Origin of the sequence: Bartonella sp. LB28NMGDW, from assembly GCF_042194435.1 — a bacterium.
GTDB lineage: Bacteria > Pseudomonadota > Alphaproteobacteria > Rhizobiales > Rhizobiaceae > Bartonella > Bartonella grahamii.
This window is the reverse complement of record NZ_JBHIMX010000003.1, coordinates 120,098-177,515: the sequence shown is the minus strand read 5'-3', so window position 1 is coordinate 177,515 and position 57,418 is coordinate 120,098. Positions and strand designations below refer to the sequence as shown.

The 57,418-nt window shown below is 38.7% G+C and carries 59 protein-coding genes, 1 tRNA gene and 3 pseudogenes (2 of these 63 cut by a window edge); 41 read left to right on the top strand and 22 right to left on the bottom strand.

All coding sequences use genetic code 11. From position 1 onward, the window contains the following. On the top strand, positions 1–54 hold the 3' portion of the coding sequence (locus ACFIKG_RS03510; protein ID WP_375651776.1) for a hypothetical protein. Its footprint begins 516 nt before the window's first position; the window shows 54 of its 570 coding nt (coding positions 517–570); its start codon lies beyond the left edge, outside the window; it ends in the stop codon at positions 52–54. 572 nt (positions 55–626) lie between these two features. On the opposite strand, the gene ACFIKG_RS03505 is transcribed toward ACFIKG_RS03510, so the two are convergent. Then, the gene (locus ACFIKG_RS03505) at positions 627–845 is read right to left on the bottom strand and encodes a hypothetical protein (RefSeq protein ID WP_375651775.1); all 219 of its coding nucleotides are present in this window, start codon (positions 843–845) and stop codon (positions 627–629) included. Between the two features lie 920 nt (positions 846–1,765). On the opposite strand from ACFIKG_RS03505, the gene ACFIKG_RS03500 reads away from it, so the two are divergent. Together ACFIKG_RS03500 and ACFIKG_RS03495 are read left to right on the top strand one after the other, a co-directional pair. Then, positions 1,766–2,710: a YopJ/AvrA family T3SS effector serine/threonine acetyltransferase gene (locus ACFIKG_RS03500; RefSeq protein WP_375651774.1), complete on the top strand. Its 945-nt coding sequence runs from the start codon at positions 1,766–1,768 to the stop codon at positions 2,708–2,710. 392 nt (positions 2,711–3,102) lie between these two features. Then, positions 3,103–4,033 (top strand): annotated as a pseudogene (locus ACFIKG_RS03495) (YopJ/AvrA family T3SS effector serine/threonine acetyltransferase). A gap of 213 nt (positions 4,034–4,246) precedes the next feature. Here the strand turns inward: ACFIKG_RS03495 and ACFIKG_RS03490 are convergent. Continuing rightward, positions 4,247–4,423 (bottom strand): hypothetical protein, encoded by a 177-nt coding sequence (locus ACFIKG_RS03490; protein WP_375651773.1) that lies wholly within the window; start codon positions 4,421–4,423, stop codon positions 4,247–4,249. Positions 4,424–4,789: 366 nt separating this feature from the next. On the opposite strand from ACFIKG_RS03490, the gene ACFIKG_RS03485 reads away from it, so the two are divergent. From ACFIKG_RS03485 to ACFIKG_RS03470, 4 genes are read left to right on the top strand one after another with little or no spacing between them, the layout of a single operon-like run. Continuing rightward, the gene (locus ACFIKG_RS03485; protein WP_375651772.1) at positions 4,790–5,452 is read left to right on the top strand and encodes a lysozyme; all 663 of its coding nucleotides are present in this window, start codon (positions 4,790–4,792) and stop codon (positions 5,450–5,452) included. Then, a complete protein-coding gene (locus tag ACFIKG_RS03480) occupies positions 5,449–5,685 on the top strand; it encodes a hypothetical protein (protein WP_375625313.1) in 237 nt (78 codons plus the stop codon). The genes ACFIKG_RS03485 and ACFIKG_RS03480 overlap by 4 nt, the downstream gene beginning before the upstream one ends. Beyond that, entirely contained in the window at positions 5,609–5,821 is a 213-nt protein-coding gene (locus tag ACFIKG_RS03475) for a hypothetical protein (protein ID WP_375623746.1), read from the top strand. Before ACFIKG_RS03480 ends, ACFIKG_RS03475 begins: the two co-directional genes overlap by 77 nt. Then, positions 5,814–6,026: a hypothetical protein gene (locus ACFIKG_RS03470; protein WP_375625312.1), complete on the top strand. Its 213-nt coding sequence runs from the start codon at positions 5,814–5,816 to the stop codon at positions 6,024–6,026. The genes ACFIKG_RS03475 and ACFIKG_RS03470 overlap by 8 nt, the downstream gene beginning before the upstream one ends. Positions 6,027–7,979: 1,953 nt before the next feature. Here ACFIKG_RS03470 and groL read toward each other — a convergent pair. Then, positions 7,980–9,623: a chaperonin GroEL gene (gene groL, locus ACFIKG_RS03465; RefSeq protein ID WP_015856904.1), complete on the bottom strand. Its 1,644-nt coding sequence runs from the start codon at positions 9,621–9,623 to the stop codon at positions 7,980–7,982. 58 nt (positions 9,624–9,681) lie between these two features. After that, complete coding sequence (groES, locus tag ACFIKG_RS03460; protein WP_005774667.1) at positions 9,682–9,978, bottom strand: co-chaperone GroES; 297 nt, start codon at positions 9,976–9,978, stop codon at positions 9,682–9,684. Between the two features lie 226 nt (positions 9,979–10,204). Between groES and fumC the strand changes: the two genes are divergently transcribed. The 4 genes and pseudogenes from fumC to ACFIKG_RS03440 all read left to right on the top strand — a co-directional run bounded on the left by fumC (position 10,205) and on the right by ACFIKG_RS03440 (position 14,291). Further along, positions 10,205–11,593, top strand: a complete 1,389-nt coding sequence (gene fumC / locus ACFIKG_RS03455) for a class II fumarate hydratase (RefSeq protein WP_375626454.1) — start codon at positions 10,205–10,207, stop codon at positions 11,591–11,593. A gap of 232 nt (positions 11,594–11,825) precedes the next feature. Then, positions 11,826–11,951: a hypothetical protein gene (locus ACFIKG_RS03450; RefSeq protein ID WP_375651771.1), complete on the top strand. Its 126-nt coding sequence runs from the start codon at positions 11,826–11,828 to the stop codon at positions 11,949–11,951. Positions 11,952–12,505: 554 nt separating this feature from the next. Beyond that, positions 12,506–12,740: pseudogene (locus ACFIKG_RS03445) on the top strand (lyase family protein); the annotation flags it as partial. Between the two features lie 660 nt (positions 12,741–13,400). After that, complete coding sequence (locus tag ACFIKG_RS03440) at positions 13,401–14,291, top strand: outer membrane protein (RefSeq protein WP_375651770.1); 891 nt, start codon at positions 13,401–13,403, stop codon at positions 14,289–14,291. A 1,676-nt stretch (positions 14,292–15,967) separates the two neighbouring features. Here the strand turns inward: ACFIKG_RS03440 and ACFIKG_RS03435 are convergent. Further along, positions 15,968–16,052 (bottom strand) — tRNA-Leu (locus tag ACFIKG_RS03435). A gap of 222 nt (positions 16,053–16,274) precedes the next feature. On the opposite strand from ACFIKG_RS03435, the gene ACFIKG_RS03430 reads away from it, so the two are divergent. The 3 genes from ACFIKG_RS03430 to ACFIKG_RS03420 all read left to right on the top strand — a co-directional run bounded on the left by ACFIKG_RS03430 (position 16,275) and on the right by ACFIKG_RS03420 (position 18,285). Then, the gene (locus ACFIKG_RS03430) at positions 16,275–16,880 is read left to right on the top strand and encodes a YqaA family protein (RefSeq protein WP_375625309.1); all 606 of its coding nucleotides are present in this window, start codon (positions 16,275–16,277) and stop codon (positions 16,878–16,880) included. A 12-nt stretch (positions 16,881–16,892) separates the two neighbouring features. Further along, a complete protein-coding gene (locus ACFIKG_RS03425; RefSeq protein WP_375651769.1) occupies positions 16,893–17,465 on the top strand; it encodes a disulfide bond formation protein B in 573 nt (190 codons plus the stop codon). Between the two features lie 295 nt (positions 17,466–17,760). Beyond that, positions 17,761–18,285, top strand: a complete 525-nt coding sequence (locus ACFIKG_RS03420; protein WP_375651768.1) for a type II toxin-antitoxin system PemK/MazF family toxin — start codon at positions 17,761–17,763, stop codon at positions 18,283–18,285. A gap of 1,409 nt (positions 18,286–19,694) precedes the next feature. Here the strand turns inward: ACFIKG_RS03420 and ACFIKG_RS03415 are convergent. Further along, complete coding sequence (locus ACFIKG_RS03415) at positions 19,695–19,907, bottom strand: hypothetical protein (protein WP_375626466.1); 213 nt, start codon at positions 19,905–19,907, stop codon at positions 19,695–19,697. Positions 19,908–20,199: 292 nt separating this feature from the next. Then, the gene (locus tag ACFIKG_RS03410) at positions 20,200–20,862 is read right to left on the bottom strand and encodes a hypothetical protein (protein WP_375651767.1); all 663 of its coding nucleotides are present in this window, start codon (positions 20,860–20,862) and stop codon (positions 20,200–20,202) included. A gap of 1,073 nt (positions 20,863–21,935) precedes the next feature. On the opposite strand from ACFIKG_RS03410, the gene ACFIKG_RS03405 reads away from it, so the two are divergent. Together ACFIKG_RS03405 and dut (ACFIKG_RS03400) are read left to right on the top strand one after the other, a co-directional pair. After that, positions 21,936–22,745, top strand: a complete 810-nt coding sequence (locus ACFIKG_RS03405) for a hypothetical protein (RefSeq protein WP_375626470.1) — start codon at positions 21,936–21,938, stop codon at positions 22,743–22,745. A gap of 146 nt (positions 22,746–22,891) precedes the next feature. Then, positions 22,892–23,431: a dUTP diphosphatase gene (dut, locus tag ACFIKG_RS03400; RefSeq protein WP_375625303.1), complete on the top strand. Its 540-nt coding sequence runs from the start codon at positions 22,892–22,894 to the stop codon at positions 23,429–23,431. A 111-nt stretch (positions 23,432–23,542) separates the two neighbouring features. On the opposite strand, the gene ACFIKG_RS03395 is transcribed toward dut (ACFIKG_RS03400), so the two are convergent. After that, the gene (locus ACFIKG_RS03395) at positions 23,543–23,758 is read right to left on the bottom strand and encodes a hypothetical protein (RefSeq protein WP_375651766.1); all 216 of its coding nucleotides are present in this window, start codon (positions 23,756–23,758) and stop codon (positions 23,543–23,545) included. On the opposite strand from ACFIKG_RS03395, the pseudogene dut (ACFIKG_RS03390) reads away from it, so the two are divergent. After that, positions 23,695–24,084: pseudogene (dut, locus tag ACFIKG_RS03390) on the top strand (dUTP diphosphatase); the annotation flags it as partial. The gene ACFIKG_RS03395 and the pseudogene dut (ACFIKG_RS03390) overlap by 64 nt on opposite strands. A gap of 868 nt (positions 24,085–24,952) precedes the next feature. On the opposite strand, the gene ACFIKG_RS03385 reads toward dut (ACFIKG_RS03390), so the two are convergent. Together ACFIKG_RS03385 and ACFIKG_RS03380 are read right to left on the bottom strand one after the other, a co-directional pair. Beyond that, positions 24,953–25,540, bottom strand: coding sequence for a biopolymer transporter ExbD (locus ACFIKG_RS03385; RefSeq protein ID WP_375651765.1), 588 nt, complete (start codon positions 25,538–25,540; stop codon positions 24,953–24,955). Further along, positions 25,537–26,439 carry a MotA/TolQ/ExbB proton channel family protein gene (locus ACFIKG_RS03380; RefSeq protein WP_375625300.1) on the bottom strand — a complete coding sequence of 301 codons (903 nt, stop codon included), beginning with the start codon at positions 26,437–26,439 and terminating at the stop codon, positions 25,537–25,539. The genes ACFIKG_RS03385 and ACFIKG_RS03380 overlap by 4 nt, the downstream gene beginning before the upstream one ends. Positions 26,440–27,438: 999 nt before the next feature. Between ACFIKG_RS03380 and ACFIKG_RS03375 the strand changes: the two genes are divergently transcribed. Both ACFIKG_RS03375 and ACFIKG_RS03370 read left to right on the top strand, forming a co-directional pair. Then, the gene (locus ACFIKG_RS03375) at positions 27,439–27,765 is read left to right on the top strand and encodes a YqjD family protein (RefSeq protein WP_375626476.1); all 327 of its coding nucleotides are present in this window, start codon (positions 27,439–27,441) and stop codon (positions 27,763–27,765) included. A 3-nt stretch (positions 27,766–27,768) separates the two neighbouring features. Further along, positions 27,769–28,212, top strand: a complete 444-nt coding sequence (locus tag ACFIKG_RS03370) for a hypothetical protein (RefSeq protein WP_375651764.1) — start codon at positions 27,769–27,771, stop codon at positions 28,210–28,212. 46 nt (positions 28,213–28,258) lie between these two features. Here the strand turns inward: ACFIKG_RS03370 and ACFIKG_RS03365 are convergent, their stop codons facing one another. The 3 genes from ACFIKG_RS03365 to ACFIKG_RS03355 all read right to left on the bottom strand — a co-directional run bounded on the left by ACFIKG_RS03365 (position 28,259) and on the right by ACFIKG_RS03355 (position 30,689). Then, positions 28,259–28,690, bottom strand: coding sequence for a hypothetical protein (locus ACFIKG_RS03365; protein WP_375651763.1), 432 nt, complete (start codon positions 28,688–28,690; stop codon positions 28,259–28,261). 182 nt (positions 28,691–28,872) lie between these two features. Then, positions 28,873–30,069, bottom strand: coding sequence for an RNA-guided endonuclease InsQ/TnpB family protein (locus ACFIKG_RS03360; protein ID WP_375649683.1), 1,197 nt, complete (start codon positions 30,067–30,069; stop codon positions 28,873–28,875). Beyond that, positions 30,066–30,689 carry an IS607 family transposase gene (locus tag ACFIKG_RS03355; RefSeq protein WP_375626484.1) on the bottom strand — a complete coding sequence of 208 codons (624 nt, stop codon included), beginning with the start codon at positions 30,687–30,689 and terminating at the stop codon, positions 30,066–30,068. Before ACFIKG_RS03355 ends, ACFIKG_RS03360 begins: the two co-directional genes overlap by 4 nt. Before the next feature lie 922 nt (positions 30,690–31,611). On the opposite strand from ACFIKG_RS03355, the gene ACFIKG_RS03350 reads away from it, so the two are divergent. Then, positions 31,612–32,205, top strand: coding sequence for a hypothetical protein (locus tag ACFIKG_RS03350; RefSeq protein ID WP_375651762.1), 594 nt, complete (start codon positions 31,612–31,614; stop codon positions 32,203–32,205). Further along, the gene (locus ACFIKG_RS03345; protein WP_375651761.1) at positions 32,198–33,982 is read left to right on the top strand and encodes an MFS transporter; all 1,785 of its coding nucleotides are present in this window, start codon (positions 32,198–32,200) and stop codon (positions 33,980–33,982) included. The genes ACFIKG_RS03350 and ACFIKG_RS03345 overlap by 8 nt, the downstream gene beginning before the upstream one ends. A 449-nt stretch (positions 33,983–34,431) precedes the next feature. Here the strand turns inward: ACFIKG_RS03345 and ACFIKG_RS03340 are convergent, their stop codons facing one another. After that, complete coding sequence (locus tag ACFIKG_RS03340; protein ID WP_375648720.1) at positions 34,432–35,175, bottom strand: nuclease; 744 nt, start codon at positions 35,173–35,175, stop codon at positions 34,432–34,434. A 158-nt stretch (positions 35,176–35,333) separates the two neighbouring features. On the opposite strand from ACFIKG_RS03340, the gene ACFIKG_RS03335 reads away from it, so the two are divergent. The 20 genes from ACFIKG_RS03335 (at position 35,334) to virB11 (ending at position 47,699) form a co-directional block, all read left to right on the top strand. Further along, complete coding sequence (locus tag ACFIKG_RS03335; protein ID WP_375626490.1) at positions 35,334–35,684, top strand: TrbC/VirB2 family protein; 351 nt, start codon at positions 35,334–35,336, stop codon at positions 35,682–35,684. Between the two features lie 27 nt (positions 35,685–35,711). Further along, positions 35,712–36,035 carry a type IV secretion system protein VirB3 gene (locus ACFIKG_RS03330; protein ID WP_015856920.1) on the top strand — a complete coding sequence of 108 codons (324 nt, stop codon included), beginning with the start codon at positions 35,712–35,714 and terminating at the stop codon, positions 36,033–36,035. Next, on the top strand, positions 36,035–38,395 hold the full coding sequence (locus tag ACFIKG_RS03325; protein ID WP_375626492.1) for a VirB4 family type IV secretion/conjugal transfer ATPase: 2,361 nt from the start codon (positions 36,035–36,037) through the stop codon (positions 38,393–38,395). Before ACFIKG_RS03330 ends, ACFIKG_RS03325 begins: the two co-directional genes overlap by 1 nt. Beyond that, entirely contained in the window at positions 38,392–39,189 is a 798-nt protein-coding gene (locus ACFIKG_RS03320) for a type IV secretion system protein (protein ID WP_375651760.1), read from the top strand. The genes ACFIKG_RS03325 and ACFIKG_RS03320 overlap by 4 nt, the downstream gene beginning before the upstream one ends. A gap of 24 nt (positions 39,190–39,213) precedes the next feature. After that, a complete protein-coding gene (locus tag ACFIKG_RS03315) occupies positions 39,214–39,483 on the top strand; it encodes an EexN family lipoprotein (protein ID WP_375651759.1) in 270 nt (89 codons plus the stop codon). Beyond that, positions 39,480–39,860: an EexN family lipoprotein gene (locus tag ACFIKG_RS03310; RefSeq protein ID WP_375651758.1), complete on the top strand. Its 381-nt coding sequence runs from the start codon at positions 39,480–39,482 to the stop codon at positions 39,858–39,860. Before ACFIKG_RS03315 ends, ACFIKG_RS03310 begins: the two co-directional genes overlap by 4 nt. After that, on the top strand, positions 39,860–40,135 hold the full coding sequence (locus tag ACFIKG_RS03305; RefSeq protein WP_375651757.1) for an EexN family lipoprotein: 276 nt from the start codon (positions 39,860–39,862) through the stop codon (positions 40,133–40,135). The genes ACFIKG_RS03310 and ACFIKG_RS03305 overlap by 1 nt, the downstream gene beginning before the upstream one ends. A gap of 138 nt (positions 40,136–40,273) precedes the next feature. Then, on the top strand, positions 40,274–40,564 hold the full coding sequence (locus ACFIKG_RS03300) for an EexN family lipoprotein (protein WP_375651756.1): 291 nt from the start codon (positions 40,274–40,276) through the stop codon (positions 40,562–40,564). A 35-nt stretch (positions 40,565–40,599) separates the two neighbouring features. Further along, positions 40,600–40,791 (top strand): hypothetical protein, encoded by a 192-nt coding sequence (locus ACFIKG_RS03295; RefSeq protein ID WP_375651755.1) that lies wholly within the window; start codon positions 40,600–40,602, stop codon positions 40,789–40,791. A 65-nt stretch (positions 40,792–40,856) separates the two neighbouring features. After that, positions 40,857–41,273 carry an EexN family lipoprotein gene (locus ACFIKG_RS03290; protein WP_375651754.1) on the top strand — a complete coding sequence of 139 codons (417 nt, stop codon included), beginning with the start codon at positions 40,857–40,859 and terminating at the stop codon, positions 41,271–41,273. A gap of 35 nt (positions 41,274–41,308) precedes the next feature. Then, positions 41,309–41,524 carry a hypothetical protein gene (locus tag ACFIKG_RS03285; RefSeq protein WP_375651753.1) on the top strand — a complete coding sequence of 72 codons (216 nt, stop codon included), beginning with the start codon at positions 41,309–41,311 and terminating at the stop codon, positions 41,522–41,524. A gap of 53 nt (positions 41,525–41,577) precedes the next feature. Next, the gene (locus tag ACFIKG_RS03280; RefSeq protein ID WP_375651752.1) at positions 41,578–41,955 is read left to right on the top strand and encodes an EexN family lipoprotein; all 378 of its coding nucleotides are present in this window, start codon (positions 41,578–41,580) and stop codon (positions 41,953–41,955) included. 26 nt (positions 41,956–41,981) lie between these two features. Further along, positions 41,982–42,185, top strand: a complete 204-nt coding sequence (locus tag ACFIKG_RS03275) for a hypothetical protein (protein ID WP_375651751.1) — start codon at positions 41,982–41,984, stop codon at positions 42,183–42,185. A 65-nt stretch (positions 42,186–42,250) separates the two neighbouring features. After that, positions 42,251–42,631, top strand: coding sequence for an EexN family lipoprotein (locus tag ACFIKG_RS03270; protein WP_375651750.1), 381 nt, complete (start codon positions 42,251–42,253; stop codon positions 42,629–42,631). Positions 42,632–42,677: 46 nt separating this feature from the next. Further along, positions 42,678–43,616, top strand: coding sequence for a type IV secretion system protein (locus ACFIKG_RS03265; RefSeq protein ID WP_375651749.1), 939 nt, complete (start codon positions 42,678–42,680; stop codon positions 43,614–43,616). 6 nt (positions 43,617–43,622) lie between these two features. After that, positions 43,623–43,907 (top strand): type IV secretion protein VblB7, encoded by a 285-nt coding sequence (locus ACFIKG_RS03260; protein ID WP_375651748.1) that lies wholly within the window; start codon positions 43,623–43,625, stop codon positions 43,905–43,907. Then, entirely contained in the window at positions 43,904–44,575 is a 672-nt protein-coding gene (locus tag ACFIKG_RS03255) for a virB8 family protein (protein ID WP_375651747.1), read from the top strand. The genes ACFIKG_RS03260 and ACFIKG_RS03255 overlap by 4 nt, the downstream gene beginning before the upstream one ends. A 2-nt stretch (positions 44,576–44,577) precedes the next feature. Next, positions 44,578–45,432, top strand: a complete 855-nt coding sequence (gene virB9, locus ACFIKG_RS03250) for a P-type conjugative transfer protein VirB9 (protein WP_375625280.1) — start codon at positions 44,578–44,580, stop codon at positions 45,430–45,432. Between the two features lie 27 nt (positions 45,433–45,459). Then, a complete protein-coding gene (gene virB10, locus ACFIKG_RS03245; RefSeq protein ID WP_375625279.1) occupies positions 45,460–46,629 on the top strand; it encodes a type IV secretion system protein VirB10 in 1,170 nt (389 codons plus the stop codon). A gap of 17 nt (positions 46,630–46,646) precedes the next feature. Next, positions 46,647–47,699 carry a P-type DNA transfer ATPase VirB11 gene (gene virB11 / locus ACFIKG_RS03240; RefSeq protein WP_375625278.1) on the top strand — a complete coding sequence of 351 codons (1,053 nt, stop codon included), beginning with the start codon at positions 46,647–46,649 and terminating at the stop codon, positions 47,697–47,699. 835 nt (positions 47,700–48,534) lie between these two features. Here the strand turns inward: virB11 and ACFIKG_RS03235 are convergent. The 8 genes from ACFIKG_RS03235 to tilS all read right to left on the bottom strand — a co-directional run. Then, positions 48,535–48,735 carry a type II toxin-antitoxin system RelB/DinJ family antitoxin gene (locus ACFIKG_RS03235; RefSeq protein WP_375651746.1) on the bottom strand — a complete coding sequence of 67 codons (201 nt, stop codon included), beginning with the start codon at positions 48,733–48,735 and terminating at the stop codon, positions 48,535–48,537. Between the two features lie 84 nt (positions 48,736–48,819). Next, the gene (gene vbhT / locus ACFIKG_RS03230; protein WP_375651745.1) at positions 48,820–50,343 is read right to left on the bottom strand and encodes a type II toxin-antitoxin system protein adenylyltransferase VbhT; all 1,524 of its coding nucleotides are present in this window, start codon (positions 50,341–50,343) and stop codon (positions 48,820–48,822) included. Continuing rightward, positions 50,330–50,518 (bottom strand): antitoxin VbhA family protein, encoded by a 189-nt coding sequence (locus ACFIKG_RS03225; RefSeq protein ID WP_015856934.1) that lies wholly within the window; start codon positions 50,516–50,518, stop codon positions 50,330–50,332. The genes vbhT and ACFIKG_RS03225 overlap by 14 nt, the downstream gene beginning before the upstream one ends. A gap of 196 nt (positions 50,519–50,714) precedes the next feature. Further along, a complete protein-coding gene (locus tag ACFIKG_RS03220; protein WP_375625273.1) occupies positions 50,715–50,960 on the bottom strand; it encodes a HigA family addiction module antitoxin in 246 nt (81 codons plus the stop codon). After that, on the bottom strand, positions 50,932–51,093 hold the full coding sequence (locus ACFIKG_RS03215; RefSeq protein ID WP_375626656.1) for a type II toxin-antitoxin system RelE/ParE family toxin: 162 nt from the start codon (positions 51,091–51,093) through the stop codon (positions 50,932–50,934). The genes ACFIKG_RS03220 and ACFIKG_RS03215 overlap by 29 nt, the downstream gene beginning before the upstream one ends. Before the next feature lie 800 nt (positions 51,094–51,893). Further along, positions 51,894–53,267: a phosphoglucosamine mutase gene (glmM, locus tag ACFIKG_RS03210; RefSeq protein WP_375625271.1), complete on the bottom strand. Its 1,374-nt coding sequence runs from the start codon at positions 53,265–53,267 to the stop codon at positions 51,894–51,896. Between the two features lie 545 nt (positions 53,268–53,812). Beyond that, the gene (gene ftsH / locus ACFIKG_RS03205; RefSeq protein ID WP_375626535.1) at positions 53,813–55,963 is read right to left on the bottom strand and encodes an ATP-dependent zinc metalloprotease FtsH; all 2,151 of its coding nucleotides are present in this window, start codon (positions 55,961–55,963) and stop codon (positions 53,813–53,815) included. A 114-nt stretch (positions 55,964–56,077) separates the two neighbouring features. Beyond that, positions 56,078–57,418, bottom strand: the 3' portion of a protein-coding gene (gene tilS / locus ACFIKG_RS03200) for a tRNA lysidine(34) synthetase TilS (protein ID WP_375625269.1). The gene runs 147 nt beyond the window's last position; 1,341 of the gene's 1,488 nt are visible here — the last part of the coding sequence; its start codon lies beyond the right edge, outside the window; the stop codon is at positions 56,078–56,080.

The window sequence follows — 57,418 nt, the reverse complement described above, 5'->3', positions numbered from 1 at the left end:
CTTGATGCCCTTTATAAACATTTTGACTGTTCTAGCAAAAAGATCATTGGCTAAAAACACCCATCGTTTTCTCTCCCTCACAGGATAAAGATTCTAAAACCCTCCTTTGTAACATGCCTCTTTGTAACCAGCTCCGTTATAAAGAGACAATCCTTCTTGACAAGTTACACTTGAGATCCACTGGACTTGCCCTTTCATAGAATTCATGGGATTGACGAGCTTAAAGCACACAACAAATAAGCTTTAAAATATCCACCAAGCCCTTAAAAAACGCTTCAACCTGTCAAAGAGACTTATCACCACACCTCAACGATATATCTACCCATGCCTCAAAGGACAATATTTCACGACATATTTCACGACATGGACAAGATAAATATTTCCCCCTCTTCATACAGCAACCTTCTCCCCATCACCCTCCCCTCCCTATTACACCCCCTCCCCATTACCCCTATTGTAACAAACAGCCCTCATCATCCAATTTTCCCCCAATATCGCGATATCCTTAGCTCTTGAGACAATTCATTATCGTCATTGTGCGTCTTTTCTTGTACAATTCTACACAGCTTTCCTGATCTTATGACAGACAAGAGACATGGCTTTGATTGCAGCATAATCTAGATTTCTCATTCAAGATCAATAACGACTAAAACATCATTATAAATCAATATGTTACCATTAAAACACCCCATTGATTTTTTTACAAAATTAAAAGCATCATCCCTTAAACGAAAGAAAAAGCCCCCACCAACAATCTCCTCCATCATCAACAACTTATACCGGTAACCATCCACCCACCACGCCACCGCTAATACGACAGCCAGCATAGCCCCAATCGCCAACACAATCGCGACACCTAAGCTTTACCCCCGCAAAACCTTCCAACCATCGCCTTCCTAATTCCATCAATAAAATACCACGGATTTCAAAACCACAATTCTCTTCTCTCCCTTCACCTTGCTCCCTCCTTTTTCAAAGAAGGAAAAGCATTTATGGTAATCAATACATCTTTATACAGAAACCTTTAGAGCCCCCTATAGCCATTCGAAGAGCCATCACACCTCTAACCACCCACGAGCCCCCATTTAAGTCATCCCCCACGGGAAATCCCCTGCGCAACACCTAAGCTTTGCCCCCGTAACATCTTCCAACCATCGCCTTCCTAATTCCATCAATAAAATACCACGGATTTCAAAACCACAATTCTTCCCTCTCCCTTCACCTTTCCCCCTCCTTTATCAAAGGAGAGAATGTTTTTTGCCGCAATAAAAAAGGGAAAATAATCGTTTTGCTGTTGACAGAATATGAAAAATCGTATTTAATGATAGGTGCGGTAAGGGATTTTTTGCGCCCAGATTTCATCAGAGAATTTTTGCATTATTATAGACTGTTATCAAACGGTGTGTTTCGCTATAATCTTTAAAAGTCTCTTGTTTAAAGGTATCTTTCGTCTTTCTCTGACTGTTTTTCTTCTGCATCATCCAATTTGCATCACCAACAGCCCTATAATTTTGAGATTTTCAAAACAAGCCGTATCCAATAAGGGCTCCCAATAGAACGCCCTAATACAATACCCCAATAAAAATACGGATACAACACATCACAGAAATGATGAGCACTACACGAATATAAAATATGAAAACGACCAGGATATGCTTTCATCGCCTCATTTTTCAAGATGCGAAGGCTTTTTTTCAAAACATTGTTTAGCCAGAATTGAAGAACATAATGTCATCCATTGATTATCAATATGGAAGCTAATATTATGAAGCCACAAGATTCTTCTCTCCCTTATTCCTCACAAACACAAGGAAGGGCAAATGCACCAGAAGGGGCGCGTGCAACTGCATCATTAGACAATCTTGCTGCACATTCAGAACAACAAAGCAGCGAAAAAGAAGGAAATGTCCCGTTCAATCATGAGGAATTAAAAAATATCATTGCTCGTTTAGAAGAAGACATCTCAACTGGCCGTTGGTTTACAACTGATTATGCAAGCATAGATCTTAAACTGATGCCAGCCTTAGTGGAACAAGCAAATCGTAAATATCCTGAAATGCGCCTTCAATTGGTAGCGTCATCTCACGACTTTGCCCTTGCACTAAAAGAAGCCATCGAAAACGGCATTCAATCTTCTAGATTTATCATTCACACAAAGGATAGAGGAATTCATTTTTCAGTGATTGATCATCAAACCATCGATGACAAAACGTCCGTGATATTTTTTGAACCTACAACACTTAACAATATGAGATCAGCAGTGCTAGCATTAAGGACACAACTGGCCCTTAAAGCGCATGAATTGTCTAACTGTTCTTTTGCCATGGCAGAAATGGACATTCAGCGAAGCTCTTCTGAATGTGGAATGTTCAGCTTAAGCCTTGCCAAAAAGCTTTATTCCGCAGCTCAAAAATTAGAACGACTGCACAAAGATAATATTAAGGGTGTGTTATGTGAACCAGATACGCCTTTATCTGCTGAAAAGTTAGATACATATCTTCCAACCACTTTTTATAAACACGTGCAAGGAAGAAGACGTCTTGGGGAATATCTAAAAGCCAATCCGGATGCGGAACATGAAACAGTAAACAAAAAAGGCGAAACTCTGAGAGAGAGATTTGAAAGAAGCTTAAGTTCAGCAGAAGGAAAAACTGTTTCTGTTTCACAACATAGAAAAAGAGCGACGGAATACAAATCTCTGATGATGTAAGATGTAATGAGTGTTTTAGCCATATCCGTATTCCACATCCACAAAGAATGAAGCTCTGCGGCTTTACGGTAAGATATAAATGCTATTAGCAAATCTTCTTTTCCCTTTGAAAGAAGTAACAATGCAAAAAGTGAGCAATTACCTCTTCAAACAAAAGGCAAAACAATAATATTCTATTAAAAGTAGCCCATTTTAAAGCCCGTATTTTAAAACTTTGAACAAACATAAAACACGCAAGTTTTGAAAAGACCTGCCCGCACTTTCTTATAAAGCAGCTGAAAAATGATTTTTTCCTTAATCTTCAAGAAATAAAGGTTCTTTTTCAAAACATTATTTGGTCAAAATATAAAAAATAATATTGCCTCCCGATTATAACCACGGAGGTTCATATTATGAAGCCACAAGATTCAAAAGATACTGCCGCTCATGCCTCACAAATAGCAGAAAGTAACATCGAAAATGAATCCTTAGAAAGCCTTATTGCCCGTTTAGAACAACTCAACGCTCCTCAAAAAGAAGAGAGCACCTTGAGTCAGGAAAAGTTGAAAGCTATTATTACAGACTTAGAAGATGATCTCGTCACCGGCCGTTGGATTAACTCTTATTATGAAAATATAGATATTAGATTGATGCCGGCTCTCGTAGAAAAAGCAAACAGCAAATATCCAGCAATGAATCTCAAATTGGCTCTTACAGCAGAAGAGTTTTCACACGCACTAAAAGAAGTCGTTGAGAGCGACGCAAAATCTGCTCGATTTATAGTAAATTCGGGAAGCAAAATCCACTTTGCAGTCCTTGATTATCAAAAAGTTGATGACAAAATCTCTTTGATTATGCTTGAACCTACAACATTTCAGAATATCACTGCTTGCAAACTAGGGATAAAAATAAATCAAACCCTTCAATGTCTTCAACTGCCTCCTTATTCTTTTACCACGGCAGAAATGGATATTCAGCGAAGCTCTTCTGAATGTGGGATGTTCAGCTTAAGCCTCGCCAAAAAGCTTCATCTTGAATCTGATAAATTAGCAAGATTGCACAAAGATAATGTTAAGGGTGTATTATGTGAACAAAATTCATCTTTATCTGCTGAAAAGTTAGATTCCTATCTTCCCATTAGTTTATACAAACATGCGCAAGGAAGAAAACGTCTAGAACAATATTTAAAAGCCAATCCGGATGCTGAACATGAAACAGTAAACAAAAAAGGTGAAACTCTGAGAGAGAGATTTGAAAAAAACTTAAGAACAACAGAAGGAAAAACTGTTTCTGTTTCCTCCCACCCAAAAAAGGCTCACTGAATACAAATCTTTGATGATGTAATTGAGGTTTTTTCCATATCCATAAAGAACGAGGCTCTGCTGCTTGACGGTGGGGTATAAATTGCTGTTAGCAAATCTTTTTTTCCGTTTGTAAGCAATTAAAGAGTTAAACAGCAAGCAACGTGACCTCTTAAAGACAAAAAGCTGAATACATAAAATATTTTAGGATTTTGGATGTTAAGTAAAAGCACCCGCCTCCTCCTGTAGCTTTTTTCTAAGAGTTGTCCACTTTTATCTCAAGCGCCTCCACATCAGTACCACTTGCCAAAACAACCGCAAACAGCCACTCTCTGTTCCCCACAATCACACCATCCGTTCTCCCCATCTCTCCCCCCTCACAACCACCGCCAAAACAACCGCAATCACCAACACCAATGCTAACACAAATCATTGTGCAACCCTCCAACCCCTGCCGCGCCAACAATGCCTTCTAAGAATTCCATTCACCAACATATATGTCACCCCTCCAACCTCACTTCTCATGCCACCGCTAACACAACCGTAATGCCACCGTAATGCCATTGCGTACATCAACAGCACCAAGTCTCAAAACCAACAACATCTCTCAACGGAAAACACCAGCCCAACCATTATCCCACTTGGACAACCATGACCTCATTCCCTTAAGATGCTACAACTAACCTTTTGATTTCGTTAAATTTTCACGTCTTGTCTGTTTTTGCAGAGTGAAAAATTTCACTTTTAATGTGTCGACCAGCCTCACTTTAAAGTGAGGCTTTATTTTATGGAGAAGCAAATGAGAAAAATATCATCAGCAGGGCTTGCACTCATTAAACAATGGGAAGGATTGCGTTTGAACGCCTATAAAGATGCCATCGGGGTGTGGACAATCGGCTATGGACATATCAGCGCTGCTGGAAAACCGTTCGTTCGCAAGGGCATGACAATCACTGAAAAGCAAGCAGAAGAAGTTCTTTCTCAAGATTTAAGACAATTTGAAAATACCGTTGAAACAAATGTGACGGTTTCCTTAACGGATGAACAATTCGCTGCGCTCGTATCGTTTTGCTATAATATAGGAGCTTCGGCTTTTTGTAATTCGACCCTGCTCAAAAAACTCAATAACGGCGAATATGAAGCCGTCCCTGCTGAATTACAAAAGTGGACCAAAGCAGGAGGAAAGCGTCTTCACGGTCTAGTGCACCGTCGTGCAGCCGAAGCAGGACTATGGGCAAAAGGTGCTTATGTTTCTCCCAACTACCAAACCGTAGAAACGCAAGCACCAATGGGATTTTTCAAAGCAGAAGCGCTTACACCGATTATTGGTTCTTTTTCTGGACTTGGAGGCTTATTGGCAGGCAATGGTCCCATCCAATGGGCATTGGCAGCCATTATGGTTTTAGCCGCCTGTGCAGGCATCTTCTTTGTGGCAAAACGGTTTCGGGAGCAGCGCTTATGATGTGGTGGATGAAAAAAAATCTGATGATAACAGGAGCGGCTCTGACCGCTTTTTTTATCGCTTTAGCAAAAGCTTTCACTCTTGGAAAAAAGATTGAACAACAAAAGCAAATAGAAAAAACACTAAAGTCATCAATAACACGGCTAGAGGTGGAAAATGAAATTAATCAAAAAAGTGATCCTGATGTACGCGCTGCTCTTACTTACTGGTTGCGCGATAAAAACAATAAATGAGCCTTTTTCTTGCGTTGGTTGGATGCCCATTTATTTAGACAAAAAAGATCTCAATACCATCAGTTCAAATCTCGCAAGAGATATTTTAAAGCATAACAAACAAGGGGAAGGCTTGTGTGGGTGGAAACATGGCTAGAAAAAAAACAGAAAAACAAACAGAGCTTACAGAAAAGGAAAAAGAAATCCTACAAGAAATCATCACAACTTATAAAAGTGTAAAAATGATGTCACGTTATACGAAGTGGATTATATTTATCATTTTCCTATTAGCGCTTGATTTCTCACGTATCATAGATGCGTTAGCAAGTATTTTTACACAAAAATCGAATATTCAGCTCTAAAATAAATAAAAAACATGAGACGTGTTAAATCTTTTTTTAAATAAAAAGCCATTCGTTATTTTTTGAAAACACGGAGATTTTATTGATGATTTTTCACGTCTCATGGGAAATTTTTACACACTCTTCAAAAACGCTTTCATGAAATGAATTTAGGAGCATGAAGAGAGATTTTTAACAAACGCGTGAGTCAACAACTTTACTAACATAAGAAAAGGATCATACCAACGCACATTTTCTAAAATAACCTATTGATACTAAAAAATATTTTATACTCTTCACAAATCCCATCGGGAAGATACCATCGCGAAAAAATTTAAAAATATTTAGAGATATTTTTTTAATAATTGCATAAGTAAACAACGCAAAAAGTATTAACTTGCCTAAAATCCCCTTATCTTTACACTTTAAAAAAAAGAGCAATCAGACACCTCCCTACGCATAAATCCCCAATATTTATACCGCCTCTGTTTATAAAAACTCTGTTTATAAAAAAACTGACTATTTGAAAATATTCATGAGAGGCATTTTTATTTTCTTTCAGTATTTCACCCTAGCTCTCTCCACTTGTGAGGTATAAGAAAACGATTGCGATTGTTTCAACATAAGAAAGAATTGAAATGAAAAAATCCACCGCAATAAAAATCTCTTATTCAACATACAAAACAATGAATAATTCTGATCAATAAAAGCGTTGTTCCATTAAAACCCATTAAAAAATATGAAGCAATACATGATTATCATTATTTGCAAGAATGCAATGCTCTTGAAAACCGTAAAACCACATCACATTGATTTATAATTATCATTAAGCACTCTTCAACTTGAATTAAAGCCCTGCATATCGCAGGATTTTCTCATTTCCCAACCTGTTTCCTTTTAAAATAATCCAAACTATGTCGCTTGCACATTACAGTGTATGGGTCAAAACTATACAAGCAAGGCACGCCTCACCGTCTCACGGACCAACGGCTTGTCATAACATTGAGAGCTGGAAAAGTATATGATAACGCAAGCGTATTCTTTTATTAAGCGTAAAGATGATCGTGCCCTATAGTTTTATGCACTTCATGAGAACTTTGCCCTTATACCATTCACGAGTCCATTGCGAAATCGTCCATTGCGAAATCAGTGTGACAAGCAAGATGTCTCTTAAAAACATGTCAATATGCAAAAATATATATTTGGAGACAAATATATTTGCGGCTTTTCTATTTTACGTGAGGGATTTCACAAAAAAAAGATACGCAAGCAACAAAAGTTTGAGGCATCATCTTCATTATTTAATAAGATATTACTATAAATACCTTTAAAAGTCATAAAGCAAAAAGATGATGACAAGACGCGTGCTTATATACCTTTACATTCTTTCTCAATGAGGCTGTCTTTCTATTGCAGAGATTAACCAAACAGAGATATGCTTGTCCCAGTATACAAAAGCCCTTTAACAGAGAAAACCCTTATTTTTTCATACAAAAGCTTGAAATACCAGCATCTTATTCATAAAAAAACAAACAAGACCCAACATGCTCTGTCCAACTTTCTCGCTTCAACTTTCAATGGATACAAACTCTTGCGTTAGTTCATAAAAACCATTCGCCCTTCTAAAGCGCAAACACAGGATTTTTTTAATGGTGCATGCATAAACTTAAAATGAAAAAATAGAACTGTATTAGGAATAAATGACTATAAATCAAATAGTTATATTTTTATCACTAAAATATTTTCAAAAGAAACCACGATCCCCGCACAATAAAAACATCTCATAAATGCAAGAGAAAAAGTCATGAATAAAGAGAGAGATCTATTCACAATAGCGATACATCAACCAATGAAAAATAACAAAATGCTATAAGATCACTATCATAAAAGGAAGAACTGTACGAAACGTGAAAAAGCATTAAAAAAAACGGGCACAGAAGGCCCGTTTCTTTATTACTTCTATGGAATAAGAGCTTAGAAATCCATTCCGCCCATTCCACCCATTCCGCCACCAGGCATTGGAGGCATTGGTGTATCTTTCTTTGGAACTTCAGCAACCATTGCTTCTGTTGTAATCAGAAGGCTAGCAATTGAAGCCGCATTCTGGAGAGCAGAACGCACAACTTTCACTGGATCAACAATTCCCAAAGCAATCAAATCACCAAATTCACCCGTGGCGGTATTGTAACCATAAGTGTCAGCATTATTTTCCAACACTTTGCCCACAATAATCGCGGCTTCTTCACCGGCATTGGTTGCGATTTGACGTGCTGGCGCTTGGAGAGCACGACGAACGATATGAATACCAGCTTCTTGGTCAGGATTACTTCCCTTAACGGTCAACGCATTTGCTGCACGCAACAATGCGGTACCACCACCAGCAACAATACCTTCTTCAACAGCAGCACGTGTTGCATTCAAAGCATCATCAACACGGTCTTTCTTTTCTTTCACTTCAACTTCTGTTGCACCACCCACACGGATAACAGCAACACCACCAGCGAGTTTAGCAAGTCTTTCTTGCAATTTTTCACGGTCATAGTCAGAAGTTGTTTCTTCGATCTGAGCCTTGATTTGATTGACGCGAGCAGTAATTTCAGACTTTTGTCCAGCACCATCAATAATGGTGGTGTTTTCTTTAGAAATATTGACTTTCTTTGCACGTCCAAGCATATCCAAAGTGACATTTTCAAGTTTAATGCCCACATCTTCAGAAATAACCTGTCCGGATGTTAAGATTGCGATATCCTCTAACATTGCTTTACGGCGATCACCAAATCCTGGAGCTTTTACAGCAGCAATTTTCAAACCACCACGCAACTTGTTAACCACGAGCGTTGCCAAAGCTTCACCTTCCACATCTTCAGCGATAATGAGAAGTGGTTTTCCAGATTGCACAACAGCTTCAAGCACAGGAAGAAGAGATTGCAAATTAGACAATTTCTTTTCGTGAATGAGAATGTAAGGATCATCAAGGTCAGCGACCATTTTCTCAGCATTTGTGACAAAATAAGGGGAAAGATACCCACGGTCAAATTGCATACCTTCAACGACTTCTAATTCCGTTTCAGCGGTTTTAGCTTCTTCCACGGTAATGACGCCTTCATTGCCCACTTTTTCCATAGCATCAGCGATCATTTTACCGATTTCAGCAGCGCCATTAGCAGAAATGGTTCCTACTTGTGCAATTTCTGCTGAAGTTTGGATTTTTTTTGCTTTTTTGAAGAGGTTTGCCACCACTTCATCCACAGCAGCATCAATCCCGCGTTTAAGATCCATTGGGTTCATGCCCGCAGCAACAGCTTTAACGCCTTCTTGCACAATAGCTTGTCCTAAAACAGTTGCTGTTGTTGTTCCATCACCAGCGATATCATTGGTTTTAGAAGCAACTTCGCGCAACATTTGTGCACCCATATTTTCGAACTTATCTTCAAGTTCAATTTCCTTTGCAACGGATACACCATCTTTTGTGATGCGAGGCGCACCGAATGATTTATCAATCACCACATTACGACCTTTAGGGCCGAGTGTCACCTTAACAGCATTAGCAAGGATGTCGACACCGCGCAACAAACGCTCACGCGCTTCACGGCCAAATTTGACTTCTTTAGCAGCCATTTAATTTCTCCTTGGAGTTTTCTCAAAATAGTACACAATGAAAAACTAAGTGCTTCAATTAGCCCATAATTCCCATAATGTCAGATTCTTTCATGATGAGGAGATCTTCCCCATTAATCTTGACTTCAGTTCCAGACCATTTTCCAAAGAGGATACGGTCTCCTGTTTTAACTTCTAAAGGCACGCGCTTTCCGTTATCATCGAGAGCGCCATTGCCAACAGCAATCACTTCGCCTTCTTGGGGTTTTTCTTTTGCTGTATCAGGGATGATAATCCCACCAGCCGTTTTATTTTCAGATTCAACCCGACGGACAACGACACGATCGTGAAGTGGGCGGAATTGTATATTAGCCATGTTTTAAATCCTTAAAACTGAACATAATTGCATTAATCTTAAAAGTTCTTGCTAGCACTCATAGCTTGAGAGTGCTAGTATGAGTTAGATATAAAATCGGCATCTCTTAATGTCAAGAATAGCCATAAAAATAATTTCTCTAAATGAAGCTTCAAAGTCTTGCCTCTTATTGCACTTTCGCGTTATCTATCTTTTTGAGAACCCGTGAACAAAAAAGGATCTTATCATGGTTGAAACACGTCAGGAAACGGATAGCTTTGGAACGATTGCGGTACGTCAAGATCGTTATTGGGGCGCACAAACTGAACGTTCTCTGCATAATTTTAATATTGGTAGTGAAAAGCAGCCTCTTGCCATCATCTATGCCTTAGCCCTTATCAAAAAGGCTGCAGCTGTTGTAAATATGGACAAAGGAAAACTACCAGAAAATATTGGAAAAGCAATTATTGCCGCCGCCGATGAAGTGCTTGCCGGCGATTTTGATACGCATTTTCCACTCTCCGTCTGGCAAACAGGTTCTGGCACACAAAGCAATATGAATGTCAATGAAGTCATTGCTAATCGTGCCAGTAAGATTTTGGGAGGAAAACTTGGAAGCAAAAAACCAGTTCATCCCAATGACCATGTCAATATGAGTCAATCATCGAACGATTCCTTTCCCACAGCGCTTCACATTGCCACCACGTTGCAAACACGCCAACACTTACTACCAATCCTTGAAGCTCTTATTGCTACATTAAAACAAAAAGAGCAAGAATTTGCAGACATCATTAAAATCGGCCGCACCCATACCCAAGATGCAACGCCTTTAACCCTAGGGCAAGAATTTTCAGGCTATCGTGCCGCATTAGAAGCCAATCTTCAGCGCATTGAAAATGCTCTAACCGATGTCCACATGCTTGCTCAAGGTGGCACAGCTGTTGGCACAGGGCTGAATGCACCAAAAGGTTTTGACATTGCTTTTGCAAAAACAGTGAGCGCTTTCACAGGAATAACGTTCCAAACTGCCAGCAATAAATTTGAAGCACTCGCCCATCATGGCGCCCTTGCGCATTTCCACGGAAGCTTGAATGCTCTTGCTGCTGATCTGTTTAAAATTGCAAATGACATTCGGTTTTTAGGCTCTGGTCCACGTTCCGGTTTAGGGGAACTCAGTCTTCCTGAAAATGAACCCGGATCTTCTATTATGCCCGGCAAAGTTAACCCCACGCAATGTGAAGCCTTAACCATGGTCGCATGTCAAGTTTTTGGTAATCACACCAGCGTAACCTTTGCCGCAAGTCAAGGACATTTTGAACTCAACGTTTATAAACCTGTTATTGGCTATAACGTTTTACAATCAATTACCCTTCTTGGTGATTGCATGCGCTCTTTCGATATGCATTGCATTCAAGGATTACGAGCCAATCGCGTTCATATTCACTCGCTCATGGAGCGCTCACTCATGTTAGTCACAGCTCTTGCACCAGAAATTGGCTATGAAAAAGCTGCTGAAATTGCCAAAGCAGCGCATAAACACGATACAACTTTGCGCACCGAAGCATTAAAAGCTGGCGTTTCTATAGAGGATTATGACCGATTAGTTGATCCCAAAAAGATGATTGCTCCCCAATAAACAACCCACTAAAAAAGATGTAAACGTCTTAAAACAAATCTTTCTGTCAAAAGATCGGGGTGTAAGCACACACCCCGATGATGACCGATAACGATTACCCACAGCGTTCATTTTAGGCTCTGGTCCACATTTATGCTATGAGTGGTTTTGTTGCTTATGTTGCTTATATTGTACTTAAAAGGCACAACGGCTTTGGAAAGGAATATCCGGTTTTGGAAAGAAGTGGATAGTCATGGCTCAACACCCAATGGCTATACTGGCAGAAAGTGATTTAAATGGATATGATCTTAAAGTGTTTTTCATTCTAGCTTCGCATCTTGATTTTGACAATCTATTAGCTATTAACCAAACAGAATGAGCTCAAAAAATCGGTATTAATAGGCATAATTTCAATCGAAATATAAAAGATTAATGAATTCATAGTAGTTACGCTTTACAATGTTATCATTATTGATACATTCTGTAGGTAGCTCTTATCTCAATGAGATGATGTATTGATTTATAATGATCATCTAGCGTTATCCATATTGAATGAGAATTCTGAATACCATAGAATTTTCCCGTTTTAAATCTGTCCTATGTTGAATCAATCAAAATCACTCACTTGCACATCACAAGCGAGATAAATGTGTGGCGAAGTGAATGTGTGGATAGAAATTGTATAAGATAAGAAAGGACTAAACACGCCTCTAATGAACCGCCTCAAGTGCCATGAACTGTCACAACATTGTGGAGAAGTCTGTCACAACAGCCACGGGCTGGCAAATATAATGATGATGCCGGCTTGCTTCTTTATGAAACGTGAAGATAGAAGTGCTCAATGGCTTTATCGTTATACCATTCACGAGCCACCATCGTGAAGTGGGTCTGGGAGCATTTTTATAAAGCGTGAAGATAGGGGTGCTCAATAGAGGAACAGCTGTTGGAAAAAAACTCAATGCACCGAAAGGTTTTGGCCTTTGCTGAAACAATCAGCTCTCTGACGGGGATATCCTTGACAACTCGCAAGAAATTTGAGGCATTTACCCATCATAGCGCCCTCACCTATTTCCGTAAAAACCTAAGTGTACGCGCTAATCTCTTTAAAGTTAATCTCTTAAAAATCACCAACGACATTCAGTTTTTAGGCTCTCATCCACGTTCCGGCTTTAAGCGAACGAAAAGGAGAATTTATCGTTTTACATGGCGCATGAGAAACCTCATGAAACTTTAAATTCTCGCACTTTTCTCCTTCTTATTCTTCGTATTCCATTCAAGCAATAAAAACTATTCGCAATCAAAACTATTCGCTTGGATTGTCATAAGCAAAAGTGGCATATAGATAAAAAAAGAAATAAAGAAATAAAGTCGCTCATCCTCTCAAGTGCTCAAAAGGCTATCGCAATACAAAGCTACGCAATATCAGAAACGAGAAAAGAATATGATAGTGCCAATACGCATTTTGCCACTAATTGAATATTAAGTACAATGATATCAATCATAGTGGATAATATATTTAACACTGAGTAGCAAAGAGTGTTTTTAATATATATAAAATAATGTTTTTTTAAACAAATAAAAAGCTCGTTTACTATACTATAATTTTTTCTAAAACAAAGAGAACTCTGAAGAGGGTGTATATAAAAAATACTGAAAAATCAATACAAAAGCGGGATAATAGCATGAAAGAAAGTTTTAAGAACGCTTAAATATGGGTAATTATAGATTTTTTGAGTATTTTAATTTTCATAATGATATTAAATATAGATTTCTTTAACCAATTTGTATATAATACACTTTGTATTCGAAATAAACTGGGGACGTTTTTATGAAAACAAAATGTTTAATTGCACTATCTATTTTCACTTTCATTACCGCTTCAACAGCGCAAGCAGCAGATACGGTAATCTTTGAGCAATCAAAACCGAAGGTTTCATTGCAAAATGATTCATCGTCACGTATTTCACCGGTTACTGTTTCTGCGCCTTTTTCTTGGTCTGGTTTTTATTTTGGAGGACAAATTGGATATTTTTCCAGTAAAAATATTCTAGATTACGCACAAGAAGCCAGGGATGGAAAATGGGCTTGGGTTGATAGAAACTTATCACCGAAACCATCAGGATTGAGAGCAGGTTTGTATGCAGGTTCTAATATTGATCTGGGAGATGACCTTGTTTTCGGTTTTGATACGGACATAGTCTGGTCTGGAAAGAAAAGCACCCAAACAGACAATGGAAAGAAAATTCTAAATGAATTAGACTCCATTAACATTGCCTTTAAAGAAGCTGGGATTCCTATCATAAAACCTGCAGCTCAGGATGAAACAATCCCCAACTATGGTGACATTGTTGTCAGCAGTGTAACATTAAAAGAAACATGGTCTGGTGCTGCGCGTGCGCGTATTGGTTTTGCTTCCCATCGTCTTATGCCTTATATTGCAGGGGGTGTAGCCTATACACAGATGCAATATATCATGTCACTTTTATCAAAATCGCAAGAAGATTCGACAATTTTTGCTTCTGGCGATGTGTTAGATAAGACAAAAACAATGCTTGGTTACACTATTGGTGGTGGTTTTGACCTTGCAATGACAGATAATATCATCATGCGTACAGAATATCGTTATTCAGATTTTTTTAAAAAGAAATTTGCAAACGATGACCTTAAAATCTCTTCTCAAACGCATGATTTTCGCTTTGGTATCGCTTATAAATTCTAAGTTTTGTAGAAAAATTGAACTATTAAAAACCCCTGTTAAAAACGGGGTTTTTTTTATGCCTCTTTCCCCCCTAAAAAGACCTAGATTCTAAAAACTAGGACTAAACTGTAAACAAATAGTCATGAAACAATAAAGCCTCTCCTCTTTTAAAGCAAGCTCCTATCCTCTCACCCTTCCATGTAATGCATTTGGAATATAAAAGCTTTACCACCATACCACTGAGCACCATCATAAAATAAATGAGAGCAGTTATTAAGAGATATTTCTTTAATATAAATATGGATATTGTGCATCAATTGCAGTTTTATAGGGTGATGTTAACTTGGCCTCCCCACTCTCGAAGGATCAAGATTCTAAAAACCCATTTCTAAAATCATATCCGTTTGTAAGAACACAACAACTCTTGGGGACTCTTGGGGCGGGCTCCTCTTGGCACCTCCCCGTGGAATGCCCTTAAACCTAAAGTAAAACAAACACTCTTAAGAATATCCAACACACACTGAAAAAAATACTGCAACCTTTCAAGGAAGTTTACAGACCCTATATGACCACACTTCAAATGACAGTGTTTTACAGCTATTGCATACCAAAGTAGAGAGAGGATATTGCGGTTCTCTGTTTATATAATTTCTGTAACGGAGAGACAGCTTCATTTGGGGAGAATATGAAATTGTCAAGGCAAAAACCAGTTTCCAACCTTACCATTTCCTTTTACTTCGGTTTTACGACTTTCAAAAACCTCTAAAGCCCTATCTTTTAAGCCTCTACAGCTCTGTCTTTTAAAGAAAGGAGTTTACGCATTGCCTCATGCTTGTATTTCTCACGGACCTTTTTGGCGATCACGCCCCTCATGTCATACGACAGCGCTCCAAACCAAACACATTCAAATCTCAAACACGCTCAAATCCCAAATACATTCAAATCAAAAACACTTTGGTTGCTAATTCACATGCGTGTTTTAAAGAAACATCTCTCAAAACCCTCAAGCCCATTTTGCGACAGCACCTACAAGAATATAAAATCTATAAAGCCTCTAAAACACAATCTTTTAAGCCTCTAAAACTCTGTCTTTTAAAGAGTGGAGATTACGCATTGCCTCATGTTTTTGTTTCTCACATATCTTTTTGGATCACGCCCCTCATGTCATACGACAGCGCTCCAAACCAAACACATTCAAATCTCAAACACGCTCAAATCCCAAATACATTCAAATCCCAAATACATTCAAATCAAAAACACTTTGGTTGCTAATTCACATGCGTGTTTTAAAGAAACATCTCTCAAAACCCTCAAGCCCATTTTGCGACAGCACCCACAAGAATATAAAATCTATAGAGCACCATCTTTACACTTCATAAAAGTGCAAGATAAAAGTACAAGCTGGCACCATCCATCATACACTCCTACCCCCCAATGATGCCCTTGAAACGGTTTATTAAGAGGCATTTTTATTCATTTTTTGTAAAATTTCATTCCACAATAGCGCATCCAGCTTGCAATGTACAAGAGACATGATTTTGGTCAATTTAAAATAAACAGACTTAAAATGAGAGAATCCTATGGTATTCGAGGTTTTTCATTCAACATGCAAAACATTGAACACTGTTTATCAATTCCACATGTTTTATAAATCAACACGATGCGCCATAACAGGATAAAGGAAAATATTTATGAAGTGGTGCGGGTGGTCGGACTCGAACCGACACTCCTCTCGGAACCAGATTTTGAGTCTGGCGCGTCTACCAGTTCCACCACACCCGCACATTGCTATAAAAGACAGGACTATAAGAGACAGACTTGTCGATTATTCTTTTGCACTATATGAAGAAGCACAGATTCGTCAACAGAAGACTTCTCATTTTTTAAGAATTCATATCATTTTCTTATCTGTTTTATGAAATATTTTCTTTATTGGATTTCTCTACCGGATTTATAACAATCTCATTTGTAAAGTCTTTACCTCTTAAATTTATAGAAAGCCTCATGATATTAAACAAATTAAAGCTTTGGACGATTTCTTTAGCAAATCGGCGTACAGCACCACACTGGCTTGGTTTCATTGCCTTTATTGAAAGTTCTGTTTTTCCAATTCCGATAGATGTTTTATATATTCCGATGCTGCTTATCCATCAAAAGCGGGTTTATTACTATGCTTTGATTGCGACTATCTGTTCTGTATTAGGAGGCATTGCCGGTTGGTTTATCGGACATTTTGCCTATGATACTCTTGCCAAACCCATTTTAGAAATTTACGGTAAGGTTGAAAGTTTTGAATCTCTGAAAAATAGTGCAACCCTGCAATTTCTAGTCATTTTACTGATAACATCAGGTTTTTTTCATCTTCCCCCCATCAAGATTGTCACAATTTTGGCCGGTGTAATGAGTGTACACCTTGAACTTTTCATTCTTATTTGTATTTTTTCTAGAGGCGCTCGTTTTTATCTTCTCGCATGGCTGATTAAACATTTTGGACAAAAAGCAATGAATTTTCTAGTACAGCATTTCAAATGGATTATTCTCATTGGTTGTGTTAGTCTCGTTTTAATTTATGGGATTTTCATAGCTTTTTTAAACAAAAAGCTTTTATAAGGAACAGACTTAATGGCGTGCCTTTTGTCTTCTCACCCACTTTTATACAAGCACCTTCATCTTGAACCCAGCAGAAAAGAACAAAGTTTATGGGCTTTTTTTCTCGCTTTTTGCTTGTCCGCTACAATAGGTCTTGCCCTTGGTTTTGAATATTTTGGAGGGTATCTTCCTTGCGATTTGTGTCTCATAGAGCGTTTCCCCTATTATGGGGCCATACCCTTTTTGCTCTTAGCAGGTTTTGGAGCATGGTTTTTTCGCATGTCTGCTTGGATACAACTTTTATTTTTGTGTGTTTTTGTCTTAATGTGCATCAGCCTTGTTTTAGCCATTTATCATGCGGGTGTTGAATATGGCTTTTGGGCAGCTCCCCTCAGTTGTGGTTTAAGCGCAGTCAGAAAAACCTCAGACATTAACCAGCTACTTAACCAATTAAACAACATTCATCCCCCTTCTTGTTCTGAAGCATCCGCACGCTTTCTTTTTCTTTCATTTGCCGGCTGGAATGTTGTTGCTAGCCTATTTTACATGCTTATCAGTTTTTATGTTGCCTCAAAAGGGCTCTTTTCAAGCAATAAAAAACTCTAATCATAAAATAGAAACAAAACCGCGTGCACTCGTTCTCTCCAATCGCTTCCCCCTAACCAACACCCTCCAGTCACCAATCACCACCCAAAACCACCCACCGCCAAACCAACCCACCAACACCAACTAGTCACCAACATCCCTCCTCTAGCGTTGTACACAAAAGACAAAAATAAGCAGATATATCCATTTTATGGTTTCACCTCTCTGTACTTATGAGCAACATTTTGATAAAAACCCGTGATAGAAAAGCCGTAAAATAATAAGTGAGGGGACCGATAAATATAAATGGTCTGCTATGGCTGAAGATAAGAACACAGCGCCTTCTACCCTATCACCTATTTCCTTAGATATAACCAAACTTGAAGAACCATGTGTTATGATGGAACATGATCATAATGCATGGCGCGAGCATATAAGAGAAACGGATTTAAATGCTCCTTACAAAAAACCACCTCACATAAAACCACGAATCAAATCGGCACCACGCATCAGACAAGTTTTTTGGTGCGATTTTCCTCATGATTCGATACTCCCTGAATTTTGGAAAAAGCGGCCTGTTTTAGTGCTTTCTAAGAATGCAAAATTATATGGAAATGTGACAGTTTTACCTTTTTCAACGAAATCACAACCCAATAATCCCGCTGCGTATCCAATACAATCTCCTATAGAGAATAAAAAAGCATGGATTATCTGCAATTATGTCACAACAGTTTCTGTAAGTCGTTTAAGTTGCTCACGTACCGTTCCAAGATTATCCAGCGAAGATTTTCATAAAGTTGTAGCTCTGATGCTCAAATATTTACCGCATTTACAGTATTGACTTTTGAGAAAAATAAGTGTACCTATATCAGCATACACGGCATCAGTAATGGTGGCCGCTTCCCCGAAAGGGGAGATAGGAACGAAGGAGTGGGAAACCGCTCCTTTCGTCATTTTTGGTATTTTTTTTGAGAACTTTTTAGCCATTTTTTGCAACCTTCCCTAGAACATATCCAACATTCATTCTCCACCGTTGTTGTTTTGAAATATCTGCGATTTTGGGTAAGAAGAAGGCACTCTCCGTACTGTTAATCCGGTAAAGTTTCCCATGGAGATTACCGTGATGTTGTACATATTTATCATTTCATTGCACAAAAAACCGTGCTGCCGTTGCTTAAACTTTATATGATTTGCCGTAATGGGAATATCTTTCCAAGATTGAAAAAAACATTTTCATAATTTGGCATAACAAACAATCCCTTGTTCTTCGCGCTCTTGAAGTGTTCAATCGCTCAATTTACCAAAAGATATTCGACCTCACAACTTGTTTATTTACGTCCCTCAATACGGATGAAGCGGATGAAAAAGCCAGCATTTTTGAAAAGAAAAAATAGTAAAGAGCATTTAATGATTCAGGCACTAAGAACTACACAGAATACTCCATTCATCTTTGAACGCATCAATTTCTGTAAAGAGAGCTAACAATGCTTATGTAATCTGAATAATATTAGTTTACTTACCATATGATAACCGATTGATAACGATAACGCTAAACACAGAACTTATATCACCAAACCGCAAAATAGTGTTTTTACGATATAACAAAGAAAATTCTGTAGTAAAACAGAAATCAACACCCAACCGATTTCTATCTCTTCACCAATAACAATTGTTTATTGCCCTAACCACATTATTTCACCGGTCACACGACCTAACATAGCTTTTGCAGATAGACTTTTCTTCCTCTTCTCCGAAAAACGATATATGTTAAGCTATTTGGGGATTTACTGCTAAATTGCTAATGCTTGCGCTTTGAATGCCTTTTTCTCGCCGTATAAAAGGTAGATAAAAAAATAATTTCGTTTATCAGCTTTATTTTAAAGACACACCTATTTTTTACAGGATGCGTTCTCCCCTCTATCAGCCCTATCGCATTTAATACACTTGTCGTTTCTAAACATGAACAACCAAGCATCAGAGTGGAGCAATAGACTCTCATCACTTTCATGGGCACTTGCATTGACAAGAGATAAACAAGAGTATTGATCATCACACACGGAGCAAAAATCTATAGCGACTACGCCATAGACTTTCGCCACGCACGGGTTATTCTTAGAGCATATTTATGATGAGATAATCATTTATGACATTCTTTTTGTTGCGCCACAGAACGGGTTTTGCTAACCAGTTTTACTATTGTGCAAATTTTTCAAGAGAAATCCTCACTCGCTCATAGATGACAAGATTTCTTTATGGAGAGCGCACATGGCGCTCAGTTTTGACCTTTTCCATAACAACGATAAGTTCAAACTTTAACCAACACGATAATAGACCTACTCTAAACGATTTACGCACCACCTCATCCGCAACAGGCTGCTCCAATATCGGTGTATTTATCGGTGCACTTACTTGAGGATTTTTTGCACTTCCACGCACCGTAAAAAAAGAAAATATTTTTCTCATATTTAAATCCATTTTAGTTGATTTGGATTTTAAAAGTGCCCAAAAAAATCAAACAAAAATAGAGAGGTACGTTACGAAAACTACAGGGTAAATTTTACTGCCCCAAAATGTCTATTTTCCCCGTCTGAACCGTCAGAGGAACACTATAAAAATTATTTTCATTGAAAAACAATTACTTATAATCTAGGGAAGAAAAGTAAAAAACTCCCCCAGAAAAAGAGATTATCTTCAAAATTATCAAAAAAAGCAGCACAATTTTAGTGATCTTTTTATTTTTTTTCTTTTGATAAAATTAATTGGCAGGTGTCTTAGGAGCCCCTCCGGTAGGTTTCCAATTCGCAACAGCCGCTAATTCCTCAATGAGCTTCTCTCTTGGTAAATTATTATCATCCACCAACTTGTACTGAACGGCATTGTCACTAAGCCACTTTATAAGCGTTCCTTTAACAGTTTTACCACCCTCAACCTCACTCACCGCTTCCCATGCCGCAACAATAGCAGCAAGCTTTGGAGCATAACGTGGATGCGTTGGATCTTGAAACGCATAATATTTTTGGTCCTTAGTCTCAGCAGAATCATCCTCAGGGAAAAAAACTTTAGGTCTCTCACCACGCAATAAAAGCCATTCTTTTAAATCATCTAGGGAAACAGAAGAATATTCAGCAATAGGATGCTCGTTCAAAGGAAACCCCTCAAAATCACTAAGATAGTACCATTCTACCCTTAATTTTCCCTCTTTTGCTTCTCTTACTATGTCACTATAAACAGCTCGGAACAAAGCAATTTTATCAAACGGTACTCGCTCCTCTCCTTCGTAAATATAACTGTCTTCAGGGCTATATTCGCCGGGAAATTTACATACGAGTGGATTCAAGCCCGCTATCAATAACGCTGCCTGCAGTATTGTTATTTTTGGAGAACGTAAAAACCATTCTAAACTTTTATCAATTTCCATATATTCCCCGCTTTTTTACGAAACTTAACATATTTTCAAAACGCTAAGAGCAATCTCCTTCACTACACAGAGATTATCCTCCCCTCACATTGCAACTTATCACACTTTTTAATGAACCCCGCACCCACACCCCTCCTTGTGATCCACAAGAAAATGATTTGAATTGTTTCAATATAAGAAGTTTTGAAGTGAGAGAATCCTACTGAATTTTGGGCTTTCATGCAAGATATCAGGCAAGTTACAAGGCGATAAATGCCCCTTCATAAAGCATAAATTTTTATGCGTGATCTCAAACAATTTAATATGGATAATATCTCTTCATTTATGCACTCCCACCCTTAAACCTGTCCCTGCAATTACAGCACAAAAGATAATTCGTTACACGCTAACAAATCCACCTAAATGCAAAAGCTGTAACAACGCTAAAATGCGCGTAAATATCATAAGAATACTGTCTTACACCTCCACAAGTGGGATCAAGTGGCGTAAAACTGTACAATAAAATGCCATGCCTATAATGAACCGTGCTAAAGACTGTCACAACACTGGGAGCTAAGGTGTACGATGATGCCGGCTTGCTCTTTTATGAAGCGTAAAGATTAAGAAGACTCAATGGAGTTTATATTATTTCATGGAAATTTTGCGGCTCTACCCTTCTATACTCTTCACAGGGGCCCCCTCGCGAAATGGGCTTTTATCCCTTGAAAAAGATCTCTTTTTAAAGAATCATTTCAAAGTCCAAGAGCTGTTACAGTCTTTTGAACGCATCAAATGAATGATGATGCTAGCTTATTCCTTTCCTATATTCTCGAGCATAATACATTGAAATACTTCATTGAAACGTCCCTGTAGCAAAATAAAGCATATTGTCTCTTAAATTTTTTCACGCAATTATTTCTTTCATGCACCCCTGTCGTCTCCATTTGATAAATCTCCTTGTACTTTCTCAGCATCCCATCACCTTTTTTCTCAGTGCAACCTTTTTGCAATTTGTCAGTTTTTAACTTTTAGATTGACTTTTGGTTTATTTTTCTTATGTTTTAGAATTATTCTAAAGTGCAGAGGAACAGAAAATGTTGAAATTGTTTTTTTCATTTGTACAACGTAAAGCTCTGTCCTTTCGTTCAGCACAAAACGTGATGCTTAAAGCGCTCAAATTAAAAGAGCAACATGCGGCGCTCTATTTAAAATATGCAAAAGCTCTAGAACCTTATTCCTCTAAGGAAGCCGCGGTTTTTACCGCCATGGGGCTTCAAGAGCTTAAAAATTATAAGCAACTTTTGTGCCTTTCTTGCCATAATCGTGCAAACACTATCGGTTCGTTATGTGACAAAACTTCTCTTGTGAAAGGCAAGAGCCGCCATCCATCCCCAAAAACAATAGCGGCAAATCACACCATAAAAAAACCTTCGAAAACGCAAAGACAAACACTTTTGACTTGGATTCAACCAGGTCTTGCAGGATTAATGGATGGCTCTGTCTCGACCCTTGCCCCCATTTTTGCCGCAGCTTTTGCCACGGGAGACACGCACCAAACTTTTTTGATAGGGCTCTCAGCTTCAATTGGTGCAGGACTTTCAATGGGTTTCACAGAAGCAGCCCACGATGACGGAAAATTATCAGGGCGTGGTTCGCCATTAAAAAGAGGTATTGCCAGCGGCATTATGACAACATTAGGAGGATTAGGCCATACTCTTCCCTATTTGATCAACTCTTTTTATGTAGCAACAATTATTGCTTTTATCATTGTTTTTTTCGAACTAGGCGCCATCGTCTGGATTCAGAACAAATTCATGTCAACTCCCTTTTGGCGTGCATCGTTACAAGTTATTATTGGCGGAGCGCTCGTTTTTGCTACGGGTATCTTCATTGGTAGTATTTAAAACAAACAGCATGAAAAATAAGCATTTCCCATACAAAACAAGCAGCAAAACCCATCGTCCCATCTATAGATTTTTCGCTGCTTGTTTCAAACGGAATCTTTTGTTAGAGTTGTGTTTGTTTTTTCTATTTTGGAGATGCTTTGACCATGCCTTCTACGCACCTGAACAGCCAAAAGAGTCCTTCTTCCTCGAATGCATTTCCTTCTCCCCCTCCACAACAAATAACCTTATCGATCCAGCGTCTTGAGCATGGACAAGGTTTAGAACTTCCTCACTACGCAACGGCTGGTTCTGCGGGTCTTGATCTACGGGCAGCAATTAGAGAAGAAGAAACGCTTGTTCTTGCCCCAGGGCAGCGCGCACTCATTCCAACGGGTCTCATTTTTCACCTTCAACCTGGTTTTGAGGCACAAATACGCCCACGCTCTGGCTTAGCCTTAAAGCACGGCATCACATGCCTCAACACTCCAGGAACGATTGATAGTGATTACCGTGGTGAAGTCAAAGTTCTTCTTATCAATTTAGGCCAAGAAGACTTTTCTATCCAACGGGGAATGCGCATTGCCCAAACAGTCATCGCCCCCGTATTCCAAGTCAAAGTTTGCGCTATTGAACCAGAGCAAAATACCCAAAGCCATAACGAGAGCCGTGGAACAGGAGGTTTCGGTTCAACGGGACATACTTAAGAAGCTCTGAAAAAATCACTCCCCTCAAAATATAACACTCGCTTATTCTAACTACTCTTTCACTGAAAGTCTTTCGGGCTTTTAAAGTATAGAAGGAGTGCGCTTTTGCTTTCAAAGTTTTTTTACCAAACACCCCTCTAAACGATCATCCTTACTCTTCCTCTGTCTCTTCTCAATCTTCACATGCCCTAACTTTATCCCTTCAGCGTCTTGCACTTGGAACAAGGAAACTTCTTCACTACGCAACGGCTGGTTCTGCGGGTCTTGATCTACGGGCAGCAATTGGAGAAGAAGAAACGCTTGTTCTTGCCCCAGGGCAGCGCGCACTCATTCCAACGGGTCTCATTTTTCATTTATCACGTGGGCTTGAAGCACAAATACGTCCACGCTCTAGCTTAGCCTTAAAACACGCCATCACATGCCTCAATACTCCAGGAACGATTGAGTGTGATTATCCGGAAGTGAAGTCAAAGTTCTTCTTATCAATTCGAGCCAAGAAAACTTTTCTATTTAAACGGAGAATGCGCATTGCCCAAACAGTCATCGCCCCCGTATTCCAAGTCAAAGTTTGCGCTATTGAACCAGAGCAAAATACCCAAAGCCATAACGAGAGCCGTGAAACAGGAGGTTTCGGTTCAACGGGTCATACTTAAGAAGCTCTGAAAAAATCGCTCCCCTTAAAATATAACACACACTTATTCTAACCACTCTTTCACTTAAAACCCCTTGGGCTTTTAAAGTGCAGAAGGAGTGCGCGTTTACTACTTTCAAAGTTTTTTCACTAAACGCACTTCTAAACAATCATCTCTCAATTACGTTTCTTGTACTACACAAAACTTCATTATCACCGGATACCCCTCCCCCATAACAAAAACATTGGCATTAACCATTAAAAGCTCACACACCGCTTGTAATGTCGACAATCTATATATCATATTGATTTATAATAATGAATTGTCTTTCAACTTAAATGAGAGATCTCAATACTGTAAGATTGTTTCATTGCAAATCTATTTATATTACATCAATCAAAAGTATATCTCTCACGTTCCAAACGTAGCTAGCATGTAGATAAAAAATGGAAAAATACCTATAATGAATACTTGTACTCAGCACTGTCACAACATTGGGAGAAAATATAAATACTATAATGGTGCTCGCTTGCTCTTTTGTTAAGCATAAAGATAGTGAGGTTCAATAGATTTTTTATTATTTTACGGGAGCTTTACCGTTATACCATTTATAAACACCGTCGCAAAAAGGGCTTTAAAATGTATTAAGACACACAACAATCACCCTTGGCTGTTTTTCTTGATCGCACCTCTTGAGGCAAGATGAGCAGTGCTTAATCCTAAAAAAACCGATTCAATATATAAACCCCCTGCATATGCCTCCCCTGCGTAATATCAAACTCATGCGTATTGGGTTTAATAAATCCACGACAAAACCCTCATCAATTTCACTCTACGACTTTGAGTCATATGCTTTGCTTCCTGCAACAAAGGCTATTTTTATCACTGGTCAGAGGGCATCGGCTGGAATATTAGCGTTTACCGCAGTACCCGTTATTACGGCATCCACGTGCCCCACAACGTTACCACCCGCGCTACCACCCGCTCCATCGACAGCAACGTCCGCTACCCCTGTTGTTTTATTATTGATCTCACCTCTTGAGGTAAGATTGGTAGAGTTTTGCAATCCTACAAGACCGATTTTATTATATCCAGCCATGCGTATTTGATTTAATAAATCGATGACAGTACCATAATCAATTTCGCTATCGGCTTTGATTAAAATTTTTGTCTCTAAATTTTGCGTCGTTTCCCTCAACAAAGCTTCTCTTAAAGCTGCCTGTTCTACAAGATGATCACCAATGTAAAGAGAACGATCTTTTTGCAAAGTAACATAAAGGGGTTCATCAGACTGAACCACTGAAGGTGTTTGAGTTATAGAAGGAAGCTGAACGGGAATGACAGATGTTGCCAAAGGTGCAGCAACCATAAAAACAATAAGCAACACCAATACAACATCAATAAAAGGGGTCACATTGATTTCGCTTTGCAACCCACTCTCGTCTATATCCCAATCATTATTAAGGCTTGCTTTCATTTTTTATGACTTTTCTGTTGTCTTTGTCTATCAAGTTCACGGCTCAAGAGCCTTTCAAGAGCCGCAGCGATATCACCTAAATCATTGCGATAACCACTCAAAGCACGCATAAGGCTATTATACATAACAACGGCGGGAATAGCTACAAAAAGCCCAATAGCCGTTGCGAATAAGGCTTCAGCAATTCCAGGCGCCACCACATCAAGTCGCGTTGTTTGAGACTGAGCAATCCCAATAAAAGAATTCATAATTCCCCAAACAGTTGCAAAAAGACCAACAAAGGGAGCAATTGCGCCAATAGTTGCAAGAACAGCGCTTCCACATGCAACACGGCGTGTAGCAGCCAGCAAGCAGCGTGACAAAAGTGAATGAACCCTTTCTTTTAAACCTTCATGAACATCGCGAGCCTTAGCATCGCGAACATCGCGGGAAACATCTTCATATTGATTGCTCTCCTCATAAAAGAGAATATCTTCAATCGTTTGTGCACTTTCCCCTGCACTGGTTTTTTCACCAGAGCTTTTATTTATCCCTTCAGGAGCAGAAAAATGAACCTGTTGTGTAGAAAGATACACCTCTTTAAGAACTTCTTTGAGAAAAAACACCCCAGCCCCTTTGCTTTCTTTCAAGCTAGCTGCCAAACGCGTAAGAGTCTGAGCATTAAGAACCAATTGAAGTTCATGACGTACTCTTCGTTTTACCAAAGTGATCTCAACAATTTTCACAAAAGCAATTGTCCAAGACATAAGTGAAGCAAGTAACAAAATAATGATAACGGCTTTCACCACCCAATCAGCAGCCATAAACATAGAAAGAGGAGAAAAATCATGCACTGTCAATACAGAAGACATATTATCTAAAGGGACTGTTTTATCTAAAGGGACTGTTTCAGATTCCATTTTTATCTCACATTCTTGTGCTCTTATCTTTATTTATGAGCTGGATCGTCACCCCGCACAGCATCACTGTTCCACAATGCCACTACCCTTTTAACGTCGCTTTCGCATTCCTCTTAAGAAAGAAAACTTGATAAATCAAGTATAGTTTTATTCCACAAGCTCTCTCTTATTCTAAAGAAATCACTCAAGAAATTTTTCTCTAACAATTCAACAAGTTTATCTTACTCAATCAATTTATTGCATAAATTAGGCAAAATGATAAACTTACAAGAAATATTGCATATAATATTTTCATTTATAAGAATAATTTATCATCGTTCCTGTTGAATAAATCCCTCATATCGCAAAGCTTCTTTCATTTCAGCGGCTCTTTTAAATCCAACAAAATAATTTCTTTCATGGAATAAGCAGCAAAAATATCATAAAATCCTTGGAGAAAAGGATATGCACTTCTCTAACAATCAGTGCACTAAAGTACCTTCTATCCAAATAAAAATATACCTTTTTTTAAAAAAGAACGATCGCAATATCTTAAACTGACCAAAAGTATAATGGGAGAGCGCGATTAGCCCTCAAATACATAGAGAGCAAAGAACAGAAATAGCATTTTCTTTTTCTTCTGCAAAAGCATAAAAATGACATTACTTCTGCCGCAAAATCACAATAACCATGTTTTTTATCTGTCACAAGCCCAAAAAATAAGCCTCAACACGCTTTTTAAAAAAACTTTTATAAAAAAACTGTGCCATGAGAAACTGAAGAATGGTGCTAAATTCCTGCAAAAGCATAAGACAATTTTCAACCGATGTAATCCTTTACGAACAGAGCATATTGTATAGGAAAGATTTATTTTATCAAAAACAGTTTTAAATTCGACAAAGTGAAAGGAACCAAAAAAAACTTTTGGCGTTACTCAAGCAGTGAAAATTTTCACTCCAATGCAAATGATCACTATGAACACACCAATACAAATATAATGAATCAAGAGGGAAAAATATCATGGCCCATAATAAAACAACACAGCACGATAAATCAGCCGTAGAAAAAGACCTACAAGGACAATTAGAAACGTTACGCACTGAAATTTCAGGGATTACCTCAACCCTAACAGATCTTGGTGCAAACAAATTCAACGCCGCCAAAGACAAAGCGGAAAAACTATATCACTCAGCGAAAGAAAGTGGTGAAGACATGATGTCTCAAGCAAAAGAAAAAATCAGTGATCTTGAACAAACCATGAATCAATGCGTTCGCAAAAATCCTGGTAAAAGCGTTTTGTTTGCTGCAGGGGTTGGTTTTATTCTTTCTCAATTACTGCGTCGTTAAGCAATGCATAAGTTTATCGCTCCTCTTTTAAACCATCTTGTCGGTGGAGGGCTTAAAAGCACAGTCAAACAAGTACGCCTTCAAGCAATTTGCTATGGGTTTATTGGCATTTCATTCTTCATGTCTTTGCTTTTTTTATGTATCATCGTTTTTATTGCATTATGTTCTGTTATGAAACCTCTTGCCGCCGCTAGTATCATGTTTTTAATTTGTCTTTCTCTTGCAGGATTAGGTCTTGTTATCAATCGTGTTCTCAAGGCTTATCAACGCTATGACCAACAAAAAAAGACAGAAGAACAACGCCACAAACTCATGACAGACGCGACCGTTTCCAGCCTTGCAGCTCTCAGTCAACATTTCCCTTTTGCCAAATTGAGAGTTCCCATTCTCGGACTTGTAACTTATTTTTTGTGGAAAAAAGATAAAAAAGACCGCTTTTCAAAGTAAAATATGTAAAGCTGTCACTCTAATCCCCCCAATGTGCTTTCTTTTGCTATAAAAGAAAGCACATCTTTTTCCTCATAGTCTCTTTAGCTTCTTCAAGTTCCTGAAAAGAAATCCCCTTTATTTTCGCTAAAAAATCCATGGATCCGATTAAATCTCTTTCAGATTGCAATCCATGTTTCATGAACATAGCAACATGAGGCAAAGCTTGCGTTAAAAATTCTGATTTGATTGGAAGCAATGTAGTGTTTTTTGAAGATAGGGATAATTCGCTTCTACCTTTCTCTATTTTTTCATAAGCCTTTTTTTCATGACCGAAGGTCATGTTATTGATTTGAGTGTGTTCAGATTTTTCTGAACACTCGTTTTTGTTACAATTACAATCATAGTTAGGGATTGTATGTTCTATGTGTATCTTGTCAGCAAAATGCCTGTATCTTGTTTTTGATGTTTTTGCTTTAAAAATCTTTCTAAAATCCACTCAAAAAGACCTATCGCTTTGTGCAATTTTTCCACCAAAGCTTTAGCCGGCCACCCAATAATATGAATGATTTTTTTGCATTCTAGAAAAAAGCAATAACATAAGCGGTGTCACTTCCATTTCAGCGTAAGAGGTTTTTATTTGACGCACCAATCCGTTCTATCAAACTTATGTAAATGTGATCATTTCTGATTAAATATACTGTTGATTTCCTGCTTCTTTGAGGCTGGTTTCACCAAAGTCACAGGACATTGGCCAGAGCCTTCCTCTCCACAGGCTGATACGGTGGAACTCACCGCCAAGTTTTTTAAATTAATCGCGGCATTAATGTCTCGATCATGGTGTGTACCACAATGAGAACATCTCCACTCACGTATGTTAAGAGGCAATTGTTCAATCTTACATCCGCAATGATGGCAGATCTTACTGCTCGCATACCAACGATCTGCAATAACAATCTGTCGACCATAACGTGCCACCTTATATTCCAATTGACGGCGAAACTCGAAAAAACTTTGATCTGCAAGGGCACGCGATAAATGCTTATTTTTCAGCAAGCCTTTTACATGAAGATCTTCCAGACAAAATGTACCAAAACGCTGAATTAAATCTGTTGTAACTTTATGCAAATGATCTGTTCTGATATTACTTATCCGTGCATGAAGCTTAGCGAGTTTTTGTTTCTCCTTATAACGATTGCTCGAGCCTTTTTGCTTACGACTTAGCCTTCGTGATAAGCGCCGTAAACGATTTAGCAAAGCCTTATAAGGTTTAACGCCTCCTATGGTTTCTCCTGTCGAAAGCGTTGCAAGTGCATTGATGCCCAAATCAAGACCAACAATAGCTTGGTTCTCGCTCAGTGACTCTTGATTATCTGTTTCAACGCTAAGACTTACAAACCACCGATCCGCTTTACGGCTAATGGTTGCTGACAAGATCTTTCCTTGAAATCGCAATTGTTCTCGCAGACGAACCCAACCAAGTTTGGGAATTCTTATCTTGAAACCTTGCAACTGTATTTGATCATTGGTCAAAGTAAAACGATCGTGCACTCCTTTCTTTCTAAAAGTGGGATATCGGCTTCTCCCTGAAAAGAAATTCTTAAAAGCCACACCCAATTGAATAATTGCCATTTGTGGAGCATTTTTAGTAACTTCCATCATCCATGGAAATTGTTCTCGTTTTAGAGAATTGAATTGTCTACGTAGCGCATAGTCATTAGGCTTTGGTAAATTATTATCTTTCTTCCATGCTTCATATTGCTGCTGCCATTCCTTCAGTGCCCAATTATAAGCAAAGCGCGCGCAACCACTGGCTCGAGCCATGTAGCTTCGTTGTTTATTGTTTAAGTCTAGAGCTATTTTGTGAGCAACAATCATTGCGATGCCTCTACAGCTTGACGAACATTCTCTAATAACTTTTGATTTTTTCTCGAACGACTTCCATAAAGACGAGCACTAAAGACAGTAATAATTTCTAAAATATCTTTGGCTAAATCCTCTTCAAAACTGCTTTCTTCCCCCTGATTGAGAATGACAACCTCAACTTGTTTGGCTTCACAAATGGCGAAGACCAATTCTGCACCAAAGCGCAATAAACGATCTTTATGCGTAATAACCAAACGACCAATTTCATTTTCAATGAGAGCATCCAATAAACGTTTAAGACCCTTTTTACGATAATTCATCCCTGACCCTAAATCAGAGATGAGTTCATAAGTCCAACCTTGGCTTGCGCAATAAAGCTCAAGAACCTGTTTTTGTCGCTCTAAATCGTCTTTTTGATCATGGCTCGATACACGCGCATAAGCAATGGTTTTTCTTTGTGACAGTTCTCTCGAATGAAAAAGCTCAGGCCTAAGCCTAGATAGGTCATAACGGCGGTGACCTCCTGCCGTATGCTCAGAAATAATTTTGCCTTCACCTTCCCAACGGCGCAAAGTGCTAATCGAAACACCCAAAACTTGAGCGGCCTTACCTATCCCAACAAATCTATCCATAATGTATATGATTACACAGATATAAATAGATTACAAGTAAGCTGTTAAAACCCTTCTGTTAACGCAGTTGGGTTTTTATTTTTTTGCCATTGTGTCTCCTTTTATTGCGACGACTCATAGCTCGAAAAAAGCGTGTCAAGGCCAAAGCTATATTAAAAAAAAGATTTTCAATATGGTAAAGATTTTACAAACAAGCTACCAAAACAAATTCTAGATAAAAACATAAGAACCATTTTTAGTTCTTTCTTATACAAATTTGATCCACACACTCATCCCGCTTGTTATGTGCAAGCGAGTGGTTTTGATTGATTCAACATAAACAGGTTTGGAATGAGAGAATCTTGCGTTATTCGAGGGTCTAATTCAATATGAATAACGCTAGATTATCATTATAAATCAATATGATTGTATCTTTAATAAGAAATAAAAGTTTGTATTTTAGCGTCGAATAGAACCTCTTTTAAAGGTAATTTTACCGCAAGTAGTATTTCACAAAATTACAATTAAAACAGAAAAATAATTGAAAAATTTTTCTTCTGAGAAGCTGATTTACGCAACAACTATTCTTTATTTCAGCCCAAAAAAACCTTTTTAAAATTACTTGATAAAGCAGAGCATTGCATATTTCTTATTGCGATTGAAGTGAAATAACCATTGAAATCAAGAATAATACTTTTTGAATGAACTTAATAATTAAAATGGAAATTAGCTGATCAAAAGAGTTTTTCGATTTATACCAGTATAGGCCAATTTGTTTTCCAAACTGAATATTGCGTAATACAGTTAAATTGACTTTACAATTATAAAGTTATAAGTCTTCAGACTTTTTACAAAATACTAATTGTCTTGAATATAAATAAGGCACATAATAACAATATGAGGAGGATATTATGATATACGGGGGACGAATAAATTTGATCGCGTGTGGAAAAACATTGAAACAGTTAAGAATCTTCAACCTCTGCAAAGTATAGGAATAAGAGCGACAGTTACCAAAGAGATTCTAGAAAATATTATTAATTTTATCGATTTTTGTATAAGCAAAGATGTCCATTATATCGGATTCAGGCCGCTCGATACGTCGTCATTTAGTTTTTCTAGAAAAAATAATACAAAGGATCGATCTAAGGCTTTAAGAAACAAAACTCTTCCGCCAAACGCCTCACTTTTTCATTTGAGAGATGAATTATCAAGGAAAGAATCCCCCCTCCAGATTTATATAGATAAAAAGTTCCAAGAAAAGAAAATCTCATGGACGTCACAAAATTTTGTAAATTGTATTAATTATTACTTAGGCGAAAATTCTACGTACGTTTCGTCGCCGTTAATGTGTTTATTTCCATTTTCATCCTTGGTATTGGACTATAATGGAGATTTAAAAAATTGCTTTTATTCAGAAGCTTTTGGGAATCTACAAAATTATGAGGCAATAGATTGGTCTGCTCAAAGCGTTTTAAAATCTTTGAAAGAATCTGGCGCATGTAGCGGATGTCGTGGGAAGGTATTTTGTGGATAAGGTTAAGCAATTTAAGATTTATAGTGTTAGCAAGTCTACTGCTCTAGTGGTTGCTGTTTTACCACTTTTTTTGTCGGAAAAATTGCATTTGTCGCAAGCGGAAATTGTTTTAATCGGTAGTTATTTTTTATTGCTTCCTTTGATCTTAGAAGTCCCCTTGGGTTTATTATCAGATGTTTATGGAAGTAAACGCATTATTTATACTGGGCTGTTTTTCTTTCTTTGCGGTTTTTTAGCTCTTTTTATGAATTATGCATATTTTGCTTACGCCACTTATTTGTTGTGTATTACATTAGCAGCCGCTTGTTTCTCAGGTGCGGAAGATAGTTTACTCTTTTCTGTAGTACCAAAGCATCGCACACTGTTTTCCGTTAAGTCCGAAGTGGCTGCTGTTACCTATAGTGTGACAACAGTACTTATTTTTTTAGGAGGAATACTTTATTATGTGCATCCTGCATTGCCTGTGATTTTTCAAGTCCTTTCATTAATTTTTGCTATTTTTATGTTTTCAAAACTGACGAAGGGATTAGATAGTTTTCATATCAACGCTCATCCGAGTATTTTCACAGTTATGTGCGCCAGCGGTAAAGAAGTCAAAAATCCTTATCGCTTCACTCTTATTTTTTTAAGTGCAGTTTCAGCTTTTGCTATTTTGGTTAACAATCGAACTGTTTCTATCGCATTTTCTGATTTTTTGCCATTTCAACCTGCTATTTTGGTTTCGATTATTTTTATCATTGGGAATTTTTTTTCAGCAAGTTCCAATATATTGTTTCAGAAGTATTTTTCAAAGTTTCAAAATCCTATTTTTCCCGTCTTAATGATTGGTTGTATGGTAACCATTGCTTTTTTTCTCATGTCATTTCAAATCATTGCGGCTCTTATATTAGGATTTTTACTGCTATGTGTTTTTAAATCTGCTTATCGATCTTATCTGTCGTCTCTTCTTATAAATTCACTGATTGATCCCAAAGCTATCGCGACTGTTTTATCATTTACAGCCATTATTACAGCTGTTGTATCCTTTGCATTCAGTTTTTTATACGGTCATGTTTTTTCAACATTCTGGCAAGCTAATTTGTGGTTAGCAGTGATTATGGCTGTGATTTTTGGGGGGGCTGCTTTAATTATTTTTGTCAAAAAGCAAGAAATCATTTGGTTACAGCCTGAAAATGCACAATCGTCAAAACAACATTTCTTGAAACGCAAGCATCAAGAGTTTTGCTATGGGCAAATTTATCCGGAAGCATCGTGCATTAATGAAAACATCAAGGATGGCTCTTTTCGACAAAGTCTCTATCCTGCACCAAATTTGATAACACTTTGCGATGAAGTAGTCGAATGGGAGTTTATCCGGGGTACTGCATTGAGCCAAATGGATTTGCTACATCAAAAGGCGATTATTGATCAAATCAATAAGATCTTTCAAGATCGATTAAGCAAGAATATAATCTTATCACATGGAGATTTAGATCCTGATAATATCATTGTTACTCCTGATAGTTCTTTTATGGTAGTGGATTGGGATTTATGTCAAGAAGCCAGTCCGGAATTGGATATCTTAACATTTTTCACCAGTCCAAGATTATCTCTCAATTTAGAAGAACGGATAGACTATATTTCTCATTTGCTGTCTATATCAAAGGATGAAGCTTTACCAATGATAAAAGCGTTTGTGGCTAAAAAAATTTCTGATCTTTCTCTATACCAAAATATTTTCATGAAACAATTAGTCTTGGATTATATAAACTTGAATAAGAAATTTCATGGGCGATAATATTGTAATTTGTAATGAAAATTGCAGTGCGGGCTGCAATCATTGTCCGTATTCGATAGAATGTATGGTGAGAGATGACGCGTTTCCTGAATCTTTATATCCAATAAATGACATAAAATCTGATTTTATTATTCTTTCTGGTGGAGAGCCTTTTGAGCTCGATTATGATTTACTTCATAAATATATAAGAGTTTGAGAGGCAGAAAGCCTTTCATTTAAAAAGCAAAACGAAATGACGTATAGCCAAGGGAACGCGCTCTTACATAGCGCTGTAGTGAGCAACCTATATGCATACGCGAGCTTTAAACACAATAATTTTTCATCATGAGAGTTGTCCACCAAGGACTGTGTGGATTATGATTAACTTTTACCTAATAAAGTTTGTAATGGAATATTGTCTTGATTTTTAAATAGCGCTTGAAAAGACGCTTTATCAATAATGGTCAATATTAATTATGGTCAATGGGATTATAGCTCCCGTGATCTCTTCGCCAATCTTCTGGTTGTTGAAATTTGCTCGACCATAAGCCATTTTGTGCTTTTTGAGCAGCAGATTGTAGAGTTTTATAGTCTGCTGGAGATGGAAAATTATGCTGATCTTGTGTTAACACCATCAACCCTTCTGCAAGCCCCAAACGTGCCAGATCAACCCCGTCCACAAAACATTGTGCATAATGAACCTGTTGAATGACACGTGCTTGCCGACAAGTAACATTTTTATCGATTGTTTTTGAGACAAGCCAAGCAGTAACAAAAGCACCACATGGCCACTTAACTCCGTTGCGTGAGGCAAATTGCCTCATTTCACAGCTTTCCACACCATATAAGCGGATATCACGGATAATCTTTTTTCTCCATCCATCGTCCACAAGCGTAATCATTTTAAAGGTCACACCACTTGTAACCTGTATAGCACCTGAATAAACCGGCACATTTTCTTCATAAAATTGTGATGACAATGGTTCTGGATGCAATACCACATTTTGTTGGTTTACATCTTGTTGGTTTGCATAATCTATCAATTGTGACTTCGGATTTTGAACGGGATTTTCTATTGTCTTTTCTGATCCTTTTAAAAAAGAATTTTGAGTAAGTTCTTCATTATTTTTACTTAAATAAAAGTATCCCCAAATAATAATACAAATTAAGACAATATATTTAGGCGCTGCTCTAAGAGATTTTAAAAGTATCATTTTGAATATTACTATATTTTTTGTTCATTAAATAATAAAAGATTAAATATTGTTAATTTATCAATAGAAAAATTTATTTTTTTCATTTATATGATTCATGATTAATATTTTGAATATTAATTTTACGATCAACTTAAACATAAAGCGGGGAATTTTTCATGAAAAACATGAATAATTTGTTCAGTTGTGAACATACCTTACAAAAAACTACTCTATCCAACACACAAAAGAAATGGTTAACAGCAGCATTGATGCTTTTTATTGCCTTCATGGCACTGAGTGAACCAGCATTTGCCGCAGGTGACTTTGGAAAAGTTGAAACTGCTCTTGATCAATTAGTCAAAGCTTTAACAGGAAACATTGCAAAATCGATTGCAACCATTGCGGTTGCTGGTATTGGGCTTGCATGGATTGCTGGTTATGTTGAAATGCGTAAAGCTTTCTTTGTTTGTGTTGGCATCGGCATTGTTTTTGGTGCACCACAAATCGCAGCAATGTTTATGTCTTAATTCGCTTAACTCTAGCCTTTCAAAGCCATGAAAGAGCACGACAAGCTAACAGAAGATACGTTATTTCTTGCTTGCACACGCCCTGCAATGATTGCGGGCGTGACGGTGGAAGCTATGGGATTAAATGCGATAGGAACGATGATGTTGTTCATTATGACAGGCAATATTTTTCTTATCACCTTTGGTGTGATGCTACATTTCATATTCAAGGAAATCCTAAAGCATGACCATAACAAATTTCGTATTCTTCTGACATGGCAAAAGACATCTATTTTTGCCAGAAATTCGAGTCTATGGGGTGGGGGAAGTATTTCTCCATTACGATTAATTCGTAATTATGAGGAATTATAATGAATAGAACAGAGCGCAAACGTGAAAAGCAGCCAGAAGCGATCATTCCTTATGTGCGCCATGTCAATAAACACATCATTGCGCTGGATTCACGCGCTCTCATGTCCGTTATTAAACTTGAAGGCATTAACTTTGAGACAGCGGATATTATTGATCTGAATGTGCTTCACGAACAGCTCAATAATCTGTTTAAAAACATAGCGGATGAACGGATAGCGCTTTATAGCCATATTATCAGAAAGCGTGAAACCGTTTATCCGGATGGGACTTTCAGATCGGCATTTGCCAAGCAATTAGATGATAAATATCGCGAGCGGATGGTTTCACAGGAGCTTTATCGCAATGATCTTTATCTTTCAATTTTGTGGAATCCACACGTTGATCAAACGGATAAATTAGTGGAGTTTTTCAAACGTTTAGGCAAAGCCAAGCAAGAAAAGACAGAAGTTGATGCAGAGTCCATTCGCAAGCTTGAAGATATTACCACAGATCTTATTCAAAATTTAGAGCGTTATGGTGCAAAAAGACTGAGCCTTTATGAACATGAAGGTAATATTTATTCGCAGCAAAGTGAGTTTATCCACCAATTGGTGGGAGGTCGTCGTGAACGTATCCCTCTCACATGGGGGACGATAGCATCGACTGTTTATTCAGACCGTCTCATTTTTGGGAAAGAGATCATAGAAATACGCACCGAGGCGGAACAACGGTTTGCGGGCATGTTTGGTTGGAAAGAATATCCAGCAAAAACCAGGGTAGGCATGGCGGATGGTTTGCTCACCCTTCCCTTTGAGTTTATCTTCACCCAATCTTTTGTTTTCAAGAGCAAAAACATTGCCAAGCAGATTATGGGGCGCAAACAAAACCAAATGGTCAATGCAGGAGACCGTGCGGGCTCACAAATTATGGAGCTAGATGATGCGCTTGATGATCTTGAATCCAATCGTTTTGTTTTAGGGGAGCATCATTTATCATTGGCAGTTTTTGCTGATACGCCGCAAGAGTTAGCAGATAATCTTGCCAAAGCGCGTTCTCGTCTCACAGATGGTGGGGCTGTCATTGCGCGGGAAGATTTAGGGTTAGCAGCAGCTTGGTGGGCACAATTGCCTGGCAATTATGCTTATCGCACCCGCTCTGGTGCAATAACAAGTCGCAATTATGCAGCGCTTTCTCCTTTTCATTCTTTTCCGGTTGGGAAAATAGATGGCAATGTATGGGGACCAGCGGTAGCCTTGATGAAAACCTCTGCTGGTTCACCGTTTTATTTTAACTTTCACTTTGGTGATTTAGGCAATACGTTTGTTTGTGGTCCCTCTGGTTCTGGGAAAACGGTTATTGTCAATTTTCTTTTAGCGCAACTTCAAAAGCATGATCCCAATATGGTCTTTTTTGACAAAGATCGGGGTGCAGAACTTTTTGTCAGAGCGGGTGGCGGCACTTATATGCCCTTGAAGAATGGTAGACCGACAGGCATAGCACCGCTAAAAGGCTTAGACTATAACAATCCAGCAGATAGAGTTTTTTTACGCCAATGGATTATAAAGCTTGTTTCGTCTGAAGATCAAAAGATCAGTGAATCAGAAAGACAAGACATCACGGCAGCTGTTGAGCAGCTTGCCTTGTTGCCAAAAGAACAACGGACAATCTCCGCCTTACAAATGTTTTTTGACACCACGCATAGGGAGGGGATATCGGGTCGTTTAGAAAGATGGTGTAAAGGCAATGCCTTAGGGTGGGTTTTTGACAATCCTGATGACGACATTGGCATTGATGCAAAATTTATTGGTTATGACATGACGGATTTTTTAGACAATAATGAAATTCGTCCACCTTTAATGATGTATCTTTTTCATAGGATTTTGTCTCTGATTGATGGGCGTCGTATTATCATTGTCATTGATGAGTTTTGGAAAGCCTTAGAGGATGATTCCTTTAAAGCCTTTGCGCAAGACAGGCTGAAAACTATTCGTAAACAAAATGGTTTGATGTTGTTTGCAACACAATCTCCCAAAGATGCAATCAATTCGACCATTGCTCACACCATTATAGAGCAATGTCCAACACAGATTTATTTTCCCAATCAAAAGGGCAATCATGGGGATTATGTAGAAGGTTTTAAATTATCGGACAGAGAATTTAACCTGATACAATCAGAATTAAGCCGTGAGTCACGGCGTTTTCTCATCAAACAAGGGCAAAGTTCAGTTGTAGCAGAGCTAAATTTACGCGGCTTTGATGATGAAATAGCCATTTTAAGCGGCACCACCAAGAATATTGAACTCCTAGAGACCATTATGGATGAAGTTGGACAATCTCCAGAAAAATGGCTTCCTATTTTTCAAGAAAGGTCAAAGAAATGAAAAAACTTTTATTGGCAACAGCCGTCTATGCAGCTTCATTTGGCTTTCAAACAAATGCCTTCGCACAAATGCCTACATTCGATTTACAATCTTTTACGCAAGGGGGAAAGCAACTTGAACAATTGAAGCAACAAGTTGATAAAGCAAAACAACAAATTCAACAAGGCAAACAACAGCTTGAGCAATTAAAGAGCCAGCTCGATCAAGCGAAACAATTATATAACTCCCTAAATGTCAAGCCTGACGTCTCGGGATTGAAAGACATGTTTAACAAGCAAGGGAGCAGTGGCGCCCTCCCTTCAGATTTCAACCACTTTCAACAATCGATGGGCAGTGGCGGTGGCGGTGGCGGCGGCGGCGGTGGTGGCGGTGGCGGCGGGAGCAGCAGCAAAAACGCGCAAAAATGGCAAGAAGAACTTAAATACAAAGAGCCCGCGGGGGGCGCAGGATCAAAAGAGGCAGTAGATGCTTTTTACGCAGAGGAAGTGAAAAAAGCTGAACAGCGCGTAGTAGGACAAGCAGCCAAAGGACAAGACGTCTACGAAGAAGCCAGTGAAACACAAAAAAAAATTACCAAGCTTCTTGACGAACTTGGAAGTACTGAAGATGCGGGTAAAATTCAAGGCATTCAAGCACAACTAGAAGCGATACAAGCAAAACTCCAAACACAAGTCCTTCAAATGCAAGCCGCCGCAATGATTCAACAAGCAGAAGAAAAAGCGGCAGAAAGACGTGAAATGGAAGAATTTAAAGCACGATACAAAGCTTTAGCCAAAACACTTCGTGGTCAATAAACGAGAAAAAAGAGGGGCTTGAATATGAACAAGATCATCATAACAACATTGCTACTTTGCACAGCGCTTCTCGCTGCTGGTTGTGAAAAAACCTACAGCGTAGAAGAACTTAAAAAAAATAAAAAACTGATGGAAGAAGTATTAGTGAAATGTTTGACGTCAGGGGATTTGAATTCGAAAAATTGTAAAAATGCAGAGCAAGCTGAACTTGAAACCCGTAAAAAATGGAGAGGCTTTGGCTCAACAAATGACGATAAACAAGAATCTGAAAAGAAACAGGACAATAAATCATGAATAAAGTTCTCGTAACAACATTGCTGCTTTGCACAGGGCTCATCACAGCTGGCTGTGAAAAAACTTACAGCGTCGCAGAATTTAAAAAAAATGAAAAATTGATGGAAGAATGGGGAGCAAGATGTGGATGGTCAGGAACTTCAAAAAATTGTGAAAACCTAAGAGTAGCAGCTTTAGAACTTGAAAAGGAACGTCGGAAAAAAGCTGAAGAACATAATCGCAAACTAGATGAAGAATTTAAAGCTAAACAAAAAGCTTGGATTGAAAAAATGAGAGCTGAGAATGAAAAATTTAAAGCTGAACAAGAAGCAAAAGAACAAGCCGAAAGAGAAGCAGAAGAGCGCGCTAAAGCTAAACAACAACAGGACAATAAATAATGAATAAAGTTCTCATAACAACATTGCTACTTTGCACAGGGCTCATCACCGCTGGATGTGAAAAAACCTATAGCGTAGAAGATTTTAGAAAAGATGAAAAATTACGCCGAGAATGGGCAGCTAGATGTGACGGAGCAGGAGATTCGATAAACTGCCAAAACGTACGAATAGTACTACATGAAAATATGCGAAAAGACTTTCGTGAGTTTTATAATCGTCTTTACGGAAATAAAAATAAGCAAAAAACAAAAGAACAAGACAAAGGCAATAACTAAATCAGTAAAAACATTTATGTCAAGATTATGTCGCTGCCCTAGATTTATCATCACTGGTTATAAAAACCGATAACACAAGCAGAATTTAAAGATTGTGCTCAAAACTTGTAAAACTGAAAGGAAAAAGGGGAAATATTGATGAATAAAGTTCTCATAACAACATTGCTACTTGGCACTGGAATTATCGCTGCTGGCTGTGAAAAAACCTATAGCGTTGCAGAATTTAAAAAAGATGAAAAATTACGCCTAGAGTGGGATGCGAAATGTGGATTTGCAGGAACTTCAAAGAATTGTGAAAACATGCGGTTAGCATTCTTAGAACTTGAGAAAGAACGTCAGGCAAAAGCTAAAGAAATATGGAACGCTACATTTGGGATAAAAGAGCGTGCTGAGGAAGAACAAAAAGCGAAAGAACAAAATAATAATTAAATTATAAAATACACAACAAATAGCGAAGTATCTAAATGGCAATAGTAACCAAAGGCGTATTTTCTTATATCGACAATATGTTAATGAATCCCATTACAAAAACAATGGATAACATCTATTGCGCTTTAGCTGCTCAACTTAAAGAGCTTTATGCACTTTATAATAGATTTATGGCAACATTATGTCCGTGCCCTAGATTTATCATCACTGGTTATAAAAACCGATAACACAAGCAGAATTTAAAGATTGTGCTCAAAACTTGTAAAACTGAAAGGAAAAAGGGGAAATATCTATGAATAAAGTTCTCATAACAACATTGCTACTTTGCACAGGGCTTATGGCTGCTGGTTGTGAAAAAACCTACAGCGTCGCAGAATTTAAAAAAGATAAAAAATTGATGGAAGAGTGGAATGCTAAATGTGGATTCGCAGGAACTGCAAAAAATTGTGAAAACTTAAGATTAGCACAACTTGAACTTGAAAAGGAATATGAAGCAAAAGCTGAAGAAAGAGCGCGTGAACGCGAAGAAGAAAACCGTAAAGCGATGGAAAGATTTGACGCCGCAATGGAAGCTCAACATCAAGCAAGGCAAGCTGAAATAAAAAAACTAAAAGCTGAAATGGAAAAAAGAAAGGCTGAAGAAAAAGCAAAAGAACAAGCCGAAAGAGAAGCAGAAGAGCGCGCTAAACAAAACCAAGATAATAATTAAATTATAAAATACACAACAAATAGCGGAGCATCTCAATGGCAATAGAAACCAAAGGCATATTCACTAAGATAGACAATATGTTGATGGAGCCCCTTACAAAGACAATGGATAGCACCATTACACATCGCTATTGCGCTTTAGCTGCTCAACTTAAAGAACCTTACAAACTATACAATAGATTTATGGCAACATTATGTCCGTGCTCTAGATTTATCATCACTGGTTATAAAAAACCGATAACACAAGCATAATTTAAAGATTGTGCTCAAGCCTCAAAAACTGAAAGGAAAAAGGGGAAATATTGATGAATAAAGTTCTCATAACAACATTGCTACTTTGCACAGGGCTCATCGCTGCTGGATGTGAAAAAACCTATAGCGTCGCAGAATTTAAAAAAGATGAAAAATTACGCCTAGAATGGGATGCTAGATGTGGATTTGCAGGAACTTCAAAGAATTGTGAAAACATGCGGTTAGCATTTTTAGAACTTCAGAAAGAACGTCAGGCACAAGATGAAGAAAGCGATCGTAAAACAATAGAGCGCTTCAACAAAGAGATCGAGGAACTTGTAGCCAAAGAAAAAGCTGAAACTAAAAAATTACAAGCCGAACAAGAAGCGAAAGAACGAGCCGAACGAGAAGCAGAAGAGCGCGCGGCAGAAGAACAACAGAATAATAATTAAGACATAATGAAGAGCGGAGCATCTCAATGGCAGTAGAAAGCAAAGGCATCTTTACTGATATAGATAATATGTTGATGAATCCCATTACAAAGACAATGGATAGCACCATTACACATCGCTATTGCGCTTTAGCTGCTCAACTTAAAGAGGTTTATGCACTTTATAATATATTTATGGCAACATTATGTCTGTGCCCTAGATTTATCATCACTGGTTATAAAAACCGATAACACAAGCAGAATTTAAAGATTGTGCTCAAAACTTGTAAAACTGAAAGAAAGAAGGGGAAATATCTATGAATAAAGTTCTCATAACAACATTGCTACTTTGCACTGGAATTATCGCTGCTGGATGTGAAAAAACCTATAGCGTAGCAGAATTTAAAAAAGATAAAAATTTACGCTTAGAGTGGGATGCTAAATGTGGATTCGCAGGAACTTCAAAGAATTGTGAAAACATGCGTTTAGCATTTTTAGAACTTCAAAAAGAATATGAAGCAAAAGCTGAAGAAAGAGCACGTGAAGCGGCAGAAGAGCGTAAGAAAGGTATGGATGCACTTCTAGCGAAACAAAAAGCTGAATATGAAAAATGGAAAGCTGAATTTGAAGCTAAAAAACGAGCTAAAGCCGAACAAGAAGCAAAAGAACGAGCTGAACAAAAACAAGATAATAATTAAATCAGAAATAATCATATTTGCAAAAATTTGATGAAATGGACGTGCAATGGCATTTGAAAATGTAACCATATTTACTGATATGAATAATTTTGTAACGAAGTCTCTTGAAGAGATAATGGATAAAACTATTAGTAATCTTTCATTGGGTTTAAGTGCCCCGCTTAAAGCATCATGTACAATCTACATTATATTTATGGGGTACAATATCATCTCAGGGCGTTCTTCCACACCCTTATGGGAATTTATAGCGACAGCTTTCAAACTTGGCATCATTGTTGCACTTGCCACAAACGCTGCTCTTTATAATGCGTGGGTCAGGGATATATTTTTCAATGATCTGCCGAATGCCATTGCAAATGTCACACAAGGTGCAGCACACTCGGATCAAAATATATGGGACAATATGCTAAGACAAGCTGGTGCACACGTTTTTGACGCATCAGATCAGTACACAGGATGGACTAACACGGGTAAGTTTCTTGCCGCATGGATTGCTGGTTTTTTCTGTTTAGTGGATGCTATTTTAATGTCTGCAATTGGTTTTATCGTCTCAATGTTCGCTAAACTTGGTTTGTTTCTTGTCCTATCAATAGGACCACTGTTTATAAGCCTTGGTCTGTTTTCCCCAACTAGGCGCTTTACAGAAGCATGGTTAGGTCAAACAGCAAACTTCATCATTTTACAGGTATTAGTCGTGTTGCTTGGTGGTATGTATGTCAATCTTGCAATGCAAATCTTCTCAGAAAGTCTTAAAGATATAATGCTTTCCTTAATTAATTTCTCAGCTGTTGTCTTTTGTGGTATTTACCTTTTCATAAAATTACCTGATATAGCATCAGCTTTAGCCTCTGGGGGTGCTTCTCTCACAAGTGCAATAACTGGAACGCAACGCGCTGGAAAAGAAGCTTTTCGCGCTGCTAAATTTGCAGGCAACACGATAGCAAAGGGCGTTAAAAAATTAGCATCACTATTAGCAAAGGCCTAAGTTCAAATGCGGGAATTTAAAAAAATTGGGATTATCTTACCATTTCTCTTTCTCAGTGGCTGTGTGTCTTCACCAAACACACTGAAGTCACTCCCAAAGTGTGATGGATATTCTAAACGTCCACTCAACAGATCGATGTGGAATTGGGAAGGGAAAAAACCCACGCCCACACCCATTATCATCAGTAACAACACCCCTTCATCCGTAGAAGGCAAGCTGGAAACGCTTCTGGCACAAAAATTAACGGATGAAGAAATCAAATCTTACAAAAATTGCGAGCAAAAAGCATGAAAGAAAAAGACATAGAACAATACATTGCTGAAGCGCGCTCGTTCGATCAAGATCGCATGCTCGCCTCACGCCGCACCACGCGCGCCTCGCTTGCCATTGCCGGCATCGCAGTTGCTGTTGCAATAATGTCTTCTCTCGCGGTCATCACCCTCACACCCCTTAAAACCGTGGAACCTTTTGTCATCCGTGTAGACAACTCAACCGGCATTGTTGAAGTTGTGGAAGCCTTAAAAGAAGGTCCCACCAATGTCGACGAAGCAATCACACGCTACTTTGCTGCAAAATATGTCCGCTCCCGTGAAGGCTTCACCACAGAAGAAACACAACACAATTTCCAAACCATCTCCCTCCTCTCTTCTTCTGAAGAACAGGAAAGATTTGCCAGCTGGTATGGAGCAAGAAATCCCCAAAGTCCTCAAATTCTCTATAAACACGCCGCCGTTACAATAACAATAAAATCAATCTCCTTTATCAATGACGATGTCGCCCAAGTGCGTTACTACAAAACCATTCACGACAAAGACAACAACAAAGAATTCATCACCCACTGGGTTGCAACACTTACCTTTGAATACATCAATGCCCCTATCTCTGTCCAAAACCGTTTGATAAATCCTCTAGGGTTTATTGTTAATGAATATAGAACCGATCCGGAAGTGGTCAACTGATCATGACAAAAAAAATTCTTTTTCTCATTCTTAACATCGCTATTACCCTCTCTCCTATACCGATAAGCCATGCCAGTATTTTTCCCACCCGCGCGCCAAGCGATAGCCGCATTCGCTTTATCAACTATGATGCCTATAATGTCACAAAAATTATTGGCTCCATACGCTCATCGGTACAAATAGAATTTTCTCCCAATGAAGAAATTGCCCATGTGGCAATTGGCAACAGCGTTGCATGGGAAGTCGCCCCCGCTGGCAATATTCTTTTCCTTAAAGCGCGGGAAGTCCAACCCATTACCAATCTCCAAGTCGTCACCACAAAGCTTGATGGCTCAAAGCGCTCCTATCAATTTGAACTCATGGTCAAAGATGGAGAAATTTCATCTGGACAAGAAACATATTTCCTTGTGAAATTTCGCTACCCACAAGAAGAAGCAGAACAAAGAAGACTCGCAGCCCTTATGCGACAAGAAAAACAACAAGCCCAGCGTATCGATAATGTCTTCAACGCTTCTGAAACCTACGGACCACGCAATTGGGCTTACACCGCTCAAGGATCAAGCGTGCTCGAACCCTCCTCCGTTTATGACAATGGCAAAACCACAACATTTACATTTCCAGACAACCAAGAAATCCCTGCCATTTACATTGTCAGCAATGACGGTACAGAATCGCTGGTTCCCAAAACCACAAGAGGCAACATGGTTATTGTCCATGCCATTAGCGCACGCTTCACCCTAAGACAGGGAAAAAACGTCCTATGCGTCTTTAACGAAGCCTATCAACCAAAAGGCACCAATCCAAATACCGGAACAACCTCACCATCTGTTGAACGTAAAGTTGCATCAGATCTTTAAATAAGCGGGAATTGAAGGGGACAACACATGAGTGATAAACCAATCATCGAAGATCGCGGATCTATTGGGGATGGCAAAAACAATAGTGCCAAAACCGCCGGCAAAAAAATAGTTGTCGCAATCGCCTGTATAGGAATCTGCGGCTATGTGCTCTGGAACATCTTATCCACCCCCACAGAACAAAAAGACACCGCAAAAGCTCATAAAAAACAAGCACAAAACTTTCACAATTCCCTCGCCCCTCTAGAGCTCGCGCCCTCTGACCCGCGTGCAAACATAGCGCCAATAACCTTACCACCCCCACAACCACTCGCACAAGAACCCAAAAAAGATGACCCACTACTTGATGCCGCAAGACGCGCCCCTGTTCTCGCTTTTGCCAAAGGCTCTAAATCGCAATTAAAAGACATCGTCAACACCACTCTCAACCCCCTTGAAAAATTCCATGCCCTTGAAAATCTCGCGAATGCGCAAAATTCTCCTGCCCTTCAAAACACACAAAATTTTGCAACCCTCTTAAAACCCACCACAACAGAAGAAACAAAAGCAAAACTCATCGGCAATAGAAACTTTATCATCGCCATGGGAACCTCTATCCCCTGTATCTTAGAAACGGCATTAAACAGCGACCAACCAGGCTTTGCAAGCTGCATCATCAACCGTGATATCCTCTCTGACAATGGGCGCGTTGTTTTGCTTGATAAAGGAACCCAAGTCGTTGGAGAATACCGCGGTGGAATAAAACAAGGTCAATCTCGCCTCTTTGTGCTCTGGACAAGAGCAAAAACCCCAACCGGTGTTATCATTCCCCTTGCCTCTCCAGCAACCGACAGTTTAGGCAGAGCCGGTTTTGATGGCAACATCAACACCCATTGGTGGGAACGCTTTGGCTCTTCCCTTTTACTCACCGTTATTGATGGTGCCACAACCGCCCTAACAAATAAAACAAAAAACAATTCCAACGCAGGTGCCAACAATGCTGGAGGCGGTGGTTTTGAAGGCGCAAACAACACTGGAAAAGAAGCCGCCAATATTGCCCTTGAAAATCAAATCAACATCCCCCCTACCCTAGAAAAATTTCAAGGCGAACTCGTCAACATCTTTGTAGCAAGAGATCTCGATTTTTCATCTGTCTATAAACTAGTCGTAAAGAGCAAAAGAAACCGCTCTACTACCAGCTATTCCTTTTTTCATTAAGCCAATAAAGTCACATTATGCCCTCAGCAAAAAATGCAGAACGCGCCTCCATCGTCTTAACAAAATTAAAGATCTTAGATGACTTCCTTAATGATGAAAATTTATTTGAAATTGTCATCAATCGCCCCGGCGAAGTAATCGTTGAGGGTCCCAATGGTTGGCAAACCCACATCGTAAAAGAACTAACCTACAGCGAACTAGAAGGGATTGCAAAAGTTGTTGCTGCCTACACAACACAAAAAATCAGTGTAGAAAACCCCGTTCTCTCCGCAACACTGCCAAACAACGAACGCATACAAATTGTTATGCCTCCAGCAGTTGCTGCCAATACCATTAGCATGACCATTCGTAAACCTTCATCACGCACTTTTTCTCTTGAAAGTTTACATGAAAACAATCTGTTTTCTGTTGCCCAAAACACCAGTTTCACACCCACACAACAAATGACAGAACGATTATCCGAACTCTCTGATACAGACAAAGAGCTAACAGATCTCTTTATCGCTAAAGATTTTTGCACCTTTTTAGAACGCGCCGTTATTACACAACAAAATATCTTAATATCGGGCAAAACCGGTTCTGGTAAAACAACCCTCTCCAAAGCTTTAATTGCAAAAATCCCTGACTATGAACGAATTCTCACCATTGAAGACACGCCAGAACTTGTCGTTCCGCACGCCAACAAAGTCCAACTCTTTTATTCAAAAGATAACCAAGGCTTAGCGAAAGCCGGCGCAAAAGAACTGCTTGAATCAGGCTTACGCATGCGCCCCGACAGAATCCTTCTACAAGAGCTGCGTGATGGTACAGCCTTTTACTATATCCGTAATGTCAACTCTGGTCACCCCGGCTCCATTACCACCGTCCACGCCTCAACAGCACTTGCAGCCTTCGAACAAATGACCCTTCTTGTCAAAGAAAGTGACGGTGGTGGTAATTTAGCACGCGATGATATCCGCGGCTTATTAATCTCGATGATAGATGTCATCATCCAATGCAAACGCCTCGAAGGAAAATTTCGTGTAACAGAAATCTATTACGACCCCTTCAAACGCCGTGATGCTTTCTAAAAAAACGCGACCCTCACACCCTTTTTATACCAATAGAGCTTTCTTAAAAACACGATTATAAGCCGCGGATATCATCGCGTGCTAAATTACCACCATAGCTTCAAGTTCATTTTCAATGAATTGAAAGCAAAAAGAAGTAAAAATATCATCCCCATTCCCAATCACGCATGCGCCCCACAAAAAAACCACAACGTGCCGAAAATGATATCTATAACCCAATATTTTTTCTGATTTTTTTGACATCAACATTTGCAGGAATATAGATACCAAATTTCGTATCCACTTCACCTTTAGCTTCAGACAAAAGCTTCACAAACACCTTGTAATATACGAGATCCTGCTTTATGTGCCTTATCCATTATTATTCTTTTCGATATTCATCAAGGCGCAGTATAAAAATTTTCTTCAACGCATTCCTTTCTGATTTTGCCAAATTGCCTCAAGATAATTGACTGTACACATCTTCGATCAACACCGAAATATTTTGACCACCAAAAAAGGGTATAACCCTATATCTCCCTCTTTTACCCCTTATGCTTTAAAACCTAACTTTTCTTGGCTTCCCCTCCCGTACCTTCCATAAAATCACCAGCATCTGGATAAGCAGCAATAAAAGAAACAATATCAAATAATTCTTCAAGCGATATGCCTTCTTCTTTTGCAGAAATTCAATAAGCTGCCGTTTCAATCACGGTTTGCATACATCATTCAATATACGGAAAACACCCATAACGATAATGATGTAAATGAAAAGCTAATTTGAAGTGAATGATCAAAAATATCAAATATCCAAATGATGAAACAAATCTTACCTATCTTTAGCAATACATATCTCTTAACCCTTATCACTTTTCTCAAAAGTTTTAAGCGTTTCCAAATTAGGAATATACATATCAAATGGCAATCCCTTTTCATAAACAACTTTTGTCAAAGCAATACGGATGAAATCAGACACCGTAAGTCCTAAATTTGCTAATATTTCACCGGATTTTTTTAACGCCCTATCTATGCAGGCACGTACAACATCTTTTGTCACACCTATATTAAACACCTTTTGAGTACCTCTCTTTTGTCATATCGCTTAATAGGGCTTATACAGCATAAGGCTTTATCCTTGCCCTCACCGTATCATATCTATTGATCTTGCACGCGCTATTGCGTTGATTTTCTCCTGTTGTCTCTGTTGCAAAAATTTAACCGCCATTTGAAACTCTTTTATGCAATCTTTATCATGAGACTGTTCTTTGGGGACCACTTTTGATAAATCAAAACCATATTTATGAATGGCATCATGTCCAAAACGTTTATCTAAAGCACTTTGTAGCTTTAAAAATTCTTCACTAACCTGCTCTGGTATCTTTGAATAACTATCACGACCAGCTTCAACATTTTTCATAAAAGTCACTGCTTCTTTTGAAAGTGACGGAACCTCTACTTTTAACTGCTCACGCTCCCGCGTAAAACTATCCATATGTCTCTCATAAGAATTCTTATAAAAGGATTGAAGCTTTTCAATAGAAGAAAGTGTACGAGGAACATTGTAAAGCGCTTCTTTTCGTTCTTTTCCTGTAGATTTGAGTTTATCGATAAAACGATCTGATCCACGCAGTTCGCCTGCTCTATCAGGTGCCCTATCCAAAATATCAGAGAGTTTATCGCCTTTACCTGCTAAAATCGTTTGCTCAATCCTAAGCGCAGCCTCTTGTGGATCTCTATAAATAAATGCTAAACGACTGTTTAACTCCTTAAACATATTAACATAAGATTTTTCATTCCTAAGAGCGCTGAGCACCTTCTGTTCTAGATTAGAGTTATCCGTATAAGCAGCAAGGTATGGAGCTTTTTCTGTTGCTTTTAACGTAGCATTAACATCCCTTTGCGATTGCTCAACTTCAAGTTCTTCTTTTTGAAGTCTGCTAAAAGCTGTCTTTTCTCTATCCCAAAGGGTTTCAATCTTCTCTTTTTGTTGTTCCAAGCACTCTTTATTAAGATCAATGCAAAAAGCAATATTTTTGCCAATACCTTGAGAAACATCATCCCTTTTATTTTCTGTAAACTTGGTAAGGTTCTTATAGATGAGTGCAGACAGATATTCTGAATTACCAAAATGTGCTTCAATTGACGCACGTGTCATTTCTTGTCGCTCAATACCCTTCCAGTTGATACGATAACCAGCTTCACAAGCAAGTTGCACCATAAATTCGCGCTGAGTGCGCCCATTCCCCTCTCGAAACGGATGCAACGCATTCAACTCGCCCATGTAATACCCAGCCCTTTGGCTAAAGTCATAAGCGCCAAGACCACGCAGATATTGTTCTTTTGCAAGCTTTTGTGTAATCTTCGGTGCATAACGTTCAATCTGATTATAACTAGCAAACATACTATTGCCTTTGGCAATATCCACTAAACGAACTTGTCCCGCCCATTCATATATGTCACCAAACAGTCTTCTATGAATCTCTTTCATGTAATTCAGATCAAACTCACCACCAATAGGAGTATGTACAAATTCGAAAGATTTTACATAAGAAATCGTAGATTCTACACGTTGCAGTGTGGCTTTGTCTTTAATACCAAGCCGATTATACATCACACCAGTTTCATGATCAGTATAAGGATCACCGCTCCCCTTATACTTCCCCACGTTTTACCCGCTCCATATAATCTTTGATGATATCACTTATTTCAAGCTCACCTATAATATAACGCTCTACTTGAGCAACAACCAGCGGATCTGGCTCTAATCCCTCTAAACGTTGGCTTGCCAATGCATTTTTAGCAGCAAAGCGACGTCGCTTAATTTCCTCTTCACTCAACATATAAAACCTTCCTTTGCTTATATTTATTATAGCCAAGCAGACTACAGAAACAAGATTTTATTGCCTTATCTTACCGTGTCACATCTTTTGCCTTTATCCGCACTATCGCGTTATTTTGCTCTTCCACATGTCTTTGTTGCAAAAATTTAACAACCATTTGAAGCTCTTTTATGCAATCTTTATCATGAGACTGTTGTTAAAAAATTGCTTTTGATAAATCATAGTTTGTTTGCATAGCAAGCCAAGCACGTGCTGTGCTTACACCAGACATTTCAAGCCTAATAGCAAGATTAGCACTCATAGCGGCTTTTCCATTTAAAACTCTAGAAAGTGCTCCACGAGATATACCAAGCCACTCTGCTGCTTCATTAACGGATAAACCAAGCTCTTTGATCACATCTTCACGCAATAACTCACCAGGATGTGAAGGATTCTTCATCATTATTTAGATCTCCTTTTTGATGATAATTTAGATAATCAACCATTTCGACATCTATGCTATCAAAGCGAAATATTACACGACAATTTCCATTTACAGTAATTGACCAATAATCCTTGAAATCGCCTTTTAGCAGATGTAATCAAAAAGACGGATAACTCAAATCTTTTGGCGATACATCTACTTCAAGAGCACCTAGAATACGCTTTAATTTTTGAGCATGGGCGGTTCTAACCCCTTTAGTCGTACCAGTATTATAATTAGTCGTGCCAGTATTACAAAAAGCTTCAATTCTTTTATGTTTAAATCTTAAGATCATAAATTAATATAGCGTGTAACACTACAAGATACAAAAAACGTTCATAATTTTTATACCACAGGGCTTTTTTTACTTTATAAACATTAGAACTGTCGTGAAAAAATTGCTCATTCTCATCTCTTTCTAATTATTCTACTCATTATTAGAAAAGTATAAGTTCATAATTAGGAGGAGCTAAACGTAATAGGAGCGCATCATATCCCCAATTGGCAGCTGCACTTAGAAACATAACGACGATATAACCAATAGCCATTGCTGTTTGATGTTCATAAGGATCTTCCCCTGCTGTATATCCAGCAAAAAGAATGAATAAGACTAATAAATCCCCCCTGCTATAAACTCTGTTAAAATAATAACTGGTTTACGAATAAGTAAAAGAAAAAGGAAAATCAAAAAAGGTATATTTTAAATATCTTACGAACTATAGAACACTCTACGCGTTATATTTATTAGAACTCTATTTTTCTCTTTTTTATTTAATTGATTAGTAGATAGAATATCCATTACCGTTATTACATCACTCACATAGTTAATAATCACAACTTTTGTAATTGCCAAAATCCCACATTACAATAAGATCTTTATCAAAAGATAATCTGATAATTTTCTCAAAAAATTCAAGATTCCTCAAGTGCAGTACCCATGCGTACATCATGATGAATAATAACATCCATCAACTCTGTCACGACTGTGTCCAATACTTCTCGTGCATCGCCTTCAGCCATAAGGCGGATAACCGGCTCAGTTCCAGAAGCACGGATCACCAGCCGTGCCTCTTTTCCCAACCGCTTCTCTGCTTGATCAATGGCCGCTTTGACTGGATTTTTTTTCAAAACATTTTTATTTTTAATCGTTACATTTTTTAAAATTTGCGGTACAGGTTCAAACCGTTTACACAATTGGCTCATAGGACTTTGACTTTCCTTCATACAGGCTAAAATCTGCAATGCAGCCACCAAGCCATCACCCGTTGTACCAAAATCACTGAGCACAATATGCCCAGAAGCCTCACCACCAACATTATATCCCTTTTGGCGCATAGCATCGACAACATAACGATCTCCAACATTTGTCCTTACAAGGTGCAATCCTTTACTGTGCAAGAAACGCTCCAGTCCAAGATTTGACATAATCGTTGTGACAACACCATTGCGCCGTAATCGTCCCATTTTATGCCAATTTTCAGCAATTACAGCAATCAACTGATCTCCATCAACCGTTTGTGCTTTTTCATCAACAATGAGAACACGATCTCCATCTCCATCAAGAGCAATCCCCACATCAGCACGCACTTCATGCACTTTTCGTTTTAAAGAGCTTAAATCGGTTGATCCACATTTTTGATTAATATTGGTACCATTGGGCTCATCATGAATAGCAAAAACCTCAGCCCCCAATTCCCATAAAGCACGGGGAGCAGCTTTATAAGCAGCCCCATTGGCACAATCCACAACAATACGCAAAGCATCTAAGCGAACATCACGCGGCAAGGTTCGTTTGGCATATTCAATATAACGATAAATATCCCCCTCAACCCGCTTTGCATAACCAATTTCAGCAGAACTTGCTAAAGACTTTGAAAGATCTGTATCGATCAATTGTTCAATTTTAGCTTCCATATCATCTGAAAGTTTAAAACCATCAGGACCAAAAAGTTTAATGCCATTATCATAGAACGGATTATGAGAAGCAGAAATCATCACCCCAAGATCCGCTCGCAAAGAGCGGCAAAGCATTGCAACAGCAGGTGTTGGCACTGGACCCAATAAAAAAGCTTCCATCCCCGCAGAAGTCAACCCTGAAACCAAAGCATTTTCCAACATATAGCCAGATAATCGTGTATCCTTACCAATCACCACACGACGTGATTGATGTTGTGAGCGGAATAAAACCCCTACAGCCATCCCCACCTTCATGGCAAAATCGGGTGTCATAGGAAATGAATTGGCTTTCCCCCGAATCCCATCTGTACCAAAATATTTTTGCACCATGCCTCTTTCCTTTAATATATAATTCTTCCCTTGGCTTTTCTTTAAAACCCTAACAAGCCCCCTTGGTACAATAGTCCCCTCCCCATATAAAATCAGATCATTGATCTAAACCTTCATGCATTTAGACAATCAAGAATCCTATTCATCATCTACACATCTAAACCCCTCTCAACCCATTATGTTCACACCCTCACACATAAAAGCAATAGTATCTCCTCAAAATGCTTTACACATCTCCTGAACACAACCAAAGGATAATCTCACACATTTGCTAAACCCGTAAAAAACCCCAGCACCTAACCTCTAACCTTATCAAATCCGTAAGGAAATCTATCGCCAACCTCACACCTTGCTAAATCAGTAAAGGAAAATACCACCTCGCCTTATCGCCTGCTAAAACTGTCATCATACAACAGCTTTGCTTAATTTTTTGCTTCCATATTTTTGCAAATATTACATTAAAGGCGCAAGCTTTGCTTGCGCCTTTCTCAAAGAATTTAGAAGTTTTCCTAAAACATCGTTACTCAAGCGTTATTAAGCAGTTCTTATTTTTCTTTATCATCTCCCGCAGTACTGGGCTTCTTTTCAGCATTACTTTTAGAGCGGTTGACTGATTTTGTGGTACCTTTTGTGCTTTGCGCTTTTTTCTCAGTCTCATCCGATCGGACTTCATTAGACTGAGCCTCCTTAGGCTCAACATTACCGGATTTTGCTGTTTTTTTCCCAACAACTCCCTCTGCTTTGTCTGCCTCTAGTTTACTGATCTCTACTTTATGAGGCGCTGTGTTAGCGTTTTTTTCATCTTCCACTGTTGTCTCTGTCTTCATTTTTCCAGTTTTTGGAACAGAAGATCCCCGTGGCGCAGCATTCTCATCTTTCTGTGTGCGTGAAGGAGGCTTTCCTGCAATAACTTCGTTAATTTCAGCTCCCGTTAAAGTCTCATATTCCAACAAACCTTGTGCCAAAGCAAACCATTCTTTTCTTTTTGTTTTCAAAATGTTGGTCGCATTTTTATAGGCATCATCAATAAGCTTACGCACTTCCATATCAATCATGCGCGCTGTTTCTTCAGAGACATTTTGTGTTCGCGCAACAGAATGACCCAAAAAGACTTCATCTTGGTTATCGCCATAAGCTACATTTCCAAGCAGATCAGAAAATCCCCACCGTGTGATCATTGCGCGTGCTAGTTTAGTTGCTTGCTCAATATCAGAAGAAGCACCGGATGTGATATTTTCCTTTCCAAACTTTAATTCTTCAGCCACACGTCCACCCATCATAATGGCCAAACGAGAAATCATCCACCGATAACTCATGGAATAGCGGTCACCTTCAGGCAATTGCATCACCATTCCCAATGCTCTTCCCCTTGGAACGATTGTTGCTTTGTGGACAGGATCAGCAACTGGCACATTAAGAGCCACAATAGCATGCCCTGCTTCGTGATAAGCAGTGAGTTCTTTTTCCTCTTGTGTCATAGCAGTTGAACGACGTTCGGCCCCCATCATCACCTTATCTTTGGCATCTTCGAATTCTTGCATCGTGACAACTCTTTTATTACGGCTCGCAGCCATAAGAGCAGCTTCATTGACCAAATTCATCAGGTCTGCACCGGAAAATCCTGGTGTTCCCCTTGCCAAAATTTTCAAATCAACGTTAGGTGCTAAAGGCACGTTGCGCACATGCACTTTCAAGATTTGTTCACGCCCAGAAACATCAGGATTTGGCACAACAACTTGTCGGTCGAAACGCCCTGGTCTTAACAAAGCGGGATCAAGCACATCGGGACGGTTTGTTGCGGCAATAAGAATAATACTTTCATTGGGCTCAAACCCATCCATTTCGACAAGCAACTGATTTAAGGTCTGTTCACGTTCATCGTTTCCACCACCAAGTCCAGCCCCCCGATGACGTCCAACAGCATCGATTTCATCGATAAAAATAATACAAGGTGCATTTTTTTTAGCCTGTTCGAACATATCGCGCACACGGCTCGCCCCAACACCAACAAACATTTCAACAAAATCAGATCCTGAAATGGTAAAGAATGGCACATTGGCTTCACCTGCCACAGAACGTGCTAGCAAAGTTTTACCGGTTCCAGGAGGACCAACAAGCAAAACACCGCGTGGAATACGCCCCCCTAAGCGTTGAAATTTTTGTGGTTCGCGTAAAAATTCAACAATTTCTTGAAGATCTTGCTTTGCTTCTTCAACGCCAGCAACATCTTTAAAGGTAACACGTCCTTGCGCTTCATTAAGCAATTTTGCTTTTGATTTCCCAAATCCCATTGCACCGCGTGATCCATTTTGCATTTGCCGCATAAAAAAGACCCACGCCCCCACGATAATAATAACAGGCAATAAGGAAAAGAGGAGATTGAGGAAAATGCTATTTCCAGAGCTTTCCGGAACAGCTTTAACATTAACGTTTTTGCTTTCCAATTTTTGTATCAAACCTGGATCGCGAGGAGCATAGGTTGAGATAGTTCTATGTTCAATGGTTTGTCCTGTTAATTTTTGACCTTGAATGGTCACAGATTTCAACTCATTATTCTCAACTTTTTGCAAAAATTCAGAATAGGAGACTTCTCCACCACCAGAACGCTGACTATCTCCATTAAAGAGAGAAAACGACACAATCAAAATGAAGGCAATAACTCCCCAAATAAGGAGAGAGCGGTAATTGGAATTCATATTCAGCCCACTTAATCAAATATAGATTTCAAACAGTTCCCCTTAACATATAACCTTGTCAGCCCCTTGCCAAGAGATGAGAAGCTGTTTATTTTCTTTTAGAGTAATTTTCCTTTATCTTTTCACCTTAATATTAAAAAAAGGTTCCACAACATTTACCAAGGCAGCATCTTCTCGTGAAGAAAGCCAATCGAAAGGTGCCATAATACGCTTGATTATAACATGTTTATGAACAACTGCTTGAGAAATCAACTCTGGAATATCATACCCTTTGTGATTTGAGATCATCAGCAGCGATTGTAAAGAGGGAAAATGAGGCTTTTCAAGCTCAAAATCGCTATTTTTTAATAAAAATTTCAGCTGTTCTAAATTTGCGGCTCCAACCTTTATAGCCTCAGATCCATGATTTGTGATCTGATAACGCCCATCCCATATAAAAGTTTTATCTGGCTCAACGATAGCCTCTTTCATATTTCGCCCTTCACGCCACAAAGAAATTCCGTGCTTGTTATATTCAATAACAGAGCCCGCATAAGTAAAACGCTTCTTTTCTGGAGAATCGAGACAGAGTTTTTGAACAAGCATGCTTAATTTCTGATTGGGAAGTAAATAAAATCCCCCTCCCATCAGCACCGCAAAGAGCCCCACCACAAAAGGAAAACTGGAATGTTTCTGTAAAAATAGCGCAGGCTTTGCTATGAAACAACGCCCATGTTGAACAGTAATATCCAGCGCTAAGATCAAATCAGCGATATTTTTCGCTTGTTGACGACGCTGCAATGCGGCTTCATTTATTTTTTGAGCAATATAAGCCAATTTTTCAGGATGAAGAGATTGACGCACGCGCACACGCTCAAATTTGCGATCTTCATTGGTTGGATCATCAATCCATGTTTGTCCTTGTAAGCGTAAATAATTCCGTAATGTTTGGCGTTTTACACCAAGGAGTGGACGAATCAAACGTACTTTTCTATGCAACAACGCTTCACGCGGAATACAGGATAAACCACGCTCATAGAGGAGACCATAGTTTTTTTCGGCAATATTTTTTCTCGTTTCTCTGGCATGATCCTCATCATGTATACCCTCGGCTTCACCGCGCAAAGAACCGGCAAAACCACTGGAATAAACCTCATCACGCATGGCACCAACTTCACCGTGCAATGCACCTCTATTTTTTTGGAGACGTTGATACCGCATTTGATAGGTTTCAACCTGATCATTGAGTGTATGGCCCGTCATAATAACTGATGCACCTTGTTTTTGTGCTTCTTTAACCAAAAGATCATAGCGTACAACACGAGCACTGGAAGCAATATGCGTCTTTGGTTTTTCGCCTTCCCACCGCACAGCGATATGTTTAATGTGATAAACGCGACAAATTTTCGCAACAGTTTCTGCTTCACGCGTCGATTCTTTACGCAATTGATGATCAACCGTGACAACAATCATTTC

What these genes read in the sequence shown, in the direction of transcription:
- ACFIKG_RS03290 (WP_375651754.1), top strand. Translation starts at nt 40,857, where the DNA reads ATGAATAAAGTTCTCATAACAACATTGCTACTTTGCACAGGGCTTATG.
- ACFIKG_RS03410 (WP_375651767.1), bottom strand. Translation starts at nt 20,862, where the DNA reads ATGGAAATTGATAAAAGTTTAGAATGGTTTTTACGTTCTCCAAAAATA.
- ACFIKG_RS03295 (WP_375651755.1), top strand. Translation starts at nt 40,600, where the DNA reads ATGGCAATAGTAACCAAAGGCGTATTTTCTTATATCGACAATATGTTA.
- ACFIKG_RS03260 (WP_375651748.1), top strand. Translation starts at nt 43,623, where the DNA reads ATGCGGGAATTTAAAAAAATTGGGATTATCTTACCATTTCTCTTTCTC.
- glmM (WP_375625271.1), bottom strand. Translation starts at nt 53,267, where the DNA reads ATGGTGCAAAAATATTTTGGTACAGATGGGATTCGGGGGAAAGCCAAT.
- ACFIKG_RS03405 (WP_375626470.1), top strand. Translation starts at nt 21,936, where the DNA reads ATGTTGAAATTGTTTTTTTCATTTGTACAACGTAAAGCTCTGTCCTTT.
- ACFIKG_RS03320 (WP_375651760.1), top strand. Translation starts at nt 38,392, where the DNA reads ATGAAAAAACTTTTATTGGCAACAGCCGTCTATGCAGCTTCATTTGGC.
- ACFIKG_RS03500 (WP_375651774.1), top strand. Translation starts at nt 1,766, where the DNA reads ATGAAGCCACAAGATTCTTCTCTCCCTTATTCCTCACAAACACAAGGA.
- ACFIKG_RS03380 (WP_375625300.1), bottom strand. Translation starts at nt 26,439, where the DNA reads ATGGAATCTGAAACAGTCCCTTTAGATAAAACAGTCCCTTTAGATAAT.
- ACFIKG_RS03270 (WP_375651750.1), top strand. Translation starts at nt 42,251, where the DNA reads ATGAATAAAGTTCTCATAACAACATTGCTACTTTGCACTGGAATTATC.
- ACFIKG_RS03450 (WP_375651771.1), top strand. Translation starts at nt 11,826, where the DNA reads ATGGCTCAACACCCAATGGCTATACTGGCAGAAAGTGATTTAAATGGA.
- ACFIKG_RS03480 (WP_375625313.1), top strand. Translation starts at nt 5,449, where the DNA reads ATGATGTGGTGGATGAAAAAAAATCTGATGATAACAGGAGCGGCTCTG.
- ACFIKG_RS03415 (WP_375626466.1), bottom strand. Translation starts at nt 19,907, where the DNA reads ATGAGAAAAATATTTTCTTTTTTTACGGTGCGTGGAAGTGCAAAAAAT.
- ACFIKG_RS03225 (WP_015856934.1), bottom strand. Translation starts at nt 50,518, where the DNA reads ATGTTGAGTGAAGAGGAAATTAAGCGACGTCGCTTTGCTGCTAAAAAT.
- ACFIKG_RS03255 (WP_375651747.1), top strand. Translation starts at nt 43,904, where the DNA reads ATGAAAGAAAAAGACATAGAACAATACATTGCTGAAGCGCGCTCGTTC.
- dut (WP_375625303.1), top strand. Translation starts at nt 22,892, where the DNA reads ATGCCTTCTACGCACCTGAACAGCCAAAAGAGTCCTTCTTCCTCGAAT.
- virB9 (WP_375625280.1), top strand. Translation starts at nt 44,578, where the DNA reads ATGACAAAAAAAATTCTTTTTCTCATTCTTAACATCGCTATTACCCTC.
- ACFIKG_RS03310 (WP_375651758.1), top strand. Translation starts at nt 39,480, where the DNA reads ATGAATAAAGTTCTCGTAACAACATTGCTGCTTTGCACAGGGCTCATC.
- ACFIKG_RS03335 (WP_375626490.1), top strand. Translation starts at nt 35,334, where the DNA reads ATGAAAAACATGAATAATTTGTTCAGTTGTGAACATACCTTACAAAAA.
- ACFIKG_RS03275 (WP_375651751.1), top strand. Translation starts at nt 41,982, where the DNA reads ATGGCAGTAGAAAGCAAAGGCATCTTTACTGATATAGATAATATGTTG.
- ACFIKG_RS03425 (WP_375651769.1), top strand. Translation starts at nt 16,893, where the DNA reads ATGGCGTGCCTTTTGTCTTCTCACCCACTTTTATACAAGCACCTTCAT.
- ACFIKG_RS03265 (WP_375651749.1), top strand. Translation starts at nt 42,678, where the DNA reads ATGGCATTTGAAAATGTAACCATATTTACTGATATGAATAATTTTGTA.
- ACFIKG_RS03355 (WP_375626484.1), bottom strand. Translation starts at nt 30,689, where the DNA reads ATGGATAGATTTGTTGGGATAGGTAAGGCCGCTCAAGTTTTGGGTGTT.
- ACFIKG_RS03440 (WP_375651770.1), top strand. Translation starts at nt 13,401, where the DNA reads ATGAAAACAAAATGTTTAATTGCACTATCTATTTTCACTTTCATTACC.
- ACFIKG_RS03325 (WP_375626492.1), top strand. Translation starts at nt 36,035, where the DNA reads ATGAATAGAACAGAGCGCAAACGTGAAAAGCAGCCAGAAGCGATCATT.
- ACFIKG_RS03490 (WP_375651773.1), bottom strand. Translation starts at nt 4,423, where the DNA reads ATGATTTGTGTTAGCATTGGTGTTGGTGATTGCGGTTGTTTTGGCGGT.
- ACFIKG_RS03305 (WP_375651757.1), top strand. Translation starts at nt 39,860, where the DNA reads ATGAATAAAGTTCTCATAACAACATTGCTACTTTGCACAGGGCTCATC.
- ACFIKG_RS03285 (WP_375651753.1), top strand. Translation starts at nt 41,309, where the DNA reads ATGGCAATAGAAACCAAAGGCATATTCACTAAGATAGACAATATGTTG.
- ACFIKG_RS03485 (WP_375651772.1), top strand. Translation starts at nt 4,790, where the DNA reads ATGAGAAAAATATCATCAGCAGGGCTTGCACTCATTAAACAATGGGAA.
- ACFIKG_RS03430 (WP_375625309.1), top strand. Translation starts at nt 16,275, where the DNA reads ATGATATTAAACAAATTAAAGCTTTGGACGATTTCTTTAGCAAATCGG.
- groES (WP_005774667.1), bottom strand. Translation starts at nt 9,978, where the DNA reads ATGGCTAATATACAATTCCGCCCACTTCACGATCGTGTCGTTGTCCGT.
- ACFIKG_RS03470 (WP_375625312.1), top strand. Translation starts at nt 5,814, where the DNA reads ATGGCTAGAAAAAAAACAGAAAAACAAACAGAGCTTACAGAAAAGGAA.
- ACFIKG_RS03315 (WP_375651759.1), top strand. Translation starts at nt 39,214, where the DNA reads ATGAACAAGATCATCATAACAACATTGCTACTTTGCACAGCGCTTCTC.
- ACFIKG_RS03420 (WP_375651768.1), top strand. Translation starts at nt 17,761, where the DNA reads ATGGCTGAAGATAAGAACACAGCGCCTTCTACCCTATCACCTATTTCC.
- ACFIKG_RS03220 (WP_375625273.1), bottom strand. Translation starts at nt 50,960, where the DNA reads ATGATGAAGAATCCTTCACATCCTGGTGAGTTATTGCGTGAAGATGTG.
- ACFIKG_RS03385 (WP_375651765.1), bottom strand. Translation starts at nt 25,540, where the DNA reads ATGAAAGCAAGCCTTAATAATGATTGGGATATAGACGAGAGTGGGTTG.
- fumC (WP_375626454.1), top strand. Translation starts at nt 10,205, where the DNA reads ATGGTTGAAACACGTCAGGAAACGGATAGCTTTGGAACGATTGCGGTA.
- ACFIKG_RS03330 (WP_015856920.1), top strand. Translation starts at nt 35,712, where the DNA reads ATGAAAGAGCACGACAAGCTAACAGAAGATACGTTATTTCTTGCTTGC.
- ACFIKG_RS03360 (WP_375649683.1), bottom strand. Translation starts at nt 30,069, where the DNA reads ATGATTGTTGCTCACAAAATAGCTCTAGACTTAAACAATAAACAACGA.
- ACFIKG_RS03475 (WP_375623746.1), top strand. Translation starts at nt 5,609, where the DNA reads ATGAAATTAATCAAAAAAGTGATCCTGATGTACGCGCTGCTCTTACTT.
- ACFIKG_RS03280 (WP_375651752.1), top strand. Translation starts at nt 41,578, where the DNA reads ATGAATAAAGTTCTCATAACAACATTGCTACTTTGCACAGGGCTCATC.
- ACFIKG_RS03370 (WP_375651764.1), top strand. Translation starts at nt 27,769, where the DNA reads ATGCATAAGTTTATCGCTCCTCTTTTAAACCATCTTGTCGGTGGAGGG.
- ACFIKG_RS03340 (WP_375648720.1), bottom strand. Translation starts at nt 35,175, where the DNA reads ATGATACTTTTAAAATCTCTTAGAGCAGCGCCTAAATATATTGTCTTA.
- virB11 (WP_375625278.1), top strand. Translation starts at nt 46,647, where the DNA reads ATGCCCTCAGCAAAAAATGCAGAACGCGCCTCCATCGTCTTAACAAAA.
- ACFIKG_RS03375 (WP_375626476.1), top strand. Translation starts at nt 27,439, where the DNA reads ATGGCCCATAATAAAACAACACAGCACGATAAATCAGCCGTAGAAAAA.
- ftsH (WP_375626535.1), bottom strand. Translation starts at nt 55,963, where the DNA reads ATGAATTCCAATTACCGCTCTCTCCTTATTTGGGGAGTTATTGCCTTC.
- ACFIKG_RS03300 (WP_375651756.1), top strand. Translation starts at nt 40,274, where the DNA reads ATGAATAAAGTTCTCATAACAACATTGCTACTTGGCACTGGAATTATC.
- groL (WP_015856904.1), bottom strand. Translation starts at nt 9,623, where the DNA reads ATGGCTGCTAAAGAAGTCAAATTTGGCCGTGAAGCGCGTGAGCGTTTG.
- virB10 (WP_375625279.1), top strand. Translation starts at nt 45,460, where the DNA reads ATGAGTGATAAACCAATCATCGAAGATCGCGGATCTATTGGGGATGGC.